The sequence below is a fragment of the Lactiplantibacillus plantarum genome, from assembly GCF_014131735.1.
Lineage (GTDB): Bacteria > Bacillota > Bacilli > Lactobacillales > Lactobacillaceae > Lactiplantibacillus > Lactiplantibacillus plantarum.
In genome coordinates this window covers 57,672-115,342 of sequence record NZ_CP039121.1, presented here as the reverse complement: position 1 = coordinate 115,342, position 57,671 = coordinate 57,672, and the positions used below count along the sequence as shown (strand labels likewise).

The 57,671-nt window shown below is 39.9% G+C and carries 43 protein-coding genes and 7 pseudogenes (1 of these 50 only partly in view); 10 read left to right on the top strand and 40 right to left on the bottom strand.

The genetic code is table 11. The annotated features are described in order from the left end of the window. Positions 1-34: 34 nt before the first annotated feature. Positions 35-169 carry a hypothetical protein gene (locus E5260_RS15335; RefSeq protein ID WP_003643581.1) on the bottom strand — a complete coding sequence of 45 codons (135 nt, stop codon included), beginning with the start codon at positions 167-169 and terminating at the stop codon, positions 35-37. 16 nt (positions 170-185) lie between these two features. After that, the gene (locus E5260_RS00485; RefSeq protein ID WP_003643582.1) at positions 186-431 is read right to left on the bottom strand and encodes a GlsB/YeaQ/YmgE family stress response membrane protein; all 246 of its coding nucleotides are present in this window, start codon (positions 429-431) and stop codon (positions 186-188) included. Between the two features lie 345 nt (positions 432-776). Between E5260_RS00485 and E5260_RS00480 the strand changes: the two genes are divergently transcribed. Then, positions 777-2,231: a catalase gene (locus tag E5260_RS00480; RefSeq protein WP_015826151.1), complete on the top strand. Its 1,455-nt coding sequence runs from the start codon at positions 777-779 to the stop codon at positions 2,229-2,231. 157 nt (positions 2,232-2,388) lie between these two features. On the opposite strand, the gene E5260_RS00475 is transcribed toward E5260_RS00480, so the two are convergent. The 18 genes from E5260_RS00475 to E5260_RS00390 form a co-directional block, all read right to left on the bottom strand. Then, positions 2,389-2,826, bottom strand: coding sequence for a Spx/MgsR family RNA polymerase-binding regulatory protein (locus E5260_RS00475; RefSeq protein ID WP_003642927.1), 438 nt, complete (start codon positions 2,824-2,826; stop codon positions 2,389-2,391). Between the two features lie 355 nt (positions 2,827-3,181). Then, positions 3,182-3,925: a LytR/AlgR family response regulator transcription factor gene (locus E5260_RS00470; RefSeq protein WP_003642928.1), complete on the bottom strand. Its 744-nt coding sequence runs from the start codon at positions 3,923-3,925 to the stop codon at positions 3,182-3,184. After that, on the bottom strand, positions 3,918-5,180 hold the full coding sequence (locus E5260_RS15590) for a sensor histidine kinase (RefSeq protein ID WP_003642929.1): 1,263 nt from the start codon (positions 5,178-5,180) through the stop codon (positions 3,918-3,920). The genes E5260_RS00470 and E5260_RS15590 overlap by 8 nt, the downstream gene beginning before the upstream one ends. 9 nt (positions 5,181-5,189) lie before the next feature. Continuing rightward, positions 5,190-5,318, bottom strand: a complete 129-nt coding sequence (locus tag E5260_RS00460) for a cyclic lactone autoinducer peptide (protein WP_003643585.1) — start codon at positions 5,316-5,318, stop codon at positions 5,190-5,192. Continuing rightward, complete coding sequence (locus E5260_RS00455) at positions 5,299-5,895, bottom strand: accessory gene regulator AgrB (RefSeq protein ID WP_003642930.1); 597 nt, start codon at positions 5,893-5,895, stop codon at positions 5,299-5,301. The genes E5260_RS00460 and E5260_RS00455 overlap by 20 nt, the downstream gene beginning before the upstream one ends. Positions 5,896-6,262: 367 nt before the next feature. Then, complete coding sequence (clpL, locus tag E5260_RS00450) at positions 6,263-8,377, bottom strand: ATP-dependent protease ClpL (RefSeq protein WP_003642931.1); 2,115 nt, start codon at positions 8,375-8,377, stop codon at positions 6,263-6,265. A 390-nt stretch (positions 8,378-8,767) separates the two neighbouring features. After that, positions 8,768-9,001 (bottom strand): hypothetical protein, encoded by a 234-nt coding sequence (locus E5260_RS00445; protein ID WP_003642932.1) that lies wholly within the window; start codon positions 8,999-9,001, stop codon positions 8,768-8,770. Positions 9,002-9,637: 636 nt separating this feature from the next. Beyond that, on the bottom strand, positions 9,638-10,738 hold the full coding sequence (locus E5260_RS00440; protein WP_003642933.1) for a lactate oxidase: 1,101 nt from the start codon (positions 10,736-10,738) through the stop codon (positions 9,638-9,640). Positions 10,739-10,764: 26 nt separating this feature from the next. Then, positions 10,765-12,519 (bottom strand): thiamine pyrophosphate-dependent enzyme, encoded by a 1,755-nt coding sequence (locus E5260_RS00435; RefSeq protein WP_003642934.1) that lies wholly within the window; start codon positions 12,517-12,519, stop codon positions 10,765-10,767. A gap of 81 nt (positions 12,520-12,600) precedes the next feature. After that, entirely contained in the window at positions 12,601-13,026 is a 426-nt protein-coding gene (locus tag E5260_RS00430) for an Rrf2 family transcriptional regulator (protein ID WP_003642935.1), read from the bottom strand. Positions 13,027-13,198: 172 nt separating this feature from the next. Next, the gene (spxB, locus tag E5260_RS00425) at positions 13,199-15,010 is read right to left on the bottom strand and encodes a pyruvate oxidase (RefSeq protein ID WP_003642936.1); all 1,812 of its coding nucleotides are present in this window, start codon (positions 15,008-15,010) and stop codon (positions 13,199-13,201) included. Between the two features lie 317 nt (positions 15,011-15,327). Further along, entirely contained in the window at positions 15,328-15,738 is a 411-nt protein-coding gene (locus tag E5260_RS00420) for a YueI family protein (protein ID WP_003642937.1), read from the bottom strand. An 87-nt stretch (positions 15,739-15,825) separates the two neighbouring features. Beyond that, complete coding sequence (locus E5260_RS00415; protein WP_003642938.1) at positions 15,826-16,515, bottom strand: YczE/YyaS/YitT family protein; 690 nt, start codon at positions 16,513-16,515, stop codon at positions 15,826-15,828. 24 nt (positions 16,516-16,539) lie between these two features. Then, positions 16,540-17,391 carry a rhamnulose-1-phosphate aldolase gene (rhaD, locus tag E5260_RS00410; RefSeq protein WP_003642939.1) on the bottom strand — a complete coding sequence of 284 codons (852 nt, stop codon included), beginning with the start codon at positions 17,389-17,391 and terminating at the stop codon, positions 16,540-16,542. Between the two features lie 42 nt (positions 17,392-17,433). Continuing rightward, positions 17,434-18,717, bottom strand: a complete 1,284-nt coding sequence (locus E5260_RS00405) for an L-rhamnose isomerase (protein WP_003642940.1) — start codon at positions 18,715-18,717, stop codon at positions 17,434-17,436. A gap of 36 nt (positions 18,718-18,753) precedes the next feature. Next, entirely contained in the window at positions 18,754-19,068 is a 315-nt protein-coding gene (gene rhaM, locus E5260_RS00400) for an L-rhamnose mutarotase (RefSeq protein ID WP_003642941.1), read from the bottom strand. Then, positions 19,069-20,535, bottom strand: coding sequence for a rhamnulokinase (rhaB, locus tag E5260_RS00395; RefSeq protein WP_003642942.1), 1,467 nt, complete (start codon positions 20,533-20,535; stop codon positions 19,069-19,071). After that, on the bottom strand, positions 20,535-21,863 hold the full coding sequence (locus tag E5260_RS00390) for an MFS transporter (RefSeq protein WP_003643588.1): 1,329 nt from the start codon (positions 21,861-21,863) through the stop codon (positions 20,535-20,537). Before E5260_RS00390 ends, rhaB begins: the two co-directional genes overlap by 1 nt. A gap of 125 nt (positions 21,864-21,988) precedes the next feature. Here E5260_RS00390 and E5260_RS00385 point away from each other — a divergent pair, with 125 nt between their 5' ends. After that, complete coding sequence (locus E5260_RS00385; protein WP_003642944.1) at positions 21,989-22,963, top strand: AraC family transcriptional regulator; 975 nt, start codon at positions 21,989-21,991, stop codon at positions 22,961-22,963. 83 nt (positions 22,964-23,046) lie between these two features. On the opposite strand, the gene E5260_RS00380 is transcribed toward E5260_RS00385, so the two are convergent. Beyond that, complete coding sequence (locus E5260_RS00380; RefSeq protein ID WP_003643590.1) at positions 23,047-23,826, bottom strand: DeoR/GlpR family DNA-binding transcription regulator; 780 nt, start codon at positions 23,824-23,826, stop codon at positions 23,047-23,049. A gap of 272 nt (positions 23,827-24,098) precedes the next feature. Between E5260_RS00380 and E5260_RS00375 the strand changes: the two are divergent. Continuing rightward, a pseudogene (locus tag E5260_RS00375) lies at positions 24,099-25,072 on the top strand (ISL3 family transposase); the annotation flags it as partial. On the opposite strand, the pseudogene E5260_RS00370 reads toward E5260_RS00375, so the two are convergent. The 13 genes and pseudogenes from E5260_RS00370 to E5260_RS00310 all read right to left on the bottom strand — a co-directional run bounded on the left by E5260_RS00370 (position 25,048) and on the right by E5260_RS00310 (position 35,832). Then, positions 25,048-26,707: pseudogene (locus E5260_RS00370) on the bottom strand (IS1182 family transposase). The pseudogenes E5260_RS00375 and E5260_RS00370 sit on opposite strands and share 25 nt — an antisense overlap. Positions 26,708-26,968: 261 nt before the next feature. Beyond that, positions 26,969-27,415: a MarR family winged helix-turn-helix transcriptional regulator gene (locus E5260_RS00365; RefSeq protein WP_003642854.1), complete on the bottom strand. Its 447-nt coding sequence runs from the start codon at positions 27,413-27,415 to the stop codon at positions 26,969-26,971. Between the two features lie 331 nt (positions 27,416-27,746). Further along, positions 27,747-29,558 (bottom strand): hypothetical protein, encoded by a 1,812-nt coding sequence (locus tag E5260_RS00360; protein ID WP_003642855.1) that lies wholly within the window; start codon positions 29,556-29,558, stop codon positions 27,747-27,749. A 23-nt stretch (positions 29,559-29,581) separates the two neighbouring features. Next, positions 29,582-30,583 (bottom strand): DUF916 and DUF3324 domain-containing protein, encoded by a 1,002-nt coding sequence (locus E5260_RS00355; protein ID WP_225442956.1) that lies wholly within the window; start codon positions 30,581-30,583, stop codon positions 29,582-29,584. Between the two features lie 62 nt (positions 30,584-30,645). Continuing rightward, entirely contained in the window at positions 30,646-31,227 is a 582-nt protein-coding gene (locus tag E5260_RS00350) for a hypothetical protein (protein WP_003642857.1), read from the bottom strand. A gap of 80 nt (positions 31,228-31,307) precedes the next feature. Next, the gene (locus E5260_RS00345) at positions 31,308-31,625 is read right to left on the bottom strand and encodes an LPXTG cell wall anchor domain-containing protein (RefSeq protein WP_003642858.1); all 318 of its coding nucleotides are present in this window, start codon (positions 31,623-31,625) and stop codon (positions 31,308-31,310) included. Between the two features lie 493 nt (positions 31,626-32,118). Further along, positions 32,119-32,268 carry a hypothetical protein gene (locus tag E5260_RS15325; RefSeq protein WP_022638785.1) on the bottom strand — a complete coding sequence of 50 codons (150 nt, stop codon included), beginning with the start codon at positions 32,266-32,268 and terminating at the stop codon, positions 32,119-32,121. Between the two features lie 299 nt (positions 32,269-32,567). Continuing rightward, positions 32,568-33,287: pseudogene (locus E5260_RS15585) on the bottom strand (helix-turn-helix domain-containing protein). Between the two features lie 147 nt (positions 33,288-33,434). Beyond that, complete coding sequence (locus E5260_RS00330) at positions 33,435-33,845, bottom strand: MarR family winged helix-turn-helix transcriptional regulator (RefSeq protein WP_003642862.1); 411 nt, start codon at positions 33,843-33,845, stop codon at positions 33,435-33,437. A gap of 14 nt (positions 33,846-33,859) precedes the next feature. Beyond that, the gene (locus E5260_RS00325; RefSeq protein WP_003642863.1) at positions 33,860-34,345 is read right to left on the bottom strand and encodes a bacterial Ig-like domain-containing protein; all 486 of its coding nucleotides are present in this window, start codon (positions 34,343-34,345) and stop codon (positions 33,860-33,862) included. Then, entirely contained in the window at positions 34,346-34,573 is a 228-nt protein-coding gene (locus E5260_RS00320; protein WP_003642864.1) for a bacterial Ig-like domain-containing protein, read from the bottom strand. 131 nt (positions 34,574-34,704) lie between these two features. Next, complete coding sequence (locus E5260_RS00315; protein ID WP_003642866.1) at positions 34,705-35,280, bottom strand: BspA family leucine-rich repeat surface protein; 576 nt, start codon at positions 35,278-35,280, stop codon at positions 34,705-34,707. A gap of 102 nt (positions 35,281-35,382) precedes the next feature. Next, the gene (locus E5260_RS00310; protein WP_003642867.1) at positions 35,383-35,832 is read right to left on the bottom strand and encodes a KxYKxGKxW signal peptide domain-containing protein; all 450 of its coding nucleotides are present in this window, start codon (positions 35,830-35,832) and stop codon (positions 35,383-35,385) included. A 237-nt stretch (positions 35,833-36,069) separates the two neighbouring features. Here E5260_RS00310 and E5260_RS00305 point away from each other — a divergent pair, with 237 nt between their 5' ends. After that, entirely contained in the window at positions 36,070-36,807 is a 738-nt protein-coding gene (locus E5260_RS00305; RefSeq protein ID WP_003642868.1) for a helix-turn-helix transcriptional regulator, read from the top strand. A gap of 6 nt (positions 36,808-36,813) precedes the next feature. On the opposite strand, the pseudogene E5260_RS00300 reads toward E5260_RS00305, so the two are convergent. After that, positions 36,814-38,401, bottom strand: a pseudogene (locus E5260_RS00300) (transposase). A 334-nt stretch (positions 38,402-38,735) separates the two neighbouring features. Next, a complete protein-coding gene (locus E5260_RS00295) occupies positions 38,736-42,410 on the bottom strand; it encodes a bacterial Ig-like domain-containing protein (RefSeq protein ID WP_182482028.1) in 3,675 nt (1,224 codons plus the stop codon). 664 nt (positions 42,411-43,074) lie between these two features. Between E5260_RS00295 and E5260_RS00290 the strand changes: the two genes are divergently transcribed. The 4 genes and pseudogenes from E5260_RS00290 (at position 43,075) to E5260_RS00280 (ending at position 48,022) form a co-directional block, all read left to right on the top strand. Beyond that, positions 43,075-45,774, top strand: a complete 2,700-nt coding sequence (locus tag E5260_RS00290) for a GH25 family lysozyme (RefSeq protein ID WP_225867869.1) — start codon at positions 43,075-43,077, stop codon at positions 45,772-45,774. Positions 45,775-46,109: 335 nt separating this feature from the next. After that, positions 46,110-47,329 (top strand): annotated as a pseudogene (locus E5260_RS00285) (Y-family DNA polymerase). A gap of 31 nt (positions 47,330-47,360) precedes the next feature. Then, positions 47,361-47,643: pseudogene (locus E5260_RS15310) on the top strand (acetyl-CoA carboxylase). Next, positions 47,636-48,022 (top strand): annotated as a pseudogene (locus E5260_RS00280) (hypothetical protein). The pseudogenes E5260_RS15310 and E5260_RS00280 overlap by 8 nt, the downstream one beginning before the upstream one ends. 474 nt (positions 48,023-48,496) lie before the next feature. Here E5260_RS00280 and E5260_RS00275 read toward each other — a convergent pair. From E5260_RS00275 to E5260_RS00260, 4 genes are read right to left on the bottom strand one after another with little or no spacing between them, the layout of a single operon-like run. After that, positions 48,497-49,882, bottom strand: coding sequence for a glycoside hydrolase family 1 protein (locus E5260_RS00275; protein ID WP_003641574.1), 1,386 nt, complete (start codon positions 49,880-49,882; stop codon positions 48,497-48,499). A gap of 11 nt (positions 49,883-49,893) precedes the next feature. Beyond that, positions 49,894-50,772, bottom strand: coding sequence for an ROK family protein (locus tag E5260_RS00270; protein WP_003641575.1), 879 nt, complete (start codon positions 50,770-50,772; stop codon positions 49,894-49,896). Further along, complete coding sequence (locus E5260_RS00265) at positions 50,772-53,471, bottom strand: alpha-mannosidase (protein WP_003641576.1); 2,700 nt, start codon at positions 53,469-53,471, stop codon at positions 50,772-50,774. The genes E5260_RS00270 and E5260_RS00265 overlap by 1 nt, the downstream gene beginning before the upstream one ends. Before the next feature lie 6 nt (positions 53,472-53,477). Continuing rightward, entirely contained in the window at positions 53,478-54,767 is a 1,290-nt protein-coding gene (locus E5260_RS00260; RefSeq protein WP_013356072.1) for a glycoside hydrolase family 125 protein, read from the bottom strand. Between the two features lie 147 nt (positions 54,768-54,914). On the opposite strand from E5260_RS00260, the gene E5260_RS00255 reads away from it, so the two are divergent. Together E5260_RS00255 and E5260_RS00250 are read left to right on the top strand one after the other, a co-directional pair. Further along, a complete protein-coding gene (locus tag E5260_RS00255) occupies positions 54,915-55,979 on the top strand; it encodes a GntR family transcriptional regulator (protein ID WP_003641578.1) in 1,065 nt (354 codons plus the stop codon). A gap of 5 nt (positions 55,980-55,984) precedes the next feature. After that, on the top strand, positions 55,985-57,671 hold the 5' portion of the coding sequence (locus E5260_RS00250; RefSeq protein ID WP_003641579.1) for a GH92 family glycosyl hydrolase. Its footprint extends 461 nt past the window's final position; the window shows 1,687 of its 2,148 coding nt (coding positions 1-1,687); it begins with the start codon at positions 55,985-55,987; its stop codon lies off the right edge, out of view.

Here is a 57,671-nt window from a genome sequence, read left to right as displayed (position 1 = left end):
TACACCCATCAGTGGCTCATTGTAAAATTAATTTTTATCCATGTAACTTATCTTGTAATTTATCACCCAAGTTATCAATTCCCTTAGCAGTAAGTACGGTCCCACCAATAAGAACACCACTTACGATTAAGGTTGCAGCTAAACAAAACTTTAAAATGCTTTTAATCATCGCAATCATCTCCTTACTAATCCATCCGTGTCAGAACAAATGAGGTTATCGCAACAACAATCACACCACCAATAATTGAAGGAACAATTGCCATTCCGGCTAATTGTGGTCCCCATGATCCCAAAAGAGCTTCCCCAATTGCAGATCCAACCAATCCGGCAATAATATTACTAATCCACCCCATCGATTTACCTTTATTAGTAATAGCACCTGCAATTGCACCAATAATAGCACCAATGATCAAAACCCATAACCAATGCATAAAATCCCTCCTAGACTTATTAACCCGCTTAAATACAATAATAGAATTACACGAATATTTAAGCCGATTCATAAATGATTACTTCTTATAATTATCATTTTACAATTATCGATAATGATAGACAAATATAACACATTATTTAATAAATGGGTCGCTACTATTTCTCATGTGACGATTCCGGGTGGCCTAGAAAATATCAAACAGCTTGATAGCTGATTAAAATTAAACTACGCCACATGAACGATTAACTTAACTGTGCATAATGATTGAAGTCACTCTGTTAAGGTGTTAGCGTTTAAATTGTGCAAGAGCTTTCTTGTAATTTACGTGAAAAGGGCGATTAAAATGACGGAAAAATTAACGACGGAAACCGGCCAACCATGGGCTAACAATGAACATTCCCAAACGGCAGGAGCTCGTGGTCCCGTATTAATGCAAGACTATAATCTTTTGGAAAAACTAGCCCATTTTGATCGTGAACGAATTCCAGAACGGGTCGTTCATGCTAAGGGGGCCGGAGCAAAAGGTTTTTTTGAACTTGAAAACGACATGGGGGAATATACTAAGGCAGACTTATTTAATGGTGTCGGTAAGAAAACTCCCGTAATCTTAAGGTTCTCACAAGTTGCCGGTGAAAAAGGTTATCCTGACACCGTTCGAGACGTGCGCGGTTTTGCCTTAAAATTTTATACTCAGCAAGGCAATTATGATCTCGTTGGAAACAACACACCGGTCTTTTTTGTAAACGACCCTTTAAAATTTCCTGACTTCATCCATTCACAAAAACGGGATCCTAAAACGAACCGTCGTACACAAAATATGCAATGGGATTTTTGGGCTCATTCTCCAGAATCATTGCACCAGGTCACTTATTTAATGGGCGACCGAGGACTTCCTGCGTCCTATCGAACCATGAATGGTTACGGTTCCCATACTTTTAAATGGGTTAATCAGAATGGCGAACAGTTTTGGGTTAAGTATCACTTCATCTCAGACCAAGGCGTTAAAAATATGACTGCTCAAGCAGCTGAAAAAGCAATGAGCCAAGATTTAGATTATTTACAAGATGACTTATATGATGCAATTCAAGAAAAAAATTACCCATCATGGACGATGTATGTCCAAATCTTGCCATATGAGGAAGGTCTAAACTATAAATGGGACATTTTTGATGTCACTAAAGTCATCTCCCACAAAGACTATCCACTAATTAAAGTCGGCAAACTAACTTTAAATGAGAATCCCACTAATAACTTTACCGATATTGAAGAGGCGGCCATGTCGCCAGCAAATTTTGTTCCTGGTATCGAACCATCTCCCGACAAATTACTACAAGGTCGCCTATTCTCCTATAAAGATGCACAGCGATATCGGTTAGGTGCCAACTTTGAAGATTTACCCGTGAACAAGCCGGTTGTTCCAGTTCATAATTATGAACGTGATGGTTACATGAAAATTAATAATCAAGGTGCTGAGGTCAACTACGAGCCTAATGCACTGCATGGGCCAGAAGAGGTGCCGGATGCCGCACTTTCACCTGATTCTGTTCGTGGTGAAACACGCGCACAGCCTTATCGCTATCAAGTTGATTACACAACTCAAGCAGGCGACCTATATCGCTTAATGTCAGAACCCGAGCAAGAACGCTTAATTAATACTATCAAAGATGCGTTAGGCCAAGTTACTTTGCCTGGTGTCAAAGAACTCGAAATCAAGCAATTTTATGAGGCCGACAAAAACTACGGTACACGCGTGGCTAATGCTCTGGGAATGAATATTGCTGATATTATCAGTGATTAATATTTTGACCGGATGTTATCCAGCGCGATATTATTTTTGTTATAAAGAATGATGATGCCGTCTCATGGTTATTAACTAAAGAGCGACAGGTTAGACTCATATCGTGTAAGTCTAGCTTGTCGCTCTTTAATTAACAAAAAATCTTAGATATAGCTTACTACTCGACCATCCTTTTATTAATAATGTGATCCCCTGTATTACCATCTAGACGACTCAACAATGCATTGAACTTTAGTCGCCGAACTGGTCGTGGAATAAATTGGCGAATATCATCTTCATTAAAGCCAACTTGAATTTTACTATCACTAATGATGATAGGCCGACGTAACAACTTCGGATGATCACACAACAATTTAAGTGCCTCATTCAATGGCATTTCGGGTAACTTAGGCGCAATTTCAGGATAGTCTTTAGATCGAGCTGAGATAATATCGTCTACACCATGTTCGGTTAAACTCAAAATACGTTTTAGATCTTGCACCGTGGGCGAATCAACACTAAAATTTTTCTCCTTGAACTCAATCCCATGTGCTTCCAACCATTGCCGTGCAACTCTAGAAGAATGACAGCTTGATTGTGTATATAACCTAATCATTCCTAATCTGCCCCTCTCTCGTTAAAATTCATCACAGCGTATTGATCGACATTAACTTCTGCCTGTCACAACATCCTTTAAACTAAACGCATTCGTTACTGTCATGACCAATCCAATACCCCGTGAACACATCTTTATTATAGGCTCTGAACAAGGGACATACCGACCGTTTTAAGACGAATAATCTGAGGATAATCGTTTTAAGTACACTTTTAAACGGTTTAGGAAAGAACGAACCCAGTACACGTAATGCTGACAAATACCACTGCAATTTCTAATCGAATAACGCTGAATTTTCATCACGTAGCACATAAAAAGTCGCCTACTAATTTGGCAGGCGACTTCCTTGGAACTATTATGACTTTTTAGCAAGCCATTTAGCTAGATAACGATTAGCTTGTGCAGAACAAAGCACTTTTTCACCATTTGCCATGGTTAATCGTCGCAAGTGCTTGTCCAATGACTTAATGCGTTTCAAGTTAACAACATATGACTTATGACATCTATAGAAATTAGGACTCAAATCAGGAACGTCCTTTAACAGTCCATAGTATTCTAATTCACCATCATCCAAATGGACTACGATTTTATGGAGACTGGTTGAACTTTCAAAAAATATAATGCTTTTAACATTAATTGATCTGACCGTCTCACCAATTTTTATTTGAACATAGTCGTCTTGGTCATTTTCATCGGTTTGAAAACGATCTTGTGCCACGTGTAAAACCTTGCTAAATCGCTCATACAAGGAATCTGGAAAATCCTTAAGAATAAAATCTAATGCCTCAACTTGATATTGAAACACCATCAAAGATAACTCCGTGTGTGTCGTGATAAAAATAATCTTGCTGCGCCGGCCCATGTCACGAATCTGGCTAGCTAGTTGAATACCATTAATATCTGAATTAAGGGCAATATCTAACACATAGATTGCCTTTTGAGGCTGCTGTGCATTAACCTTGTCTAACAATTCGTGGGGATCTTGGCATGCTAAACAGATACTCATGTCTAGCTGTTGATCGACGATTACCTTAGTAATGATTTGCCGTATTTGTTGTAATTGTTTCGGATCATCTTCGCAAATATAGACACTAATCATTCTGAGATACTCGCTTCACCGTCAAGCGTTGTAAGAATACCGCTCCTAAGACTCTGGTTTCGAGTATCATGTTCTCATTGCGATTAACAATCTTACTTAAACTATTCAATCCAATCCCCCGATTCTTGCCCTTAGTGGAATAACCTGCCTCTTTCAGCTTCCATAAGGGTGGTAACTGTTCAAAAACATTGTTTTGAATCAAGAACACCGTACTATTTTTTTCGATAAAAATGGCACTCATAATCTCTCCATCAGCATGTCCTACCGATGCTTCAATTGCATTATCCAACATAATTCCTAATGCAATGTCTAAATCCAATTCATTAACAGTAATGTCAATTAATGGTTCCTTTAAATCAAAATGAACTTCAATCTCTTGCGATTGTGCATAGCTCAACTTACTAAATAGGATACTCTTAATCGACTTCACTTTGACCCGACTCAAATCTTCAAGATTATATTTTTCTTTTAACACCCGATTTGAAACCGGTGCAAGATTCTTTTGATAATATTCTTGTAAACCTTCTAAATCATCAGTTTTCAAATATTCATCTATCGAAATCAACATATTCTGATAGTCATGTCTGAAACGTCGCAACTCATTATAGTGAGCTTCGATTTCATTCATATAGCGAGTATCATTTTGTATTTGTATTCTTTGCTTTTGGACTTCATATTTGGCTCTTACATTTTTTAAATATTCGTTATAAATCACCAATACTAACCCCATTACAACTGACAATATAATTAAATTACTTAATATAACCTGGAACTGATTTTCCAGACCTTCACTCAACATAATATACAAGTATATTATCATTAATAATAGTGCGGTTATGCGATTTAAGCTCTGATTACTAAACGTGGGACTGAAATTCGTGCGATCCATTACAATATTAAGAAAAATTAAGCTTACGACACTCAATATGACAAACACTACCACATACCCATTAGGAACTTTCATTAAACGAGTTAATATATCACAAATATGGTCAACCATAATCGACCATATGAACACTTGAAATGTTATACATAGTGCACCGCTTAGAACTCGTACATACCACCAAGTGAAAAATATAAACATCATTAACATTAAAAAAGAAAAACTAATTCCTAACTTTGCTAAAAAAATATAACTCATCAGCATACAGACGGATAAGAATATAACATCAAAAAGTCTCACAAAAAATATATTTCTCAACAAAGATTTAATTATCAAATAGATAGATAATTCTTGGAAGACAATCATTAACATATATCTACACTAATCCTTGCTTTTTAATTCATCAGGAATTTTAGTTTCGAATAATATCCCATGGCAGCACATAACCAACTGTTTAGTACCTACGTATTGAAAAAGATGGCTAAGTACTTTATACATTTTTTCTTTCATAATTTTCCCTCCTTTCATAGGGCATTAGTAATAAAGCGGCTAATGCCATCGCAATTAAAATGATTGTGCCAAAATAATTATTACTAACTATTTGTAACAAACTCAAAATTAATGACAATCCAATTGCCCGTCGCTTTAATTTTTTTCTCAATGACTTCGATGTAATAGGATTCTTTACCGTATCAGCTGGAGCAAAAATACTTATGATTATTACAAATATTAAACTTAATAACAATCTGTATACTTCAGAAATACCAGTTCCAATCACATACGGCACACCCACAAACACAAAGATAGTTAATATCGTACATAACAAATCCGATTTCAAGTGACGTCCATAGGCAAAGCCACGCAAAACTAAAAAACTACCCATAAAAACTAACACTGGGACCAACTCGTGTAGCAGCAACGCTAAGATAATAGTAATTATCAGCTTAGGAATAACATTTAATACAGTATCAATGCCTAGTTTAACTAGTAATGCCTGCCGTCTTTCTAGTTGAAGATTCTTTTGAATCGCAGCGAATAACCGGTCGCTTAATTTATAAAGCAATAGTTTTTGTTCTGGCTTTTCCATATCCTACTCCTATAATGCTCAAATACATACCTGTATCAACAGTTTAAAACAGTATTAATTAATTGAAAAGAATACATAAATAGATTAATTATTCAATATTGTTTTAAGACTAGAAATAAACATTTAAAGATACATCAGTTTAATTATTCATACGAAACTAAAGTTTCATATAAAAAGATCGTTAATATAAATCAGTTTCATCGATACTCCCCCTTAATTTTTCCTTAGATTACAAGTCAAACTAGACTTAATTTCACTAATTCACATTACTCAATAGATTAATATCAAATGGTGAAAATCAACGAAAAAAGGAGATCTATCAAGCAATCTCCTCTTACATAAAGTTATTTATGAACACTGATTTAAGCTAAGCTGCCGATATCACAATCTCAGCATCCACTAAATCAGCCTTCAAGTTTTTGACATCTAAGTGGTCAAGGTAGAAATCCGTTACCTTGTCACGAATTTGTTGTTCAATTACTCGCCGTAATGGCCGCGCACCCATTGCTTCATCATAGCCTTGTTCCATCAGCCAATCTTTGGCCGCTTTAGTTACCTCAAGTTTGATGGATTTTTTGGCTAACGTTTTTTGTACATCCGCCAACATCAAATCGACAATTTGACTTAAGTCTTGCTTAGTCAGATGTGAAAATTCCACGATTCCATTAAAACGGTTCAGAAATTCTGGGCGGAAAAATGGTGCTAACTTATCCATTAATGACTGATCTCGTTGCTTGTCACCACTTAATGCTTCATTACCAAAGCCAGCATTAGAAGTAGCGATAATAATCGTATTTTTGAAATTAATGACATTGCCTTGTCCATCCGTTAAGCGCCCATCATCCATCACTTGTAACAGTAACGTTAATACTTGTGGATCAGCCTTTTCAATTTCATCTAATAATACAATGGAATATGGATTACGCCGAACCCGTTCAGTTAGAGTATTAGCATTATCTTCATAACCTACGTATCCAGCCGAGGTACCAATTAATTTCGACACAGCTGTACGATCAGCATATTCACTCATATCTAGCCGAATAATCGCATTTTTATTTCCAAACATATCTAAGGCTAATTGCTTAGCTAATTCAGTCTTTCCTACGCCAGTTGGGCCCACAAACAGAAAACTTCCAATTGGCTGATCACCCTCTGAAAAGCCCGCACGGTTACGCCGAATTGCCTTCGCTACCATTTCAACCGCTTCATCTTGACCGATTACCTTACTTTTCAGACGCTTATCAAGATTTTTCAAGTGCTCAATATCATTAGCGCCCATATCAGCAACTGGTATACCAGTTAAACGTTCAACCGATTGTGCCACATCATCAATCGTGGCAGTGATTTTTTCTTTTTGATCCGTTTTTTTAATTTTTTGCTTGGTTTCCTCGATCGACTTCTTGATATCAGCGGCTTTTGTAAAGTCCTCCGATTTAACGGCGGCCTCCTTAGCTGCCTCTAATTTTTTAACGCGTTGATCCAATGTCTCAACATCAGTTTGCGAATTTTTAGCCGCTAAATGAGCCGCAGTCATGTCGATCAAATCGATAGCTTTATCTGGCAAAGTGCGTTGTGGTATATATTGGATTGAATAATCCACAGCCGCCTTCAAAACATCATCTGGTAATACAACATGATGATGCTTTTCGTACAGCTTTTTAACACCTTGTAATATACGTAAAGTGTCAGCGGCCGTCGGTTCATTAATCACAACATCATTGAATCGCCGTGCCAAAGCCGCATTTTTCAAAATAGTATTGCGATATTCATCTTGAGTCGTAGCCCCGATTACAGTCAGCTCGCCACGTGACAAAGCAGGTTTAATGATATCAGCCAATCCTTTGCCACCATCTTCACCACCAGTGGCGCCCGTGCCGATAATCTGATGAATTTCATCGAAGAATAGAATAATATTACCAGCTGCTTTAACTTCCTTTACTAGCTGTTTAATATTTTCTTCAAAAGAACCGCGATATTGAGTTCCTGCTTCCAAAGACGATAAATCAATCGAATAGATTTCTTTATCTTGAATCGTTTCTGGAACTTTACCAGCCACAATTGCTTGTGCCAGACCTTCGACGACTGCAGTTTTACCTACACCAGCATCACCAACTAAGATTGGATTATTTTTCGTCCTACGACTCAAAATTTCTGCAGTTTCTTGAATCTCATTCTCACGTCCAATCACTGGATCTAGTAATCCATCACGAGCCTGTTCCGTCAAATTAGTCCCTAACTTTTCTAAAATCCCCCCTTTTTTAACAGCCTGTTTACCATCTTTAGATACTTCTATTGTTTTATTATTTTGGGGTAGCTTACCAGTTGCTCGGTATTGAGCAAACTCATCCGGTGTCAGCGATTGTCCATTAACTAAATACCGTGCACGCTCCGAATTTTGATTATCCATGCGCCGAAATAATTGATTGAAAACATCATCCATATCATTGTTAAAAAAAGGATCATTTCCGTAGAAATTTGCCATATTACAACACCTCCATAAAAATTTATATGTGTAACTTAGTGACCATAATATCCTTTAAAACTACAACTGAATCGTATCACGATTTTTATGTATCGTTAAGTAAAGTGCTTATAGAATCAATTAGAAATAATTAGAATAATTTTGTTTAAACAAAAGAGAAATCAATTTCATAAAATGAATTGATTTCCCTACAAGGTTCCCTATTTAATAGCCCTTGATAAAGAACTTGAATTAACAAGTTACTTTCCAGACCAATTTTAATTTAAGAGACTGCGACTCAAAAAGCACACCCAGTATCAAGTTAAGGCCAACTAGTTATCGTTAATATTGCCACTTAAATATCAATACTAGCAATCATGACACACGTGTAAAATCATAAACCAAAACATATTACATGACGTAACGGCGGTCTTGGGACTGTAAACTCACAGTAATGATTCTATTGAGTTGGATAAGGTGCCGATGACCAGTAATTGCCATAAATGCAATTGCTTTCGGTACAATCGTAGTGACATAGCCAACTGTCTCGGCCATCTGCCCATTTGTTTTATAAAACCGTAATGAGACTCGACATTTTTGATCATGCGCTTGTTGTAATTTACAATAATTATTTTCAACACTCAAATTAAAGTCTCCCGTTCAAAGAATTCAGGTTTATTTATTCGTCAGTGAATCTATGTGTTTGTTTTTCTCATTGTTGACGGCGTAAGTCCACATTAAGGAGTCAGCTATTCAGTAAAAACTAAATAACTAGTATTCATGTTCAGCTCAGTATAATATGCATTGATGGTTACTAATCAAAAATCGATCTCTAAATATCCTAATTACTATGAAACTTTGAAGTTAATTTATGAGAAAAATAACTCACAACAAAACTCATGATTACAACCTTGTCATCATAACTAGATTATGAAACATTCAGCCTCCTAAATAAAACTGGTATGCGCGCATGTGCGCATGTGTACAGTATACTATTGCCAAGTATGTCTGAATAACCGTTTTAAGACTTGAAAAACTCAGCTGGGTGCTTTAGGACGCTTTTTGTGCATTTTAAGACAATATCCTAACTTCAACGCCGGCATAGCTTCAATTCGTCAATCAGTGTCTTAGTTTCTCAGCTATTTCTGTTCAGAACATCTTCCTATTACAATAAAAAGCGTTGATCTCAGCAGAATTTACTTCCACCAAAACCAACGCTAAAGTGTTATTATATCAGGTATTTTAAATTCATTTCAGACATTATATTCAGCATTACTTCTACTACCTAAGTAATTTAGCACGTTTAACATCTTCAATCGTCTTAGTTCCCGCTAGTTGCATATCGATCAACAGCTCATCATTAAGGTGACTCACTACGGAAGCGACACCCTGCGCACCACCCAATGCTAATCCATAGATAATCGGCCGAGCAAGTGCCACCAGATCTGCACCATTGGCTAACGCCTTAAAGACATGGGAGCCACGCCGAACACCGCTATCAAAAATTATTGGGACGCGCCCATTAACGGCTTGCGCAATCTCGTGTAAAACATCAAAGGAAGCTGGACCACCATTTAATTGCCGACCGCCATGGTTTGAAACATAGATACCTTGAGCACCAGCCCCGATTGCTAACAAGGCATCTTCTGGTGACTGGATCCCCTTCACAATAACTGGTAAATTCGTATATTCCGTAATACGCCGAACATCAGCCGGGCTAATCTTTTGCGCCGCAGCAGCATAGATTTCCATGATACCTTTCCCTTTACCATCCCCTTCGCTGAACTTAGTCAAGTTAGCCATTGGGATTGGAAACTGGAAATTGTTGATAATATCAGCTTCACGATAACCGTCAACTGTTGCATCAACTGTCAAAATGATTGCCTTAGCACCAGCCTTCACTGCTTCATCCAGTAAACTCTGATTAAAATCCCAATCTTTGCTCATATATAATTGGAAAAATTGGGGCGCACCTTTACCAGCTGCGGCAGTATCTGCAATTGACGTTGAAGAGTAAGTACTCTGAGCCATAAGTGCCCCAACTTGAGCCATCCCTTCAGCAGTCGCAGCTTCACCCCGTGCATGTGCCAATCCTTGAGCGGCCGCTGGAGCCATCATAATAGGCGTTTTGAGATCTATGCCAAAAGCTTGAGTCTGTGTGCTTGGCTGTTCCATATCCGTCAATGCTCGTGGCACAATTTGAACATGGTTAAAGGCCATTGTATTCTGCTTTAAAGTCCATTCGTCTTCTGACCCACCACTAATATAGCCAAAGCCTCCGCTCGGGATGATCTTTTTAGCAGCTGCTTCCAATGATGGTAAATTTAAAATCGTTAACTTTTGCTCACGATCACTCTGTTCATATCCATTAATAACTGTCATTATACTAATCTCCTTTACATAACCCTTTATAATTCATTTAATAATTGGCTAAGTGCCGGTTGATCCGCTTCAGCGATACCATATCGTTCACGATACTTAGCAATCGTATCTGCATCAAAGTTTTCTGGATCTACTGGAACAAAACTAGTATCAATTGGATCAACATTTTTAATTTTTGCATCAATCACAATTGGTAGTTGATTACCATTCTGCTGTAGTTGAGTAACTTTCTGAAACGTTGCTTTCAACTCTTTAAGGTTAGTCACTTTAAAACCAATCGCACCCATGTTGTCTGCCATCTTGGCCCAATCAGCACCAATCAAGTCAATCCCATACGGCGCCTGATTAGCGAGTAACTTTTCATGTTGAATAAAGCCTAATACTTTGTTTTCTAAAACCACGTTAATGACTGGCAAATGATATTTAACTTCCGTTAGTAAGTCTGGCATCACCATGGCATAACCACCATCACCAGAAATACTCCAAACCTGCTTCTTAGGATAATTCAATTGGGCGGCCAAACCTGCTGGCAAACCAAAACCCATCGTGCCATACCAAGCCGACATCGTAAAAGTCTGTTGCTTATTCAATGGTAACTGTCGGATTGCCCATTCCGTATTATTCCCAACATCCAGACCAAAGACGGCATCATCAGTAGCATTGTCTTTAATAGCTTCTAGCACCCCTTCAGCCGTCAACCCTCCTTGATCATCAGTAGCAATTGTCTTGAGCCACCGGTTCCAGTTTTGCTTATCACGTTGAGCAGCTTTCAAGAACTTAGTTGGCTTAATTGTCACTTCGGATTGAAGTAATGCTTGGAAAAATTCTTTTGCATCTGCAAGAACAGTAATATCAGCATCATGTTGTTTGCCTAAATCTGCTAAATTGTTATTGACTTGAATAAACTTAATTCCTTGTGGCAAGTAACGTGCAAACGGAAAGTTAGTACCAACAAACAAAACTAGATCTGCCGCTTGCGAGACTTCAAAGGCGGGTTTAGTTCCTAGTCGACCGCGAGAGCCCATGAAATTAGGATGGTCAGTTGGCATAATACCAGTTGCTGGAGCCGTCGACAAAACCGGCAAACTAAATTTTTCAGAAACTGCGATAACTTCTTGACGCGCATTATAGGCACCCTTACCAATCCATAAAACAGGGTGTTGAGCAGCTTTCAAAGCCGCTATCGTCTGCTGAACATCATCTGATTTCGGCATTAAGACCTGTTGACTGCCGCTAAGTGAAGCCGTTTTAAAACCATCAAACTCAATATCTTGACCAGACAAATCATCTGGAATGATAACAACAGAAACCGAACGGGTCGCGTATGCTGATCTAATTGCTTCATCAACCACGTATGGAATCTGTTCAGCCGTTGTCACTTGTTTATGAAATTCGGCTACATCTGCAAAAATTGGATCTTGGTTCATTTCTTGAAAGAAGTTCGTATTCATAATGGATGTTGCTGATTGACCGACTAAAGCTAGCACCGGTACGTGATCCATCTTGGCATCGTATAATCCGTTCAAGAGATGAACGGCGCCTGGTCCTGCTGAACCAAAGCTAACACCAATCGTCCCCGTTAATTTAGCATCTGCCGCGGCAGCTAAAGCACCAACTTCTTCATGACGTACTTGAATATACTTCAAGTGGTCTTTCTCTTGGTAGAACCCATCTACCGTATTATTAATCGAGTCAGCTGTAATACCATAGATATGATCAATGTTCCAGTCGACCAACACTTGTGCCAATGCTTGTCCTGCTTTAATTTTAGTCATTTCCATTACCCTCTTTTTGTTGTTACTTTTTTAAGCACAACCATATCCTAAATAAAAACTTGATCCTTGTCAAGTCTTTATCTTAAATTATGCTTGTTGTTGAACAGCGCTAATGTCATCAATAATATCTTGCAGCGTCACTCGCGACATACGTGCCTCAGCACTATTCTGAATATCACAGTAGTATTTTTCCATCACTCGCGGAATTACCGACCCGACCGGACACGTCTCCGAAGTATTATGGTCAACGTTTAAAAAATTACGCTTAGCCACCACTGCTACATAGATATCCTTCAAGGTAATATCATTGGGCGAACAAGCTAATGTTGGTCTAGCAACGCCACGAACCGAAGTTAACAAGCCTGCTTTTCTTAACTTACTCATCATTCTTCTGACCATGGTAGGATCCGTATTTAAACTACTAGCAATATGCTCACTTTTCAGCTGGTCATCAGTATGCAACGCAATATATGCCATAATATGCGTCGCATCACTTAATTGTGTATTAGCCATCTAGACACCTCCCATATCCATCTCTATTGTTACTTATTTTAGCACATCTAGCATGAACATAAAAGCGATTAAGGAAATAAGTTAGGCTTCTTTCCCTAATCGCAACATAAGATTATTTGATAATCTCCATTAATTCAATAAAACTTATTCAAGACACCGATAGTAGCTGAATTTAAAACCCACCCTGTCCAATTTGATGTTGCAAATCATCTAAGCCAAATTGTTTTAAATAAGTTGAAAGTGGTTGTAAATCTTGAGCTTCATACCGTTGTTTAAATGCTTCAATATCAGCTGCCGAACTCATTGCCGAATCTAAACGAAGCTTTTCAGCAGGCAGTGGCCGATCTCCTGTAATCACCGCATCAATCAGAACTGGTTCATACTGAGCGATTGCTTTGGCTTGTTCAAAAACATCAGGTAATTGCTCAATCTTATTAACTCGAAAAGCTTGCATGTGCACGCCATCGGCAATCTTACTAAAATCAATATCATTGAATTCAACGCCAATAAAATCATTCTGATTAGTATCTTCCTGCTCATCTTTGATAAATCCATATTGGCAGTTGGTGAAAACAACATTAATCACTGGTAAATGGTATTGAACTTGCGTCGCCAAATCTTGCATGGTCATCGAAGCGCCACCATCACCAGCCAGATTAAACACCTGCCGCTCAGGATAATTAAGTTTGGCAGCAATTGCTCCCGGAATACCAACTCCCATCGTAGCAAATAAGTTAGAAGTAATGTGCCGATTGGATGGCGTTAATTTCAAATGTCGATTCGCATTCAAATTGATATCACCAACATCAATCGAATAGATTGCATCAGGCTCCGCAATTTTATTAACCGCACGTAGCACTTGATATGCTTGTAAAGGCCCTTCCTGCTTATCTTCTAATGAAGCTAGATAAGCCCGCCAATTTTTAACATTGGCTAAATTGGCTTGCCACCAAGGTGTCGACTCCCGTTCAGATACCTGTGCTAAAATTGCAGCCAGCGTCTTTTGTGCATCAGCAAGTACCGCAATATCTGTTTTATGTCGTTTACCTAACTTAGCTGGATCAATATCAATTTGTAAGAAATAACGCGTATTTTTAAACGCTTTGGAAACTTCTGCAAACGGATAATTATTACCAACAAATAAAACAACGTCAGCTTGCGCAAGTGCCTCATTCGCCGGTTTTTGTGCCACTCGATTAGCAGAACCCAAATAGGCTGGATAACGATCTGCGACAATCCCCTTAGCTGGATACGTACTCATTAATGGAATTTTCAACGTTTTACTCAATTGTTCGAGTTCTTTACCAGCCTTACGAGCTCCAATGCCATAGTAAATAAGTGGCCGTTCAGCTGCGAGTAAAGTCTGTGTCAATCTCGTCACTGCTTGAACGTCGGGTTCTGGTAATAACGGCGTTTGATAACTATTAGCGGAAGCATACCAATCTTCAGCTGGAATCTGTTGCCATGGTAAATCGACTGGAATTTGCACAACCGCAACACCTTGGTGCGCATAGGCGCGTCGAATTGCTTCGTCAATAACATGTGGCAACGTGGCAGCATTGACGGCTGTTACATTATAATCTGCAACGTCCGCATAAATCGGATTCTCATTCATTTCTTGGAACGTATCCATGTTCATCCCAGTAGTGCCAAATTGACCAATAAGCGCTAGAACAGGGACATGGTCTTCACGCGCATCATATAACCCATTCATAAGATGAGTGCCACCAGGTCCCGCTGAGCCGAAGCAAACCCCGATTTTACCCGTTAGCTTAGCATCAGCAGCGGCGGCCATTGCACCAACTTCTTCATGCCGTACTTGAATATAATGGATTCGATCCCTTTCTGCTGATAATGCGTCCATAATCGAATTAATTGAACCTCCAGGAATACCATACAAATGATCTACTCCCCAAGCTTCTAAAACTTTAATAACTGCTGCACCTGCTAATATGTTAGTTTGTTTTGTTTGTTTCATAACCATAATAAAGCCCCCATTTCATGCACAATTTAATTACGCGCAACTTAATAAACGAATATTACCACAGCAAACGCTTACATTCAAGTGATCATAAACTAGTGCTTTTTACCACTTAATCACGATTCAAATGCATTTTAGATCAACAACAGCGCTAGTCTGCTTACCTCGATGAACCACCATCACTGTTGAAAATTAGTATCTCATACATTCGTTTTTTAAACAATTTTAGTAATTAGTGTATGTTTTACAGGGGCATACTTCCAACAATGTCTGCATGTTTAGAAGCTAGCCATTCTTCGCCTCACACTACTATTTTTGTTTCATACGTCCTTATTTAATTGTGGATAACGCTCTAGCACATCTACTGTATCCCGATTCAAAGCATGATCAGCACATAAAATAACTGCAGCACTATTCGAATCTGCACGGTAATACTGACTGTTTCTAATTGCAAATAACACACCATTTTGTTTTGCAGATTGAATATATTGCCCCATGATATCCATATCAAGCTGACCATTTATTAACAATTGATATTTGCTGTTTTCTTTCAAAAGGCGCTGTAAGACGCCACTACAGTTATACTTTAACGCTTCAGCAAACGAAATTCGCAACTCAATACGTTCATAAAAAGTACCTAAACAACGATGCTGTTCATCGGGTCTCACTAAGGGTAACCCAAACACTGCATTCTGAATTCGTTGATCTAAATCTGGTCGTTTACCTTGCATACTCACACCTCATTAAGCAAAAATTTCTGTATAAAAGACAAAAGAAGATCCAAACCTCGCCAAGAGATTCAGACCCCCATTTAAAAATCAATTACGTTGCATCGTATCTAATCCGTAATGCTTTAAATTAAGAAAGATATGTTTATCGAAGAAACCAATGAACGTGCCTTGAAAGAACAAGCAAATAACGGTACCAACATTGACGGCCCATAAGTGCCCACTAACGCCAAACGTAATCATCATAATAATTATCGGTGGTATATAGTGAACTATTTGCGCCACTGTAGCATTTCCATGCACATAGCGGAACCGTATAATCTGCATAAAGTCATCGTTCGGATGCAGAACTAAGTTTGCGCGTTGATAAATTGATGTCGCTAAAGCAACACATAGCACACCAAACACATCGATGACAATTCGTAATGCCAACGGTAATTCTGCAATCTCACTCCGCTGAATCAAGTCAGTAAACCATTGAATCAAGAAACTGAACGGTAAAGTAAATAACAAATTACCGATTACACGTCGCCAAATGATTTGGTGAATCAAGATAGCATTCATAGTAACCACCAGCACACCACAAGTAAACAATGTCGCTCGCAAGCTTAGTGGCCATAGATGGTACAGATTTACTGCTGAAGCTGTCCATACTGCACTGCCCAAGTTCATAACAACGGTTAATGCATGACCAATCGAATTAATTAGGAGTGATAATCCGAGAAATAACCATCGTTTTAGCCAATCATGATTGGGCATCACTAACTTGGTAACTGCCATGATAACCCTCTTCTCAGGCCAAACTTAGTCAACCGTTGCTCCGACTGCATCTGGTGTTAAGAAGTCTTCATTGGCTTTCAAGTCAAAACGCTTGATTAAGTCACGGAAATCTTTGTCGGTCAACGATTGCAAGACTTCTCCACCTTGTTCACGAATCGTCGTGTAGATTAATGCTGACTTTTCAACTGTTTCAACTAACCCGTAAGTTTCATCCAGAGAGTCACCAGCTGCGAAGACGCCATGGTGTGGCCATACAACTACCCGGTAGTCGGCCATCTTAGCAGCCGTCTTTTCACCGATTTCATTAGTTCCTGGGCACATATATGGGATAACGCCTACGCCTTCTGGGAAGACAACGATTGATTCTGGATGCATCTTCCATAGCGTCCGACTGAACCGCTTAGATGACAACGGAATCGTAAAGGTCATTGCAACCAAGTTAGTTGGGTGGCAATGCATGATAACCCGTTGATCAGGATCTTGCTTCAACCGAGCAATGTGGCTCATTAAGTGTGATGGAAATTCGCTAGTTGGTTCACCACCATCATTGAAGCCCCACATTAAATCAACACTGTTGCCGACTTCGCTGATTCGAATCAAGCCCATGTCACGTTCTGGAAATTCGACCATATTCTTAAAGTACCGGCCAGTTCCCGTAACTAAGTAATACTTGCCCGCTAATTCACTGGCATCAAATTTAATTGGAATCTGACGTAAAACTTTATCCGTACCAGCATAGGCTTCAACTTCCTCTTTAGTCAGTCGTAGACTCACGTTGCCGCCATTCCGTTCGTCCCAGCCATGTCGATATAAATTTTCCGTTGTTTGTGCCATATCACGTACATATGGTGAATCAATAAAGTCTGTCATAATCATTGCCAACCTTTTCTTGTTAATTTTTGTTGTAACTAACCGTCGTTATTCCGTAACTACTTTTTTGTCCCGAGGGAATTGGACTTTCTGTTCATAGTTATGAATTTCATCAAGCCAATCAGTTCCTACTGGTGTATTGTTCTTCAAGCAGAATTCATCCCAAACAGCACCAAATGGGAAGGACTTCAATTCTTCAGTAACCGCCAACCGCTTCGTAAAGTCGTAGTTTAATTCAGCTTTCTTCAAATCATCAATTGGTGCTAACATCGCTTGTAATAAGGCCTTTTGCGTTGCCCGCGCACCGATAACCCATGCAGATACTCGGTTGATCGTAGCATCAAAGAAGTCTAAACCGATGTTAGTCCGTTCCAACTCGTTATCACGAACCAATGACCGAGTAATCCGTTGTAAAGCTTCGTCAAAGATTACAACATGGTCACTGTCCCAACGAACTGGACGTGAAACGTGCAACATTAATCCTTTGCCAAACGGCATGAAAGCAGAGAACTTATCCGAAACATCTTCCGTTGGGTGCCAGTGCCCAGCATCAATCGTCCAGAGTTTGCCCCGGCTGATGGCATAGTTGTTATAGAACAGATGGGAGCCAACCGTATAAGATTCAATCCCCGTACCGAACAGCTTACCTTCGACAGCTTCGATCGTATTCTTTTCATCGTACTTCTTGGCAAAGACTTCATCTAGGGACTCAATCAACCGTTCCCGTGGTGCTTGTTTATCAATTGGGTTATCTTTAAAACCATCTGGAATCCAGAAGTTATTAACCGATTGTTGGCCTAATTCTTGCCCAAAGTAATTTGCGATTTCCCGCGATTTCTTACCAACTTCAATCCAGTAGTCTCGTACTGACTTTTCAGGACTAGCTAACGTAAAGTTATGCTTAACCATTGGATGGGAGAAGAAGGTTGGATTCATATCTAAGCCAATACCTTCTTGTTTAGCCCAATCTACCCAATATTTGAAGTCTTCCGGACCAACTTCGTTAAAATCTTTTTTCTTATCTGTAACCGCATACAAAGTATGCAAAGCGACTTTATGACTCCCAGGAATTAATGATAATGCTTCGTGCAAGTCACCAGTTAATTGATCTGGAGTCCGCGCAATACCTGGGTAATCACCCGAAACACCGATCCCACCAGTTAATTCTTGATCAGGGTTCAAGAAACCATGAATATCATCACCTTGCCAACAATGAACAGACAACTTGACCTTCTTTAGTGCTTCCATGGCCTTTTCAGTATCAACACCAATTTCAGCGTAACGTTCTTTTGCAACTTGATAGGCTTTTTCGACTTCGTCAGTTTTAACCATTAGTATTTCCTCCTCGTATTCAATAAGTAATTCAGGTTAATCTAAATGAAAGACTTCTTGTAAATCAGTCGTGACTGGACTATTGTCCTCATTTGTATCCATCAACGGCTCCATATATTTCCACCACTTTTTACAAATATCAGTTTCAGCGATCTCGTTGTAAGTCGCTTCGTCTGGAACCTCAAGGTAAGCAAAGGTTTGGCCAGTTAATTTATTTAAGAAAATTGAATAATTCGTTGCACCATACTTCTTAAGCGCCGTCTTCATTTCTGGCCATAGTTCCGCGTGCCGTTTAGCATATTCTTCGTAGGCGTCTTTGTGTAAATACATCACTTGTCCTAACCGAACCATTTAAACCATCTCCTTAGATTTATTTGTTAGAAATCGTTGATACTCTTTTAAAATGTCGCCATACTTATTGGTCTCCGGCAAGTACCGCTTTAGATCAAATGACGTTTCAATCAACCGCCGGCCCGCTCCAATGTTCTCTACTTCATCACTAGTAATCATTTGAACCATAATGTTTCCAACTGCAGTGGCTTCACTCGGACCCGCCACAACCTTGATATTAGCCAGGGTACTCGTTAACTGATTCATCAGAGCAACGTTACTTCCGCCACCAACAATATTCAGTGTATCAATGTGGTAGCCCAAGATACGGTCAAGTTTATTCAATTCATTGGCATAGAACAAAGACAGATTAGAATAGATTGCCTGGAATAATTCACCCGGTGTTTCCGGTATCGTCTGCTTTGTTTCACGGCAATAATCCTGGAGTTCCTTAATCATATTTTCGGGATTAGTGAAGCGTTCATCGTTGATATCAATGAATTGTTGGAATGGTCTTACTTGTTGCGCCAAGTCAGCCAGTTCACCAAAGCTATACTGATCACCTAGTTCATGACGAACACATTGGGCAACCCACAACCCCATAATGTTTTTTAGGAATCGGTAAGTCCCGTATGCGCCCCATTCATTCGTATAGTTCTCATGAAATGCTTGTAATCCATTTTCTGGCACATTTAACTCAGTTCCTAGTAGTGACCATGTTCCTGAACTAAGGAATGCCCACCGATCACCTTCACCTGGCGTTCCAACAACCGCCGAGGCCGTGTCATGGGTTGCGACCGTCACAACTTCAACTTCCGGAATATCATATTGAGTGTGCCATTTGTGGCTCACATTTCCCAGAACCGATCCGGACTCAACTAGTCGTGGAAATTGGTCTTGAGACACGTTGACTTTGCCTAACAAATCTTTATCAAATAAACCGACACGCAAGTTCAACATCTGAGTGGTAGAGGCATTCGTGATTTCAGTAACTGCATTACCCGTCAAAACATATCCGAGATAATCCGGCATCATCATAATCTTGTCCGTCTTAGCCAATAAATCATGATTCTCTTTATACAATTGATAGAGCGTGTTAAAGTCTTGGAACTGAATGCCAGTCTTTTCGTAAATGTACTCTTTGGGTAGGTCGCTAGTTAACTGTTGGATCGCATTATGTGTCCGCTTATCACGATAACTAATTGGATCCTCCAATTTATGTCCGTTTTCACCGACAAGTACATAATCAACTGCCCAAGTATCAATTCCTAACTCAACATCCTTTATCCCCATCTTTTTGACTTTTTCAAGGCCTTTAAAGATTTCATGGATTAAATGATCAACATCCCAGCGATCATGACCATCCTTCATCGCAAATCCATTGGAGAAACGATGCACTTCCTTTAACGTTAGCTGGCCACGCTTTTGCTGACCGAGCATTAAACGCCCGCTAGAAGCGCCAATGTCTACGGCAATATAAGATTTCATTACTTCACATCTCCAGTAGCATTTGAATTAATCGGTGTCTGTTTATCTTTGGCGTCACTTTCGTCAAATTCGTCACCATAACGTTCCTTTGTAATTTGTTCCAGTGATTTGCCGCGAGTCTGAGGTGTCCAAATGACCCCGATAATCAATGAAACTAACAATAATCCAATCATAAATGTTCCGGCAGCTTTGAAGCCCATCGTCGTCAGAATAGTTGGGAAGATAATTGACCAAATACCAGCTGAGCCACGGACGACGAAGAACATCACGCCTTGAGAGCCTGCACGATACTTAGTTGGGAATAATTCAGTCGCCCATAGTGCGTACCACGCTTGAGCCCCGATCCCTGCGGAGATGCCCCAAACAGCAACGAAAATCCAAAGACTAGTCCAGTTCATCCCGGCAAATGTCAGGACAACCCAAGAAACGACGGCCATTGCAGCCCCAACTGCAAAGAAGATTCGGTGATTAGCACGATCACCATAGCGGGCAAAACCAACATAAGTGGCAACTGCGGTAAAGATCCAAAGGACGGCTTGCAGTAAGTTGGCCTGTAGATTTGTTAACCCACCAGCAGTTTCATAAACGTATGGCATAAAGAAGCCCATTGCACCGGCAACTAGATTCCAGAACATGTAAACACCAATTAAAAATAGCAATGACTTTAAGTTAATGACATTTGAGAATAAGTCACGATATGGATGTGGCTTCTCACCAGTCGCCCGCTCGTGTTGTTTCTGTTCAACCCAGACTTGTGATTCGTCCAATTTACTTTGAAGACGCCATGCAATAAAGGCAACAATTGTTAAGAAAATGAATAAGATCCGATTACCCATGACACCTAGTGGCGATAAGGCAACACCGGCTGCAAAAATAATGGCGGGCCCTAATGACCAAGCGAATTGTGAAATACCAATGTTCTCCGCCCGATTAGTTGATTCTGACGTTTCTGAAATATAAGTCCACGATGCAGGAACCCCAGCGCCGACCGCAATCCCAGTAATCAGGAAGCCGGCTAATAACATTGGAAAATTAACTGAGGCTGCCACAATAATCGTCCCTAGCATATAAACAAGCATGTCATAGGTATAGATAACTTTCCGACCATATTTATCTGACAAGTGACCACCAATCAAAGCCCCAATCGCAGAACCAAATGCATTGGCACTCAATGCACCTAGTAGTCCAACCTGAAAGCTTGATAATCCCAAGGCTTTAGTCCATAGTGTTAAACCACTTGCACCAGCAACAATTGACCCAGAATCCAAAAAATTAGTAATTGATACGGCAATTGTTGAGCCGTGTGATTCTTTTTGGTTATTACTCATTTTAAATACCCTCCTTTTGGTAAGCGTTTTCATTTATTTACAAGCACATTGTAACCGCCACCATTAAGGTGCTACAATAACTCTTAAAAGGTACATTAGTATCATATTTACAGGGAGGATTGTGAATGAACACACGTATTTTGAACGCTTTAAAGCAAACAACGTTGATTGAAGAAAAGCAAAAAGCGTCTCACTGTTTCGTTGAAGACATGCCACCCTATGCCATTAACCAGGAGCTTTCTTTAAAGGAACATGGACGCGTACTAAGAAATTATTTTTTTAAGAATAAAGACATTTATATCAGTCGTCATAATCGCTATGCAGATTATCCAACTCACACTCATACTTTTTTGGAAATGAACTATATGCTACAAGGTCATGCAACTGAAATTGTTGATGATAAGAAGATAACGCTAAATACCGGTGATTTATTGCTTTTAGATGAAGGATCAACGCACTCAATCAAGGCTTTAGGTGATAATGATTTGTTAATAAACATTCTTTTCAGAACCAAAAACATCAGTATTAACCTGTTAAATGACCTTCGTAGAAGCAATAACATTTTTTATGACTTTTTGCTCAGTCAAGTTATTGAAGATAGTAACCATAAGCGGGACTACCTCGTATTTACCAAAAAGCGTAATACCGAAGTCCAGGAAACTTTAGACCGGATCATCGATGAGTATTATTTAAAGCGTGATTTTTCGAACAGCATTATTAAATCCTATTTATCAATTTTACTGGTCCAATTGGTTCGTGAATATCCTTTGAATGGCCCTCATCAAGAAAATAAATCTAGTCTGCTAGCCATTAAGGTCCTAAAAGCAATTGCCGAAGAGTATAAGACCGTAAGCTTGGAGGAATTAGCAAATCGCTATAATTATAATAAAAATTATTTAAGTAACATCTTCAAGTCTGAAGTTGGCCAAACTTTTAGTGAAGTTCTAACTCGGCAACGACTAATTCAAGCCCACACGCTAATTGCATCTACCTCACTACCCATCGCTACAATCATGGAACAAGTCGGAATTAAGAACAAAACATTCTTTTATCAGAAGTATAAAAATTATTATAAGACGCTCCCCAGCACTGATCGCTAAGCATAACGCAAATATCGGCCATTAGTCTGTATTCACTATATAGTGATACAAACTAATGGCCGATATTTATTATTTCACTAAATTTATTTAGACCCCGGGTAAATGACTTTAACACCGAGTGCCGCCATATGTTTTAAAAACTGATCTTTCGGTGCTCTATCAGTCACAATCTTTGACCAGGCAGGAAAGCTGGCTAACCGAATATAGTCAGAATTAACAGACTGAAACTTAGTGTGGTCTGCAACAAGAATGCTTTCACGAGCACTTTTCATCATCGCAATCTTAACATCTGCCTGATCCATATCTGCAATATACGCTCCCGTATTATCCAACGTGCTACAAGAAACAATTGCTAACTGCGGTCTAAACATCGCAATATCTTGAATTGTATGATTACCCAATAATGAATTGGAATTAGGCCGTAACGAACCACCAGTTAAGAATAGATTTAAATTTGTCATTTGATTAGCAGCAATCGCGAACTGCAGATTGTCGGTAATCACCTTGACGTTTTGTCGCTCCGATAAGTAATTCGGTAAATACGCCGTCGTTGTACTCGGATCAATGAACAGTGCTTGATTATCTTTGATAACCCTTCTTGCTAATAATCGACAAATTACCTTTTTCTCTTCGACATGCGTCCGATATCGAAAAGGTGACGCAAATTCAATATTGGTATTTTCCAATAAAGAGACCATTCCAAATGTCCTTTTGACTTTTCCCGACTGTTCCAAAACAATTAGATCGCGTCGCATTGTAGAAACGCTTTCGCCAGTTAGTTCTATTAGTCTTTTCACACTAATTCTGGGGTGTTTGTTCAATATCTTAAGTATGTGTAAAACACGATCATCTCGACTTACCATATTGCCCTCCATTTGAACAATTCTGAATTTTTTCACCTTAATCTGAACAATTAAACAGGAAAAAATTGAATGAGTTTCATGTTACGTCGAATTGAATACAAAACGCCGTAACGTCAACATATACTGATTGTTGATGGAAGTTAGTTTGGGGCCTATGATATTTAGTGTTAATGGATAAAATCCATCAATACCATTTTTATGTACAACAAAAGGACATATCGGCTTGTGCTACAATCAAGTCGACCAAAACCAATTGAAAGCGAGTGTCAGATATGTTCCAAGACCATTCTACTAAAGTGCTGCTCCAAATTAAAGACCCAAATATTACTGATTTAGTTGTTCAAGGAGCTACTAACGGAAGCTTACAAGTGCTTGCGAAGCTAACGTATCCGGTTACTGTTTGCGCACGTTGTGGCAAACGTTCCATGGTTAAGGATGGCTTTAAGACCGTTCACATCAGAATTCCTAGAATTAGCGAACGGGTCACCATCCTTAACTTAAAGAAGCAGCGATTTATCTGTAAAAATTGTGGTAAAAGTAGTTTAACAACGACTACGCTGGTTAAAAACATCATCAAATATCTGAAAACAGTCTGCATGCCATTGATCTATCATTAACTGAAGACCGTACGATGGCGAGTATTGCGGCTCAATACAATGTCTCGACCAATACGATTAGTCGCCGAATAAAGTTGCTCGGACAAGGTACCCAACCAGCTTTCAACGGACTACCAACGATGCTTTGTATCGACGAGTTTCGTTCAACTGATAAACAAATGAGTTTTATTGCGGTGGATGCCCAAACCCACGACATCATTACAATTTTACCAGGACGTAAGAATGCCGATATTAAAGACTTTTTTCTCAATCATTATTCTAAACGTCATCGTGACCGCGTAACTCGGGTTGTGATGGACTTTAATTCTCAATATCAACCCGCGATTCGAACATTCTTTCTGCACGCCAAACTGGTCGCGGATAGCTTTCACCTTGTTCAAATGGCCTTACGATCTTTGAATCAAACTCGGGTCCAACTCATGAAACGCTTTAACCCTCAGAGTCGTGAATACCGAGTGCTTAAATATTATTGGCGGTTATATTTAAAAGATTATGACGGCCTCGAAAAGCGCAAGTCCCAATGGTTTGTGTATATTAAAAATCGCATGACACAAGAGCAATTAGTCGTAGCCGGTTTAAATCTAGACCAACAGTTTCGACAAACCTACCAAGCCGCACAGGAGGCTGTGACATAACTAGCCTCTGTATAAGCAAATGGGACGAGAAACCGAATTTTGGTTTCTCGTCCCACTTGCTTACGCCTTTGATTTTTAAAGTTGGTCCCTACCGTGACCAGTTTCATAATGTTTAACGCCAGTATTACGATTCCGGCTTCCTTGGTGACCTTGTCGAAACCTCGCACCGAGAATCGATTGAAATGTAAAGAAGCCTTCATCTTGCCAAAAACTGGCTCAACATCGATCTTACATTGAGCGTAAATCTAACCAGTTTCTGGAGCTGAAAGTAATTCTCGTTGTTTCGATTTGAAATATTCCCAATTTTCGTTCACGGAAATCCTTTTAAGATATCCTTTTGGTGTTAGTGCCGCGGCAATTAGTTGATGATTTTCATCATACTTTTCGGCAATGTATTCTTTAAAGTCACGGGTAAAACCATACTTATCAGTCCGTTGACGATAAGCATTAAAATTAAACCGGACGTTTTGCGGATTGATAAAATAATCATCTTTTTCATGATAGTCCCAGTTCATAACCTTACGGTCATCACTTTGCCATTTTCGACTATTCTCTTTAAGCATTGTGCCGTATGGAATTAAAACGGTATGCTGACCGAATTCATCTTCCAAGTACCGATAATTACTTTCGGAACCGTATCCGGCATCGGTAACGATGGTGTGACCTAACACATTGTTGGCCTTTAAATGTTCAATAAACGGTTGTAAGGTTCGTGTGTCGGTTGGATTTTGGAAAAGCCGATATCCCGTAATGAACTGATTACTCGTGGCGATTTGAACGTTGTAGGCAGGTTTTAATTGACCGTTTTGCATCGGATCTTCCTTGACCCGCATAAAGGTGGCATCGTGATCCGTCTTAGAGTAACTGTTACGCTGACCATAGCTTGCTTGCTGTGCTTGGTGTTCACGCATTTTATCACGTCGTTTGTCCAACTTACGTTTTTGTGATTTAACAGTCCGGCGTTGCTGTTTGGCTGGGTTCGGGGAAACCTGCTTAGTTGCTTCCACGGTTTCATTAAGGACCACTAAGTGATCCTCAACCTTGCTAATCATGATATCCAATAGTTCGGGAGTCAGCTCTGATCCTGCCGGAATTTCACCGACAATTTTAGCTTCATGAAGCTCGCAACAGGTCAACGAGTTTCTCGCGATTCATCTTGTCAAATCGTATCGTATTCTTTTTCCAAACAAAACTATACTTGTTGGCGTCGGCTAGGATCTTAGTTCCATCAATAAATGAAACATCATCAATCATGCCATTTTGACGAAGATATTGAGTTAGTTGTGATAAGCTATCGGTTGTCAAAGTGGCCAGTTCATCAGAAATTCTAAAGCGACAAATCGTCCGGTAGGACGGAATTTGGTCGGCAATTAACCACCCAGCTGGCTTGTTTTCACGGGCAAACCGTTCAATTTTACGACTGCTGAAAATGCCATAGCAGTATGCTAAAAGGACCAGTTTTAACATGGCACCGAGGTTATATTCCCGCGGACGGCCAAACTGGTAATCATATTTTAGTTTTAAACTCTCAACAAGCTGGTTGATGTAACGAGCAGGACGATGCTCTTCTGGTTGGTAATCCAAGGCGATACTCAAAGTGGTTTGATTCATGTTATAATAATCTTGCATATTAGGAATGTCCTTTCGAGGATAATTTCGTAGAGTATCGGGTGCGACCGATGCTCTTTTTTTATTTTCTATTATATCAAAAACAGGTCTGGAAAAATCCGAAGATTTTTCCAGACCTGTTTTGTTTCTAGAGACTTATGTCACAGCCTCCTAAATATAACTTCATCAACACCGGTTGACAGAGACCCAAAACTGGAGTGCGAAAATTCACAGATTTTCACACTCCAGTTTTTGTTAAAAAATTTAGTCACAACTTCTTATTTAATTTTTTAAGCTAATTCTATTCAACTTACGACTTAGTTCCATGACTTGTTTTGACAAGCCCATTAGCTCTGCAGCTAATTGTGGATTCTTTAAATTGCGGGAAACTTGTCTTTCAATCGTCCTTATTTGTTTTTGACCTTCTATTGTCATTGAAAAACTGAGCTGTCGCCGATCTTTTTGATTGACTTGTGACTGAACTAACCCTAGTTTTATTAATTGCCAAATATTTTTGGATACTAATGTTTTTTGTGTTCTCGATAGACTTGCTAGTTTACTTATATTAGTCTTCTGAAGTTGACCAACATACATCAGTAACTCCCACTCTCTCATAGATAAGCTCGTTTCAGTTAACTCCAGTGTCAACAATTGATCGATATGACGGCGTATTTTTAATAATTTCTCTAAAATTTCAAGTTGAAATTTTATGTCTATATTTTCTAGCATAGCCCCACCTCATCTTAATCCTGGTGTTTCCGTATCCCAAGAACTCCCAATATGCCACTGACAGCTAGCTTCAATATTCTACTTATCGATAATCCTTGCTGATTAGTTTCATCAATTTGAGGCAACTTGTGACACACATATTGATTCCCAGTCGATTTCCTTGTACAACTTATCTCAATCTAACAACGTCAGTTTGCTGGGCTTGCCTGACTTCACTGATATGCTTGACCTAACCGGTTTACCCAATACCACTGATGTAATTGGTTCAATTGGTTTACCAGATTTCACTGGTGTGCTCAGTTCAACTGATATAAATGCTTAACAAAAAGATTTATAAACCATTACTTAAGGTCCAATCTACTATCCCACTAAAGCTTCCAGATTTAGCTTTATTATTTGCCTTAATCAATAAACCAGAATCAGAATCAAAAGTAGCAGTATAAACACTGTTATTAGCCGACATATTGTTACTAGACAAAACCGTTTGTGCATTAGTTGATAGCTGAGTTTCAGTCATCCCGTTCCTAAACCACATTGTAAATGGTTGTCCGAGTTGTTTTTCAGTGTACGAAGCAGTGATTGAAAAATTAGGTTTAGCCGCGCGAGTATCAATCACCCGAAATTTCACAGTATCTCCAGAAGTTCTCGATAGATACTGACTACTACTTGTCAATTTATCAAGCCCATAATTCCAATTATAAGTCCCGCTGCCAAGTTCCGTTCCTATTAACTGTGATGAAATAAGCATTGCATTATCCGTTATAGCCGTTAGCTTACTCGAATCTACAGTGCTTCCAAAAGTATTAAAAACAGAATCATTAGGTGTCAATACCAGATAGCTATCAGCATCAGATGGAACGTCAGTAGATGTATAGCCTTGAGAAGTGCTACCACCTACAAAGTTAAAAGGAATCGTACTCGTACTATTATTAGTTAATCCCCCACCATTGAAGCCACCGCTATAAGTTGCTAATTTTGCTCCAGTGCTTACGGTCATTAAACTATTATTCCCCCATGAACTCGAATTATCTAAAGGTGAAGAATTAGTTGAAGTAATCACTGTACTAGAAGTATTTGCAAAATTACCAATCAATTTTACTGTGCTCATTTTTGAATTAAAAGCAGCAGTACCAGTTTTTATATTAGTTTTTGAACCAGCATTGGAATTTAATGTTACACCATTTGTCCCTGTACCAAATAATGTGGTAGAAGACGTGGTACCAGTGGAAATTGCATTCAATGTTCCATTATTATTAATGGTTACCGCATTATTTGTTCCTATAAATGCAAACATAGGAACTCCAGTATCTTTATTATCTAAATTCAGAGTTGACCCCGATGAAATATCAATGGGAAAAACTTTACTGTTTAAATTATTATAATATGGATAGATCATCGCACCAGCAAATTTTGCAGATCCATCCCCACCACTTAATGTCGTTGTGCCGGAACTTACTTTAATATTGGGAATTTCTCCTAACTGTTGACCACTAACAGAGGTATTAATTGTATTATTTCCAGTAAAATTTATTGGAACAAAGTAAGTAGTCAACGGTTGATTATATGCAACACTGTTAGGCATATCATAAACGACATTATTGTATGTTATTTGTGCTGAACAATCAGTTGTCCCACCCGACAAACCAAAATCAGCTGAAAACAACATTCCATAATAGGTATTATAATAATAACTTCCTACTCCATTACCAGACGGACTTGGAACATTACTAATACTATTACTAGTACTGTTGCTGGTGTTGTTAACATTAGACAATGTTAACTGTGCACTACTTGCTTTAGGAACTAAAATCCGCGATGATGTTGGACTAGAAACGTAAAACTGGTGTTGTTGAAAGTCAACGGTGACATTTTTCAGTCCACTATACAATGTTGAGTCACTTGCTGGCAAAGTAACTGTATTAGCCACTTTAATTGTCATGTTTTCGGGCGGTATATTGCTACTTGACCAATATGATGAAGTATTAGCTAATAAATTAAACAGATCATTACCGCTTGTAACAGTGTAGTTACTACCCGATACTGTAATACTTGCTTTAACTATTTGAAGATTTACACCTAAAAAGCAAAAACCAACTAGGCTGACCATCGCTATACCCAATCGTATTAAGAATCGTTTAACCATCTAGTTTCCGCTCCTCCAAAAAACTAATCCTTATCTTTTCTCCTCTTTTTCAACAAAAGATAAACCAAAATTAATAATATTAATAGCAATAACCCTAACAAGGTCCAAATCCAATTAGGAACTCCCATTCTTTTATACGAAACCGTTGCCGCTTTTTGAGCATTTTCCGGTGACACCTTGAAAGTCCGAATCCAGTGCCACTCCTTAGCTTCTTTTGTTGATGTAACCTTAAAATCCAGCACATAAGTACCAGGTTTCAAACTTTGACCTGATACAGGCACTTGATAAACAAAATCTGAGTTAGGAGCCACTGAGCGATTAATCTGTTTATCATCAATAATAACCTTATCTTTTTTACTTTGACGATAAATTTTGGCATGGGTTTTTAAATCGTCCACATATGCCTTGTTTACGTTTGATAAATTTACATTAACTGTTGAAGTTAAATTTTGAGTAGCAAAGCTGACCTTTCTTAATTTTAAAGAAGGAACTACCTTGTTATTATTCTGTTTCAATAGAATGGGAGTTACATAATTAAATCGATTAGTATATCCATTTTTTATTTTCTGGGTAATATTTTTACGAACATAAATGCCCCCTAATATTATCCCCTCAAATCTTTTCGCGGGCATTTTAAGATTTAATTTAATAGTTTTACTGCTATGTGCTTTTACTTGAACAGATAACTTTTTTGGTGATATAAAATTGTTGAAATCTAAATCTTTTGATAAATGAGATCCAGCAACTGCCTTCATCGGCGAGTAATCAATCAACATATTTGAGTTCGTCAAGGCGCGATTAGCTGTTACGGTATAATTATTAACCCGGTTGCTCTGGTTAATTATGTTTAGAGATAACATAGTTGCTGTTTTCGGTGGTATCTTTAAATAAAAGTATGGCTTACTGTTATCTGCCTGATAACTATTTTTATTTATAGTTACACTGAATTCAGCTCCCGTATCAGCCCAAGCCTTGGCTGTCTGTAAAAAGAAGCCAAGCATAATAATAAAAAACATCAAAGACATTCTTATGATCAAGCCTCCACATTTAAAAGAAGAGACTTGCTTACAACTCATACTTTTCATTGTTAATCCAAATTAGTAGAAATATTGTAATCTATGGTGCCACTATATGTTCCTGCTTTGACGCCATTCGCTGTTGCCAAAGCCATGGTTGCGCCTGTAGTACCCGAGGTAAGGTTCCCATTTGAGTTCTCATTACCAGTTGCTACCGTATTCGCGGTCTGATAAATATTTACAGCAGCACTAGTACCGGAAATTTTACCCCCGGTTGTAGCGTCAGCAACACCGTCTGCTGTAGTAGTTGTGAATGTACTGACAGGTAAAACATTGGCTCCATTTTTCAAAGTACTTGCATTCGCCGTAATTGTGTAACCTGTATTTCCACCTGTCAAATCCGTAACATCATATGCTTGTGAACCAGTTGCAGTAAATCCGCTGTAACTGCTGGCCAATTCATGCGACGAAAAGTCATAACTAGGTACTTTATTTAAAACCAAACTACCCGTTGTAGGTGCGGTAAACGTTACTGTTGTATCACCTTGGCCAGTTGCTGTGGTACTATCAGCATTTGCCATCATTGGTGTATTAAGAGTAAACAATGCAAGACTTAAACCAGTAGCAATAATTAATTCTTTTTTTGAAATCATATAAATCCCCCTACTTTCTAAAATGATAATCGCAGTATATCCTATGGTTAATCATTAACAATATGATTAATTTTATTATATCATCGTTTAGAATATAAAAAAAGTTTTGCGAATATAATAACCCCTATAATATTTAAGCCAATCCAACTATAAACACTATCTTGACTTTCATCAGTTTGTGGTAAAATCATATTATTTTGATGTTTAATTTTTGAAGGTTGTTTTCTACTAGATTCAGGTCGTCTCTGAGGATTTGTTCTTGACACAAAGCTAATTCTAGTAGTTCCTACTGCATCATTATCTGCATAAACTGGCATAAATACGCTTAAAACAAAACACATTACTAAAACACTAGATATAATTTCAAATTTTAAATTTAACTTCTGGTGTTTTAACATACTTCCATCCCCCTTGATTAAATGCTGAAGCAAAAAATAACATCTCAACTAATCAGTAATCTAAACTATTGGTATGAATTGCTATTTAGAAAGCTTTCATTTTATGATTCAAATTTGTCTGAAATAAAAAATTTATAATTTTTTCTCAATTACTATATTATCATTTCATATAATCTAAACCTATTTAAACGTTTTTTGAAGAAAGCTTTCCAATCCAAATTCTCCAAAATATTTATGATTAATATGCAATAAAGATATCATATAACCATCACAAGTGATCAGCATAATTTTTTTGAATTTCGCTCTAAGGGTATAGTATGGCCTGTAGTAATTCATGGTACTATTAATAACTATAAATAATTTATCATATGATTGATGAAATTTATTTTACAATGCATTACCATGTCACAATCACTATCATTTATCGAAACTAAAAGGACGGTACTATGAAGGAGTGACTCCGTGTCAAGTAGACTATTAAATAATTAAAATCTTATACACTTCCTTGAACGGCATGATTCTGGTATTCTTCCAGGGTCATGCCGTTTAGTGTCAATTGGCGTCTTGCCGTGTTATGCCAATTGATGTCCTTCTTGATGATGTTAACGAGCTCAATTTCAGAGAGTGTTTGCTTGAATGCCAACTCATCGGTCTTAAATTGGCTCCAGAAGCTTTCTATCTAAACGTGTTGTATGCACCTGATGTGTAGGCCAATCCCTGGTCAGAGTGTAAAATCTCAGGTTTGACACCATGGGTTGCTTTTAGCGCAGGCGTTGTGCCATCAAAGCTCACTACAATCGGTCAACCAGGTAATATTCGGCTGTTCAGGGTTAAAGTCATGACTACCATCTTCAAGGTGAGTCTACTTGTAGTATGCGGCACAAGAGATTCCGACATAGTTACACATAAAAATGATGCCATACGGTTGATTAGTGTCGGGATTTATTTTTTGTGAGAGTGTTTGAACGGTTTGATATTTTTCTTCTGAAGTGCATCTATCCTTTCGAACTCTTGGAGTTTTTTTAAAACCGCGACCTCCGTAGAGACACGTTCTAGCCGTGCTTTAAGGCGTTTGATTTCAAGATCTTTAAGTTCTGATTCAGTAAATTTACCGTTATCTTCTTTAGCTTTACGGTCTGCGAGTTCGTCGGGGCCGCCTTGCTTGAATTTCTTGACCTAGGCATACACTTGACTATAAGACACATTGAAGTGAGTGGTCGCGGCGCCGTAGTTCATTTCATTGGCAATGGTCCCTTGTGCAATTTCGATTCGTTCAATCTGATTGGTTTTCCTATCGTTTTTCATTGGGGAGGCCCTCCTATTGGCTCTGAGTGGTTTACCACTAGTATACCGGTTAACCCACTGATAGATAACGGAACGATTTGGAATACCATATTGTCTGGCTAGTTGTGGATATGAAGTTCCGCCTGCTAAATATGCTTAGACCACTTCAAGCATGAGTTCTTCTGAGTACGCGCGTCGATGTCGACGACCACTCAGTGCTTCTGGCCCACCGTCATCATATCGCATGATCCACTGTGCTACTTGTGAATCATGAATACCGTACTCTCGGCGGCTTGACTTAGCCGATACACCCTCCTTCACCAATCTAATATAGAAGAGTTTCTCTTTCAGGCTATACCTTGAACCTTTTCGGCCCATGAAAAATACTCCTTCCTAAATAGACAAACTTTAATTATTTGCTTGTCTACCTTGGTAGGAGTATATCCATCAATGGTCTTTTTTATTGAAAAATTTAGTCACAATTTCTTATTTGATTTTTTGAACTAATTCAATTCAATTTACGACTTAGTTCCATGACTTTTTTGACAAGCCCATTAGCTCTTCAGCTAATTGCGGATTCTTTAAATTACGGTAAACTTGTCTTTCAATCGTCCTTGTTTGTTTTTGACCTTCTACTGTCATTGAAATGTTGAGCTGTCGCCGATCTTTTTGATTGACTTGTGACTGAACTAATCCTAGTTTTATTAATTGCCAAATGTTTTTGGATACTAATGTTTTTTGTATTCTCGATAGTCTGGCTAGTTTACTTATATTAGTCTTCTGAAGTTGATTAACATACATCAGTAGCTCCCACTCTCTCATAGATAAATTTGTTTCAGTTAACTCCAGTGTCAACAATTGATCGATATGACGGCGTATTTGTAATAATTTTTCAAAAATTTCAAGTTGAAATTTTATGTCTTTATCTTCTAACATAGCCCCACCTAATCTTAATCCTGTCGTTTCCGTATCCCAAGAACTCTCAATATGCCACTGACAGCTAACATTAATAGTCCACTTATCGATACTACTTGCTGATTAGTTTCATCAGTTTGAGGTAACTTGTGAGACACATATTGATTCTTAGTTGGTTTCCTGTGCAACTTATATTCATCTGACATTGTCGTCTTACTTGGTTCGCCTGGCTTCGCTGGTGTGCTTAGACCTGATTGAGAAATTATTGTCACCGTATCCGTGGCTTTAATTACATTGCCTGCACCGTCGGTGTAGCTATACGTAATCGTATAAGTACCAGCCTTCGTTGGATCAACACTCTCCGTGACCTTCACTTTACTGAAATCTAACGCCTTACCATGCTCGTCCGTGGCACTAACAAAGTTATATTCAGCTTGCCATTTAGTCATCGGACCTGCCATTAATGTACTATTATTCGTTTTGATCCCTACTTGACTGGCAACTACCGTGACTGTTGCCATTTAACTTACTTTATTGCCACTAGCATCAGTATAACTGTAAGTCACAGTATAGGTACCAGCTTTACTTAAATCTGGTTGGCCCGCACTACCGTAAGTTACGGTCATATCATTAACACTTAACGTCTCACCATTACCAGTAATAGCACTAATAAAGTTGTCTTCAACTTGCCATTGCCCATTATTTGGCCCCGCAATATAATGGGTATCTTTTGTATAGATGATCGCCAATTTTGGTCATTCATAAGTACCGGCAGGTAATTCTTGATTCAATTCAGCCGAAGTATACGTAGCACCATCTTTGATAACACTGCCATCTATATCTTGTACATATTGCCGTTTACCGGAATATGTTTCTGTCTTTATAATATTGGGGAAATTTGCATCAGCTGATAGAACCCGTATTTGTCCCAAAATAATTTTCTTAATCCTATAAGATTTTTCAACATATTACTCATATCGGTTACTTCTGATGTATCAAAATTACTTAAATCTAGATTTGTCAAACTGTTACAACTATCAAACATACAATTCATATTTGTGACCTTTGATGTATCAAAGTAACTTAAGTCTAAATTTGTTACTTTAGCCGTTCTAAACATGCTATACATATTAGTTATTTGTGACGTATCTAAACAGGTCTCTCCCTTTATACTTTGAATGCCAAAAAATAAATTACTGCAATCAGTCGGTAATGTTACCTTATCAGTAAATATTAAATTAGAGCTTTGCGGCCATGGTGCACCTGATGTCCCAGCAATCCCACCACCGAAAGTATAAGTGTCTGTACTATTATCATAGGTCCAATCTACCGTTCCCCATGTTCCTGTTTCACCTTGTACTGCCTTAGGTTGTATAGCTGCTTTAGTTTTCAGTGCCACAACTTGATCAGACTTCGTAGTAACTTTTGACTCAACTAAATTACTGTTACTACTCATAGCAGTTGTTTTTGAAATAGTTGGTTTTTCGGCAGTACTTTTTTCATTCTCACTAACTCCTGAACTCTGAGTAACTGAAACAGCTTTACTGTTGTCAATATTTTAGCTATCAGCTATTGGCTCCGCGCTAGATACCGTACTGCTTGAACTTTTACTGTCAGTGGTACTTGCTGAACTTGCAATTGTCGATGTGGTCTTATTCCTACTACCACTTTCTTCTTTGCTAGATGCCGCATTGTTTGAACTTTGACTGTCTGCGATACTTGTCACATTAGTAATCTCTTGGCTACCCTCATTAGTTTCATTCAGATTACTATCATTATTTTTTGTAACACTAGATTTTAAAGTAACCGTATGGAACTCTGTACCAGTGACACTTGAATCTATACTATCATTTTCAACATCCACACTATCCGCATGAATGGAATAGTTAGTGAAAAGCACACTCAAACCGACAGAGAAAGTTGTAATGCCTATTACTACCCAAGACTTTCCCTTTTTAACCAATTTGTAATGTGTTTTCAATTCCCCGACATAGATTTTTTTACTCATAAAAGAACCTCCTAATTCAGTAATCTTTTTTTATTCCGTGTTATGATAAGCTAAAAAATAAAATTTCAGTCATAATTGTTAAGATGCACATATGTGCATCTTAACAATTAACCCTGTACATCATATCATCTTGTAATCTTTAAGTGTATATTTTTACAAGTACTGTTGTACCAAGTTAATCAATATTGTACCTGCTCAATCAATTTTTAACATTTACTCTAAAAAGGAGAACTCAATATGAAAAGAGTAATCTTAAGTCCATTAAACCTGTCGCCAAATGATCAAAAATTTATATTATCTTTTTCTTTGCTAGAACATGACCTAATATATTTTTTCTCAATTCACGACTATTCTCATGCTCATAAGAAAATTTCTTGCTTCATTAAAAATAATTCTTTGACCGGGATTAGCTCTGAAGTGCTAACCAATTCTTTGATTGGCTTAACTAGCGACTTAACTGCCAGTAGTTATAGTAATAAATTGAATTGTATTAATTTTCTAGAGCTCAGATTATTATTTATCAATTATTTAAATCAGACCGAGTGTTCTACAGAAAATTTTAAAAATACATTAAACGACATTGTTACTACCTTTTTTTCATTCATCGATGAAATCGACAATGCCATAGACTTCAAGCATCTATCAAAACAAGTGGCTCTGACTGTTTATTATGTTGATTCCCATCGTTATAAAAAGTTAAGCCGACAAAGCATCTTGCAAAATTTAAATTTAAATGCTGTTTATACGACTAAGCTATTTCAAAAGGAGCTTGGCTTCTCTATCAACTACTACATTCAACATGTAAAACTCACCGAGGCCAAACATCTTTTACTACAAACAAATATGTCCGTAACTGAAATTGCACACAAACTTCAATTTTACGATAAGTCAGCCTTTTCAAAAGCATTTAAAAAAAAATTTGCTATATCTCCCAGTAAATATCGTGAGTTAAATAAAATAGTTAAAGACCATTAGCCACTTTCAATTTAGTATTCTCATTCGGTCTAGTTCTTGCTTATGAGAACGGACTTTCTGCATAAAATAAAAGTAAGCAAATAGGACGAGAAACCGAATTTTTGGTTTCTCGTCCTATTTGCTTGAGTCTTTGATTTTTTAAACTGGTCCCTAATGTCACCAGTTTCATGATATTTAACGCCATGACGACAATACCGGCTTCTTTGGTAACTTTCTCAAACTACGCACCGAGAAGAGATTAAAACGCAAAGAAGTCTTCATCTTACCAAAAACCGGTTCAACATCGATCTTGCATTGGGCATAGGATCTGACCGGTTTCTGGAACTGAAAACAAGGCACGCTGGTTAGCCTCGAAGTATTCTTTCAAATTTCGCTTGAAATCATACTTATCAGTCCACTGGCGATAGGTATTGAAGTTGAATCTCACACCTTGGGGATTGATGAAATAGTCATCCTCATGATAATCCCAGTTCATAACTTTACGATCGTCACTGCGCTATTTCCGACTATTCTCTTTGAACATCGTCCCGTATGGTAGTATTAAGGCGATATGCTGTTCAAGTTCATCTTCTAAGTACCGATAATTACTTTCCGAACCGTATCCGGCATCGGCGATGATGGTGGTACCTAACATATTGTTGGCCTTCAAAGGTGGAATAAATGTCGGTAACGTTCAGGTGTCAGTTAGATGTTGAAACAACTGCTATCTAGTGATAAATTGATTTCTCGTGGCGATTTGAAAGTTGTAAGCGGGTTTCAATTGACCATTTTGCATCGGATCTTCCTTAACTCGCATAAAGGTGGTATCGTGGTCTGTTTTAGAGTAGCTATTACGCTGACCATAGATTGCTTGTTGGGCTTGATGTTCACGCATTTTATTCAGGCGTTCGATGAGTTTTCTTTTCTTCAATTTAATAGTCCATCGTTGCTACTTGCCCGGGGTTGGGGACACTTTCTTAGTTGCTACCACGGTTTCATTGAGGACCACCAAGTGGCCCTCGACCTTGCTGATCATGACATCTAACATTTCAAGCGTTAGATTCGACCCAGTTGGGCTTCACCAACAATCTTCGCTTCATGCAATTCACCTAACAGGGCGATTAATTTTTCGTAATTCAGCTTATCAACCCGAACCATATTCTTTTTCCAGACAAAACTGTATTTATTCGCATTGGCTAAAATTTTGGTGCCATCAATAAAAGAAACATCATCAATCATGCCAGTTTGACACAGATATTGGGTCATTTGCGATAAACTCTCGGTTGTCAAAGTGGCTAGTTCATCGGAAATTCTAAAGCGACAAATCTTGCGATAAGATGGCCCTTGATCGACAATTAGCCATTCAGCTGACTTATTTTCACAGGTAAAACGTTCAATCTTACAACTACTGAAGGTACCGTAACTGTACGCTAAAAGGGAACAGTTTTAACATGGGTCTAGGGTTATATTCCCGTGGCCGTCCGAACTGGTAATCATATTTTATTTTTAAGCCGTTGGCCAACTGATTAATGTAACGAGCTGGATGACTTTCTTCTGGTGGGCAATCTAAAGCGATAATCAAAGCAGTTTGATTCATGTTATAATAGTCTTGCATATTAGGAATGTCCTTTCGGGGATAATTTCGTAGAGTATCGGGTACGAACGATATTCTTTTTTATTTCTATCATAACAAAGGCCGGTCAGGAATAATCTGAAGATTATTCCTGACCGGCCTTTGTTATGGAGACTTATGTCACAGTCTCTTCTTACTAATAGTTACTTAATTTTCGGATTTTCTGACAATTGCAGCTCATAATCTTGATAATTAGAATGAACTGATTAAACCTAGTAAAGATACATTCCGTTAACATATTTTTCAGCATTAACATGTTCTCAAAATTTTTAAGCTGTGCTTTTATTTCCAAGCCTTCAGCTATATCATACCACCCTTAGTCTTGATTACGACGCTTTTTTCCTCCTAAGAAAGTAAGCAGACTCGTCGTTACTAATAGCAATAATCCACCTAAAGTCATGGTACGTTGCGTTGATTCATCAGTTTGCGGCAACTCGTTATGTGAGGTTGTCGTTTGTAATGCACTCCCAGACTTCACTGATGTTACTTGACTGAAGGTCGTTAGATGATCTGATTTTGCTCTTTGATCTGACTTAGCCGATTGATTTGTCTGATCTGGTGTCACTGGACTAACTGGCTTAGCTGGTTGACTTGGCTTGCCTGGTGTTACCGGATTTGATTTCACAATCACAGTAATTGTGGCCGTCTTGGTAACGACGTTACCCGCCGCGTCCGTGTAACTATACGTAACCTCGTAACGGCCCGCCTTCGTTGGGTCCACTGTTCCACTAACAGTTATATCACTCAATTTCAATACGCTGCCAGCTTCATCGGTCGCACTCACAAAGTTATCGGCGGCTTTCCAGGTAGTACTTGGGCCCGCTACTAACGTGCTGTCCTTGGTGTCAATACTTGCTTGAGACGCCACTACTGTGATGGTAGCTGTCTTGGTAACTGCGTTACCCGCCGCGTCCGTGTAACTATACGTGACCTCGTAACGGCCCGCCTTCGTTGGGTCCACTGTTCCACTAACAGTTATATCACTCAATTTCAATACGCTGCCAGCTTCATCGGTCGCACTCACAAAGTTATCGGCGGCTTTCCAGGTAGTACTTGGGCCCGCTACTAACGTGCTGTCCTTGGTGTCAATACTTGCTTGAGACGCCACTACTGTGATGGTAGCTGTCTTGGTAACTGCGTTACCCGCCGCGTCCGTGTAACTATACGTGACCTCGTAACGGCCCGCCTTCGTTGGGTCCACTGTTCCACTAACAGTTATATCACTCAATTTCAATGCGCCGCCAGCTTCATCGGTCGCACTCACAAAGTTATCGGCGGCTTTCCAGGTAGTACTTGGGCCCGCTACTAACGTGCTGTCCTTGGTGTCAATACTTGCTTGAGACGCCACTACTGTGATGGTAGCTGTCTTGGTAACTGTGTTACCCGCTGCGTCCGTGTAGCTATACGTGACCTCATAACGGCCCGCCTTTGTTGGGTCCACTGTTCCACTAACAGTTATATCACTCAATTTCAATGCGCCGCCAGCTTCATCGGTCGCACTCACAAAGTTATCGGCGGCTTTCCAGGTAGTACTTGGGCCCGCTACTAACGTGCTGTCCTTGGTGTCAATACTTGCTTGAGACGCCACTACTGTGATGGTAGCTGTCTTGGTAACTGCGTTACCCGCTGCGTCCGTGTAGCTATACGTAACCTCATAACGGCCCGCCTTTGTTGGGTCCACTGTTCCACTAACAGTTATATCACTCAATTTCAATGCGCTGCCAGCTTCATCGGTCGCACTCACAAAGTTATCAGCGGCTTTCCAGGTAGTACTTGGGCCCGCTACTAACGTGCTGTCCTTGGTGTCAATACTTGCTTGAGACGCCACTACTGTGATGGTAGCTGTCTTGGTAACTGCGTTACCCGCCGCGTCCGTGTAACTATACGTGACCTCGTAACGGCCCGCCTTCGTTGGGTCCACTGTTCCACTAACAGTTATATCACTCAATTTCAATGCGCTGCCAGCTTCATCGGTCGCACTCACAAAGTTATCGGCGGCTTTCCAGGTAGTACTTGGGCCCGCTACTAACGTGCTATCTTTAGTGTCAATTGACGTTTGATCAATGTCATATGTTAAATAAATATCTGTAGGTTGATTATTTTCTCCATAAATTCCACTAAGATTATTATTTGAAGAAACATAATAATAACTTACCCCATTTTTTTTAATGAGAGAAGTAGGTATTATATTATAGTTACTCCCAACACTATTAGCCATTGAAGTAGTTTGAGCACTTAATTCCGTACCATTTTTATCAATATAATGAATAGTGATGTCTGAATATATAGTTGCAGAAACAGATTGAGTTACTGTATTTCCATCACTATCAGTAACTGTATATATAATGGTGTAAACTCCATTTTTATTACTATTCCAAGCATTAACAAAATTGGTATCATCTTTTATAGTAACAGCGGAACTTAGGTTTCCATCCTCAACATCAGATGCTGTTACGCCATCCAGCAACCATTTATTAATATCAGAAACAGTAGTACCTTGCTTAATATTCTTATCCATCGCTGTTATTTTAGGAACAAAACCACTGTTATTAATATTCTGGAAATATCCTGAAGTCGTGCTTTTTTGTGCAGTTGTTATATAATCAGACTCATATTGGTCTGTCAAAATATACTGACTATTAAGGCCCGGAGTAGTAGCAACTATACCTAAAACATACCATCCAATATCCATATTATCAGGTATCGATATTTTTACAGTTTGATCATCTATTTGAGTTGTTGTCCAACCTACAGATGATAATGGTACATAACTTTTGGAAGTATTAGGAAAACCGCCCTTTTCTGTTATATAAATATTGTCAGCCTGTAGGGAAGCCCCTGTACCAGAAATACTTAAAGTTATTGTTCTACCTATTTTATCGTTTTGAGAATTAGTATAAAAGCCTGGATCAACTACAACATTAAAGTTCATAGACTGCATATCTGGCAAATAGTAGTTTTTTCCATTTATATATCCTACATAATTATCATTTATACCAATATATCCATAACTTCCATTTCCTATAATCAATCGTTGATTATCATAGCCACTACCACCACTACCACCAGCATTGGCCTTTGTATTGTAGCTGGTACCACCAGTTATCGCTACTGAAGTATTATTTAAAGATGCCGTAATGATATTTTTAGAAGTATCGACGGCAGCCGTATGCAAATTAATTATGAAGTTAATTCCCGCATTAGAAATATCAGTACTGAATGTATATGTTATTGTCCCACTGGTTTTATCATAAGCTAAGCTGCCATAATTTGTACCACCATTTAACTGAATATTGTCCCAATTAATAGATTTAGGATTAGATATTGTAAAAGTTAACTTTGTACCATTAGATATGGTTGCACTTTTTTCAATACTCGTATTTAGCGCTATAACACCTCCTCCACCAGAGAAAGTATCCCCATTATTAAAACTTGAAGTAACAACCACTCCTGTAGTATCTGTTGAACTTGACAAATTGTCCGTTGCTAATTTAACATTGCTAACCCCCGCTTTTGCTGCACTAATACTGGTTGCACTGTTCACTGCACTACTGGTTGCACTGTTCGCTGCACTACTGGTTGCACTGTTCGCTGCACTACTGGTTGCACTGTTCGCTGCACTACTGGTTGCACTGTTCGCTGCACTACTGGTTGCACTGTTCGCTGCACTACTGGTTGCACTGTTCGCTGCACTACTGGTTACACTGTTCGCTGCACTACTGGTTACACTGTTCGCTGCACTACTGGTTACACTGTTCGCTGCACTACTGGTTACACTGTTCGCTGCACTACTGGTTACACTGTTCGCTGCACTACTGGTTGCACTGTTCGCTGTACTACTCGTATCCGCACGTACAGAAGGATTGACCATAAGCATGCCCAAACCTAAACTTATAGATAAGGTTGTAACTCCCATAGCTACCCATGACTTTCCCTTTTTGAATAATTTATAGCGTGTACAGGTATTCCCAACAAAAATTTTTTTGTTCATGTATAGACGCCCCTTCACTTTGTACATATTCTGTAATTATAATTTATTATTATTGAGTGCAATAATTAATTGTGTTTATTATAACAAAGCACACTTTATTATTAACTTAATTACATAAATCAGTTGTATTCATTATATTAAAATTGTTTTTATATCGATGAATCTTAAGACTTTTCAAAGAATTCTCCAAATTATTTTCAGGAGGCAGTCTATCGTGAGCCCCTACCATCAACTTACCATGGATATATTTAATAATTAGCAGATGATAAAGATAACATTGAAAATAATAGGATGACCAATAGCAATTCATAGGCATTACAAATTACTTACCATCATTGAATCATGAGATTGAAAAAAATCATTCAGAACAGTTCATCAAAACTCTAAATGAACATCTAGAAAGTGATGATACTGTCGGTGCCATTCAGAAATTCAACATACAAGAATTAATTAAAAATATTTCTCATCGTTTTGATCGTTAATCTTTAAATCAGATTACTAACTTTGAACTAGAATTCCATTTTTGAGTATATAGTATAACCTATAGCCATCCATGGTATTATAATAACTATAAATAATTTATCATATGATTGATCAATTTTATTTTACAGTGCATTACCATGTCACAATCAATATTATTTATCAAAATAAAAAGGACGGTACTATGAATTTCAAAACACATAACCACATTAATGCTAAAACAACAAAAAGATTTAAACTGTACAAGTCAGGTAAGCTGTGGCTTGTTGCTGGAGTGACTTTTTGTTCATTTGTTGGTAGCGCAATCATCAACGATCAAATTGCGCACGCTGACACAGTAACTGTAGCTAAAACAGCAACCACGGTCACACGGACAACCGTCAGTGCTGATTCAAAAACAAGCAATGATTCTGCTTCATCAGATACAGTTTCCACTACGGCTAACAAGGTCGCTAATACTGCTTCAAATATCGCTCACCAACCAAATAGTGCAACAACCAACTTAAATACTAGTCAAGCAGCAACCGCTACCTCAAGTACAACCACCAAGGCTGCTTCGAGTATCCTCAGTCAAGCGGACAGCGAAACTGCCAACTCAAACACTAGTCAAGCAGTAACTGCTACCTCAAGCGCTGCTACCGAGGCTGTTTCGAGTGCCGCCAACCAAACGGGCCAAAAAGTAAGCTCCAGTAATAACAAAAGCCATGAGGCAACGGCTCACACAACTAGTGCTGCCTCTGGTTCTATTAACCAAGTAAGTAGCACAGCAATCAAATCAGCAACAAGTACCGAGAATACCAACAAGGCCACATCAGTTGCTTCAAATGCAGCAAAGCACCAAGCAACCACGACAAAAAAAGCTGACCTTAACTTAACTACGGTGACAGCAAGCACTCCAGAAACGGACGTTTGGACTATTGGAGATACCACCAGACCACGTGTTGACGTGGTCGACGTTGCATCATATCAAAGTGCAATGACACAATCTGACTACAACAAATTGAAAGCAGCTGGCGTCAAAACAGTCATCATCAAAACGACCGAAGGCACTGGTTATACCAATCCAGTAGCCTTAGCTCAAGCCAAGATGGCTAATGCCGCCGGTCTAAATGTTGATTTCTACCACTACGCAACATTTAATACAGCCGATACCGCCCAAATGGAAGCAACTAATATGGCTAACTTCCTAGTTAAAAATAACGTTTCCAAAAAAGTATTATTGTTTGCCGACATGGAAGATGCCAAGACATACACAGTAAATGCTACAGCTAACCTTAATACTTTCTGGTCGGTATTGAATGCGCTTGGTTATACGAATCATGGGGTTTACACCTCAAACACATACTTATACCGTGATGCCGTCATTAAAACAGTTGGTCAATCGCGCGTCTGGCGAGCTCAGTATCCATATACGCCTTCTGCCAATAACCTTTGGAATACAGATGACGGCGCTTGGCAATTCTCAAGCACCGCCCTCTTACCATCAGGCTCCGACTATACTGGATATATTGACGTTAGTATCTGTTATAACGGTTTAACCGAAGATAGCGCAGGTACCAATACTTTCTCAACCCCCAATGAATTTGTAAACCAATATCACTGGGAAGGCAATAAGCTATACTTCTATGGCAGCAATGGTCAACCAATCACTGGCTTCCGGCATTACGGGAATAACAAACTAGAATACTATGGGTCAGATCACGCTCAATATCGCAACCGTTACTTAACTGCCGCCAATAACCAGTTATATTACTTTGGTAGTAACGGCGATGCCATTACCGGCTTACGACACTATGCTAATAATAAACTAGAATACTATGGTACAGACCATATTCAATATCGCAATCGTTATGCTACTGTTGGTAACAATAAGCTTTATTACTTTGGGAGTAATGGTGACGCCATTTCCGGTCTGCGGCACTATGGTAATAACAAGTTAGAATTTTACGGCACGGATCATATTCAATATCGTAACCGTTACTACACTGCCGCTAAAAATAAGCTTTATTACTTTGGGGGCAACGGCGATGCTATTACTGGCCTACGACACTATGGCCACAATAAACTAGAATACTATGGCAATGATCACGTTCAATACCGCAACCGTTACTACACCGCCGCTAAAAATAGGCTTTATTACTTTGGGAGTAATGGTGACGCCATTTCCGGTCTGCGGCACTATGGTAATAACAAGTTAGAATTTTACGGCACGGATCACATTCAATACCGCAATCGTTATTACACTGCCGCTAAAAATAAGCTTTATTACTTCGGGGACAACGGCGATGCCATTACTGGCCTACGACACTATGGTAACAACAAGCTCGAATACTATGGTGCAGACCATGTCCAATATCGCAATCGTTATGCCACCGTCAATAATCAGTTGTACTACTTCGGCAGCAATGGTGATGCAATAACCGGCTTGCGTCACTACGGCAATAACAAGCTCGAATACTATGGTGCAGACCATGTCCAATATCGTAATCGCTACTACACTGCCGCTAAAAATAAACTTTATTACTTTGGGGGCAACGGCGATGCCATTACTGGACTACGGCACTATGGTAATAACAAGTTAGAATTTTACGGCACGGATCACATTCAATATCGTAACCGTTACGTCACTGTCGGTAACCACCGTTATTACTTCGGCAGCAATGGCGATGCTGTATCAACTAATCAACCACAAACTGAAGCAGATATTATCGGTTCCATGCGTGTTGCTCAAAAAGCGCAACAAATCGTGACCGTCGTTCAGAATGGCGGATCAACGGCAACCTTAAAGTTATGGCAAAAACAAGGTAACACTTGGCGCAACCTTTTAACTTCATCAAGTCGTATCGGCAATGGAGGCATCGGAAACTCTCACGAAGGGAATTGACTACACAAAAGCAGCGTCTCATAATCAGTATGAGCTAGCGGTTGTTAGGGATAATTACGGACAGAATAATGGTTCTGGCTTCTTTATCCACGTTAAGAACCACTGGCCAACTGAGGGCTGTGTCTCAATTAACTTAAGTGATATGCGCACTCTAGTCAGTCACTTGGGAACCAAAGCATACGTTGTTGATGTTCAAAACCAATCACAACTTAAAAACTACTAAGATGAAACTTGGATTGCTTGCTTTTAAATGGCAATCCAACTTTTTTAGTAATTAAAGAACATATGTTCTTTTTTGTGGTAGAATAAACGTAAATAATCAGGAAGGTGAGGCCATGTTTTTTGACCACGAACCACGGGGTGTCTTTTTTTAATTGACAATAAAAGCTTCTATGCTCGCTGCGAAACCGTTCAACGCGGCCTAAATCCACTAAAAGTACCCTTAGTTGTAATGAGCGAAGCGGAAAATACAAATGGCGGCTTAATTTTAGCTACGTAGAAACCAAGAAGTTGTTTCATTTACAAGCCAACGTTTCCCGTCAGCGAGATTTGCCGCAAGATCCACGTTTAATTGTTGTACCACCGCGAATGAACCTTTACATTGAACACAACCTACAAATCAACCAAATTTTTGCTAAATTCACTTCAGAAGCTGAAGTGTGGCCCTACTCGATTGATGAGGGCATTCCTGATATGACTCATTCTTGGCAATTATTTGGCTCATCGCCACGGGCCGGCTTATTCAAAATACTATCAGTCATCAATTAAGTCTCTACACGACTGTAGGGATTGGTGAAATTCACTATGAAACCGTACCAGATAAGATTTGGCCAATTACCGAATTAACCGACATTTGGGGAATTGGTCCACGTATGGCTAAACATTTGAATCGCTTACAAATTCATAACATGTACGAGCTTGTTCACACCAATCCACACTTTCTAAAACAAAACTTAGGCGTCATTAGTAGCCAAATTTTTGCCACATCCTGGGGTGTTGACCACTCCCAGTTGACTGAACCAATCAAAACTAAGGAAGCCAGCTTAGGTAACTCACAAGTCCTACCGCGTGATTACTTGGCACAAGGTGAGCTTGAGACTGTGATCAAAGAGATTGACGAACAAGTCGCGGCTCGACTCAGACACCACCATAAATTAGCAGGCTGCTTATCTTTAAGTATTGGGTTCTCATACACAGCGGCTGAAGCTGACGGCCGTGATGGGTTTCATCATGCTATCAGAATAGGCCCTACTAAATGACAATCAGCTTCTGGCCCAACAATTACTCTGGTTGTTTCGCAAAAACTGGGACGGCCAAGCAGTACGTAATATCGCGGTTTACAGTAATAAACTAAGCCCTGACACTGGACAGCAACTCGATTTATTCAGTCAACCTACTCAGCAAATTAGACATAACCAACTCAATCGAGTCATTGATGATATTCATCAATGGCTTCACTAAACTAATTTACGCTACTAGCCTATTACACGGCGGTACAGCAATTAATCGTGCTTGCTTAGTTGGTGGCCTTAATGGAGGAAATAGCTATGAGTAGAGATTTAGATATTATCCTTAGTCGTTTATAATTGTTATTCAAACGCACAACTTAAATACGTTACTGGATCGTGATTGCCAATGACCCTTATGATCCACTCGTATAACGTCTTTTTTAATAGCCAACGCGCCAATGAACGACTGAGATCGGTACCGTTGCATAAGCTAAGCAATTATACCTTAAACGACCTAGAAAACTTAGTTGAAGCATTGCATCGACAAGTTAAATTTACCATTGAATATATTGGCTTTACTGGACTTATCTGGCCCAGAAGTCAAACAATAATACAAATGAAACGCAAGAATCTTGAATGATAGAAAGTTTGATATGGACACCGTTAACCTTTTCTTCGAGCACGATTATCACGATCGCGGCATGATCAAATGGCAAAGCTTTTACCTGTCTAATCACACAGCGGCATTAAATAAACTACAAGCGCAAAATGCAATAAGTTACCTGACCAAAGCACAGCAATCAATGAGTGAGATTAGCAGCATTCTGGCCATCGCTCATTTTAAGAATCAGACGATTAGCCTTCAACTAAATACAGTTGATCAAAACAACCAACACTTGCCTACCATTACAACATGAATACTTGGTTATAATGCAGGAACTGTTATTATTTCAGATCGTCAGTTTATCAATATGAACAATATTCGACATGTAGAATTAACTAAAAATATCGCAAACTAATGTCAAAGTTCAAACGCCAATTTGAGTCTCGATGACAATGTTAGTTTGCGCTATTTATTTTTCATGTCTGTAATACTTATACATACTACAGTGTCATCTAGTATTACCATAGTAATTTCAGCTAATAATATATGAATCAAAAAAATCCCATCTCAACTTTCTATATTACTAGTATTATGGTTTGTCAACACCGTTAATACCAGATTTTGCATACTCTATTTGACTGTATTTCATATTTATCCTATTTTTTTATAAGCTAACAACATCACTCACTTTTATTTTGATTACAATAATTTTAATACTGAAATAAATACACTCTTACCATGTTCACTTCTTATCCCGTTCCAAAACTAAGTACCGGCGAGTAATGTTTCCTCGCCGTAACCATAGAAATACTTAGAATCAGGTTTAATAAACTTATACTCATTAGTATGCCTATCAAAACTAATTGAGAGAGACTCCACCTAGTTTAATTCAAAACCCATTCCGTTCCCCAAGCTCCGCAAACCACTTTGCCGACTTCTTTAACGTTTTAGTTTGCGTATGGCTATCATTACGAATCAAGCCGTAACGATTATGGTAAGCATGATTCCATGACCAACAGTCAATACCACTCCAAACGAAGTAGCCCTGACAATTGGAGCCAGCCGCAATCCCTTTTGCTAAGGCAGTTAGGTGTTCCTTCATAAAATCGATGCGGTAGTCATCTTGAACGACGCCTTGTTTGTCCAGAAACCGTTCTTCACCAGCAACTCCCATACCGTTTTCAGAGATCATCCACGGAATGTTACCATAATTTTTTTGAATATTGCGTGCAATATCAGTCATCGCCTGTGGGTAAATTTCCCAGCCCCGATCAACGTTCATCATTCGACCTGGCATATCGTATTCCTTGAAGTAAATATCAGGCATCCACGGTTGCAAACTCTTTGGGCTGATATCTGGTCGCTGAACACGGAAGGGGTGATAGTAATTAACACCCAAACAGTCAACGGGATTAGCAGCGATAATTGCCAATTCAGTTGGGGTCGCATCCCATAGTACCCCATCCATTGTCAGTCGCTCGACCAACTTTTCTGGAAAATGTCCTAACACCGCTGGATCTAAGAAGAGGTTATTGGACCACAACTCAGCAAATTCCGCAGCCGCTAAATCAGCTGGATCATCTGACGCGGCATACGCTGGCGTCAAATTCAAAATAATCCCAATCTGTTGTTCCGGTCGCACGCAAAGTTCATGAAACCGAGCAACCGTTTTAGCGGATGCCAAATTCATGTTATAGGCGACCTGTACTGCTTTAGGGCCATTAATCACCTGTGGATAATGCCAGCCATACAAATATTGACCATCAACAACGACTTTAGGTTCATTGAATGTATACCAATGGTCGACCCGATCCCCAAATAACTTAAAGCACTGTTCAGCAAACTTAACAAATAATTCAACCACGTGCTTGGACTCCCATCCATGATATTTATCATAGAGTGCCACCGGTAAGTCAAAGTGGTGCAAATTAATATACGGTGTAATGTGGTGAGTCAACATCGAATCAATCACGTGATTATAGAAGGCGACACCATCAGCATTTAAGCTTGCCGTTTCAAAGTCATCAATTAGCCGTGTCCATTGGATTGATGTCCGCAAACCTTGAACCCCCGCCTGCGCCATAAGTGCAAGGTCATGATCATAATCATTATAAAAGTTCGACGCCGTATCTGGTCCAACACCGGCATCGAATTGTTCCGGCTCCGTTGCGAACCAATAATCGAAAACATTCTGATGCTGTTTATGAAAGTTACCTTCTGTCTGGGGGCCCGACGTTGCCGCCCCCCAGACAAAGCCTTCCGGAAACTCTACCATAGTCACGCCTCCTAACGGTTTTGGGATTGTTCAAAATCAACTGCAGCACCCCGCAAGTTCGCTTCATCGGTATACTGACAAGTCACTAACGTTGGCTTTAACGTGGCAATCTTGACCTGCTGATAAATAGCGGTTAAAGCTCGTTGAATACCCGGAATCAGGTCAGAATTGTTTGAGACACCACCACCCAGAATAATTTTTTCTGGATCAAAACTATACTGAATATTAAAGATACCTTGTGCTAGCGCCGCGTACATTGTGTCAATCTCGTGACGCGCCACTCCATCGCCAGTATCTGCTAACTGGTACAACTGCTGACCAGTCATTTTGCCAGTTTGATTCGTTACTTGCTGATACCGGTGAATTGCATTCGGTACCGTTCCTAATTCGCTCAGCGTTCCTGTGGTATTGATTTTTGTGTAACCAAATTCACCACCAAACAGGTGCGCACCGTGCCAGATCTGCTGATTGAAAATCAATGCACCGCCAACGCCGGTCCCAATGACTAGAAATGCTAGGCTCGTAGCACCTTGTCCGGCACCCGTCGATGCTTCCGCCAGTGCGGCACAATTCGCATCATTTTCAATGCTAACTGGCAACTTAAAACGAGCCGTTAATTCTGCTTGAATCGGGAAATTATGGATGTACGGAATTGCACTCGCACCCTCAATTACACCAGTCGCTTGATTAACTGCCCCAGGAGAACTGATCCCGACCCCAACAATCGCCGCTTGGGCCTTCATTTGTTCCACTTCACGCTGCAATAGATCCATGAACGCTGCCTTAGTCGTCGGGGTAGTGACCGCATGGTGCCGAGTTAGTGTCGAATCTTGCCAAACGGCGAATTTGATCGTCGTGCCACCAATATCGATTAATCCCAATGGTGCCATTATGCTCGCCCCGCTTCCGTCAATAATAACGTTTTAATCTCCATTGGCATTAAGGTATCCGTCGTCACTTCTGGTAATTCTTCTTCAAAGAAGTTGACTGCTTGCTTTGATAAACTGGTTGTCACCTTCAATGGTACTTGACGATCACTCAAATTATAGCCACGTACTGTCAATCCAGTACTATTGTTCGCGCGTTTTAAGCTCGTCACGGCAAATTCAGGTGTCGCGAGCGTCAAGTATTGATCGTCCGCTTCCAAGGTACCGGTATGTTGCCACGTCTGTTGGTTACTAAACGGCGTTTGCATTCCTTGCGCCCGTTGGTAACTCGCAATCCGTTGTGCTTCCGACCCATCGGTTAACTCCAAACTATAATTAAAGGTGAACGCCCCTTGGCATTGCGCCTCTGGGGTTGCAAAGTAGCCCCAATCCCCCATTTCACCCACACAACGTAACATCGTCAGCGCAATAGTATTATCTGCTGGCAAAATCTCGTACTCGTTTAAGCCCAAATTACCGACTGTCACACCATTAGCCTCGTTAAAGACACAGGCAAAGGCCTGTTGGTGTTGCGGGTTAGTTGGGTTTTGCCAGTTCTTAGCTGGTCGGTTCGCACGGGTTACGGTCTCGTAGATCGAATCAGCAACGTGGGTTTCGGCAGTCAGTGCCGTCTTGAATAGCACCCGTAATCGGTGATCTTTTGCTTGGTTATTGACATGTGATTCAAATTGTATTTGCCGACTATTAGGATTCAGACGAATCTTCGTCGTTATCGTCAGTGGCACTTTTTGAGTTGATCGCTGTGCTGTTCGCTGCGTGATATCCACAATGGCATGGGTCTCCTTAGCAAGTTGTTCATCCGCGGATGTTGGAACCTCCAAATAATTGATTAATTCCAACTCGCTGCCCAACTCGTCTGCATGCACAACCCGCACCTCCATTGGAAAATCAGTTGAGTAATAGGCGCGCTTATCAGCTGTTTGACGATAGATATATTCGTTACCCATATCACCCGTATCTTCAAACACAAGCATCTGATGGTAGGTCTTATTGGTCTCCCGATTTGTAATCGTTAAACTACCATCATCTTCCACACCAATTTTCAACCATTCATTACTGATTAATCGTGGTTGGGCCTTGACCGTTGCATTTGGCACTAGCGTTTGTGTGGCTGGTTGTAAAGCTAACGTCCGCCAAGCAAATGCTGGCATATTGACCACGTTCAACTCGATTGTGAGTTCAATTGCTTGGAATGGGTCCCGGAACCGATCTTTTGGTAAATCATAATGGAAGGCCACTTGTTGATCGATTAGTCGAAAGGGCACACTTTGACCATGGGCATCAACTACCATTAATTCTGGTAATTCAGCTAATCGCTGTTCAAGTTGGTGGCGTTGCTCCTGAATGGTACCCGTTGCGCTAAAAGCAATCCGGTCCCACTCTACAACAATTCTTGTCAGACCAGTCTTGGTAAAGCCAGTCGTATTAACAACGACAAACGGTTTCGCTTGTTCATTAAAATCTGTCGTATTGATTTTAGCAGTCAGCGTTGTCAGTGCATCGTGGGCAACAAATCGTGCGACTTCTTGTGATTTTGCAAACCGGGTTAACATCTCGCGGTGAACTTCATCGACAGAGCAACCACAAATACTATCATGGGGATGATTTTGCAATAACAATTTCCACGCATAGCGTAACCGATCGTGCGGATAGTCCGCGGCCGGATAAGCCATCGCTGCCAGTGGCTCCGCTTGATTTTCTAGTAACCGTTCGTTCTTCGTATTTTCCTGCTTCAAGTACACCCGACTGGAGGCCGTATTTGCTAAGGTGTACCAACCATCCGTTTCTTGACTCGTTAATTCGCCATGAATTGTACTTAAATCTTTAGGCAAATCTGCGCTCAGAGTCGCTAGGTAATCAGTAAAGTTAGAATGAATAAATTCATAATCAGGGTATAGTTCATTTGCGACCTTAATTGCCGCCGTCACGTCCAATTGAACAGGTTGGTGATCGACACCATTCATCATTAATAAATTATCCGTTGATGCAAATTTTTCAGCATCCGCGAGCTTTTGATCCCAAAACTTCTTAGCAGCCGTTCGCTCAACCGGAATCTCATTGCCGTTGCTATACCAATTAGCAAATAGCAGCCCTAGAATGCGAGTGCCATCCGGACCTTGCCACCACATTTCAGAATATTGAGATGCATAGTCTGCATCTCCAACCTGATTATTAAAACCAGTCGGCGTCACGCCACGACCAAAGGCAGCTGTCTTCAAATTGGCTAGCGTCATCATTTGTGGCGTTTGTCCCATGTTACCAAACGTATCAGGAAAATACCCCAAAGGAACTTCTTGACCATATTCACGCGCTTGATCGCGGCCAATAATCATGTTTCGAACATTGGATTCAGGACTAATCAGAAAATCATCTTGCAGAATATAAAATGGTCCGATTCGTAATTTTCCAGCCTTGATTGCCGCTGCTAATTCAGGTTTACGTTCTGGTCGTACCGCTAAATAATCATCCAGCGCAATCATCTGACCGTCCAAATGAAAACTGTCGAAATCTGAGTCATTTTTAAAAACATCCAGCAAATTATCAATCAGCGTCACTAAGCGCATATGGTGTTGTTCAAACGGCATATACCATTCACGATCCCAGTGGCTGTGTGAAATAACAAAGACCTTCTTCTTCGTCATGTTTACCTACCTCTCAATCTTAAATCCCAGTGTCGTTAACAATAATTCGCAATACATCATATTGGCCCAAGAGAACCATTCACGGGTAAACTGTGTGTCGTCATCGACATCGAACGATTCATGCATTAAATCAGTGTTTCCTGTCGTTTTAATCAACGTTTGTAACGCGGCCAATTGTTGTTCGTGACTATTGGCGGTTAATCCTTCCATCGCAATTGCAATCGGCCAAATATACCGAGCTGGAGTGTGGGGGCTACCTTGTCCAGCTGCTAGTTTACCGCTGTAGTAATACGGGTTTTCCGGGCTCAATAACGTCTGTCGGGTTCGTTGATAATTTAAGTCCAATAAGTCACAATACCCCAGGTAAGGAGCACTCAATAGGCTAGGAACATTGCCATCATCCATTAACTTTGCATGTCCCAAGCCGTCAACTTCGTATGCGTAGACTTTCTCACCATTAGCATTAGTCGTATAACCATACGTCTCAATACCATTACGCACAGTCGTCTGGAGTCGTTGAGCTCGCGCCACAATTTCTGGATCATCCAGAATGCTACTGAATATCGTCTGTAAATAACCAAGGATTACGACCGCAAACATATTGGCAGGCACCAGATACCCATACTCACAAGCATCATCGCTAGGACGAAAGCCGGACCAAATCATTCCCGTATCTGCAACCGGCGTGCCCCGCCCATCGCGAACCAGTGTGTCCTCAGGGCGATCAATCGTTCGAATAAACCGATACGGCGATGTTGCATGGTGTTGTTCAACTTCAAATGTTGTTAATAGCTTTTTGACACCGGTTACAAAATTATTATCAAATTGCGCGGTGACGCCGGTATTCTTATAGAGCAAGTATGCCAACTGCACCGGATAACATAACGAATCGATTTCGAATTTACGTTCCCAAATCCACGGCCCCATATTAGTTTGATCACTTTGATGACCGTGACCATTCGCCGTTTCATTGAAGGCATTAGCATAGGGATCAATCGCCATATTAAAGAATTGCCGCTGAACAACTCTAGTGATCAGGTCAGCAATGGCTGGTTGCTCATGTGCTAATGCCAAGTATGGCCGCACCTGTGCTGTTGAATCACGTTGCCACATGGCTGGAATGTCACCAGTCAAGATAAAGGCGTAACCTTGCTCATCGTCAGAAATGGTAGTTTCAAGCGTATTTAGGAATGTTTTTTGAAATACTGTACCTAATTTGGGATCAAGTGGTTGGCTCAACTGATTAACCTTAGCAACAAACTGTTGGACATGCTGATCTACATAGTTAGTCGTCATTATTGCACTCCTTATTTGATATATCATTTTCACCAATTATAACATTCAATACCGGTTTGTCTATATCAAATTACAACTAATTCTTCCCTTTTTCGTTCAAAAATGATATATTTACACTAAACTCAATTGACCGGAAAGGATCTTTCGATGCCGAAATCAGAACCGCGCTATTTAACCATTTATAATCAATTAAAAAGCCAAATTACCTCTGGAACTTTAACCGATAATGAACAATTACCAACCGAACTTCAGTTAGCTAAAGCTTACAACGTCAGTCGAATCACCTCTAAGCGAGCCCTCACTGAACTAGAAAGTCAGGGGCTAATTTACCGTAAACAAGGTAGCGGTAGTTTCGTGCAACCGACCGAACAGCCAAAGACTAACAAGCAGCTACTACTTGTCCTGCCGTTTCCAACCGATGCTGGTCTAGGCGACTATGCTTCCGGCGTGAGTTTAGCCGCTAGTGAACATCACTATCAAGCTGTTACTATGGATTCCGCGAGTTTCTTTAATCTCTCAGCCAAGGAGATCCACGAAAATTACGCCGGAGTCATTTATTTACCACAGGATTTGTATCAAGAAGCTGAGCGCATTTATCAACTCAAATTGGCACAGGTTCCAGTCGTTATCTTGGATAAGACATTACCTGCGCTTGAGTTGCCAGTCGTTACCGCTGATAACTTCAGTGGCGGCCAAATTGCAACTGATCATCTACTCCAACTTGGACATCAACAGATCTTGTTCTATGCACAACGTAATAACACAGTCCTGCCAAGTTCCGTCTATGAACGCTACTTTGGTTATTTGACAGCCCTCAATCAGCAACACGTTACGCCGGTCACTGCGCTTGCAGATTTACCCACTCTAAACCAATTCAGCACTAATGACTGGTTGACTTATCTTGCAGACCATCAGATCACCGCAATCGTTGTTGAAAACGATCTGACTGCAATCAAGCTGATGAACACTTTACGTAAAGTTGATCCTAAAATCTGGCAGCGGCTTTCAATTGTTGGCTTCGATAATATTCAAGCCGCTAGCCTGACGTACCCTTCATTGACGACCGTTGCACAAGATTTTAAAGGGATGGGGACTAAAGCAGTGTCCTTGCTGTTGAAGACTCCGGTTCAGCCAACTACTGTCCGCTTGCCAGTTCAATTAATTCAACGTGACTCTACTCAACCATTCCAACCAATTTCTAAGGAGAAATAACGATCATGAAAATTGACCAAATTGATATTCGTCAAGGCACCGCCAACAGTCCCCAACACTCTCATGGCAACTGTTTACCATACAGCGGCGTGCCCTTTGGGATGAATTACTTTGCCGTTCAGACTAACGGCGCTAACGGCGCCTGGTTCTTCCAACCAGATACACCGCGATTTGAAGGAATTCGCCTAACTCACCAACCCAGTCCCTGGATTGGCGACTATTGCCACTTATTACTCATGGGCGTCCAATGGCAGGATGCAACTAAGCGGCCAGACTTTGTCGGAAACTACCGGCCAAACGAAGCAACCTTCAATGCGCACCATCTAGCGATTTACGACGATCACTTTAACGTTCAAACTGACTTGGCACCATCAACGTATGGGGCCATTGCTCGCTATGACTTCCAGCAGTTAGAGCTAGCTCATCACGGCCTCATGTTGCAATTTTCCGATCACGTAACCTTTGAATTTACCCCAACGGGCGTCAAATTATCTGTCAGCGACTACCATGGTGGCGAAGATCCTAACCTAACTATGTACGTTGAATTAACGATTTCAGGCTTTGACCGTGCTAATTCTGGCTATTACGACGACCAAAATCATTGGTTTGTAACAACTGAAGGTCATGGTCATGCCCTAACACTACTTTTAGCTAGTGACCAGTCCCTAATCAACTGTCACCTTGCCACATCCTACGTTGATCGCACGCAAGCCCAGCTTAACTTAAAACGACTCCAAGACGCCGATTTGACGGCTCTTGAAAATGTAAGCGCTGCACAATGGAACGATTATTTAAGCCGAGTAACTATTCGCGATCATCACCCTGAGCTTATTCAAACGTTCTATACTTGCATGTACCGACTGTTCTTATTCCCACAACGTTTTTATGAATTGGACGCCAAGAACAAGCCGATCCACTACGATACAAAGTCTAAAACCATTAAATCAGGTCTACTCTATACGAATAACGGCTTCTGGGATACTTCAAAAACCGTTTACGCCCTATTCTCTATCTTAGCGCCAGAACTCTTACCTAAGTTTTTGGCAGGCTTCTTAACAAGCTACAATGAGACTGGTTTCTTACCACGTTGGTTGGCGCCAGATGAGCGGGGAATGATGCCCGGTAATCTAGTTGACTCAATTATTGCTGAAAGTGCTAAGAAAGGTATCGCATTAGAGCTCATGCCTCGTTTACTGGCTGCAATGCGTGATAGCGATTCAAAACCAGCTAAAAATTCCCGTTATGGTCGGCAAGGCAGTGCTGATTACGATCGTTTAGGCTACATCCCCGCAGACAAGTATCCTGAAAGTGTCAATTGGACCCAAGACTATGCCTATAGTGATTATTGCATTGGACAAGTCGCTGACGTATTGGATCAGACAGATATTGCCAACAAGTACTGGCAACTATCCAAGCGTTATCTCAACTTACTTGATCCGCAGACTGGCTTTTTGCGTCCCAAGAATAGCGATGGCCGATTCAAAGAACCCTTTGTCCCTGACAGCTGGGGGAGTGACTACACGGAAGGCAGCGCCTGGCAAAATAGTTACAGTGCCTTTCACGATATTAACGGCTTAATGACTGCCATGGGAGGTCCCAAGCGGTTCGATGATCAGTTGACAGCGCTCTGTAATACGCGCCCTAGTTATCACGTTGGTGGCTATCAGATGGTCATTCACGAAATGAGTGAAA

Bases quoted from the DNA above. Each gene is read 5' to 3' on its own strand.
- E5260_RS15335 (WP_003643581.1), bottom strand. From the start codon at position 169: ATGATTAAAAGCATTTTAAAGTTTTGTTTAGCTGCAACCTTAATCGTA.
- E5260_RS00485 (WP_003643582.1), bottom strand. From the start codon at position 431: ATGCATTGGTTATGGGTTTTGATCATTGGTGCTATTATTGGTGCAATT.
- E5260_RS00480 (WP_015826151.1), top strand. From the start codon at position 777: ATGACGGAAAAATTAACGACGGAAACCGGCCAACCATGGGCTAACAAT.
- E5260_RS00475 (WP_003642927.1), bottom strand. From the start codon at position 2,826: ATGATTAGGTTATATACACAATCAAGCTGTCATTCTTCTAGAGTTGCA.
- E5260_RS00470 (WP_003642928.1), bottom strand. From the start codon at position 3,925: ATGATTAGTGTCTATATTTGCGAAGATGATCCGAAACAATTACAACAA.
- E5260_RS15590 (WP_003642929.1), bottom strand. From the start codon at position 5,180: ATGTTAATGATTGTCTTCCAAGAATTATCTATCTATTTGATAATTAAA.
- E5260_RS00460 (WP_003643585.1), bottom strand. From the start codon at position 5,318: ATGAAAGAAAAAATGTATAAAGTACTTAGCCATCTTTTTCAATACGTA.
- E5260_RS00455 (WP_003642930.1), bottom strand. From the start codon at position 5,895: ATGGAAAAGCCAGAACAAAAACTATTGCTTTATAAATTAAGCGACCGG.
- clpL (WP_003642931.1), bottom strand. From the start codon at position 8,377: ATGGCAAATTTCTACGGAAATGATCCTTTTTTTAACAATGATATGGAT.
- E5260_RS00440 (WP_003642933.1), bottom strand. From the start codon at position 10,738: ATGACAGTTATTAATGGATATGAACAGAGTGATCGTGAGCAAAAGTTA.
- E5260_RS00435 (WP_003642934.1), bottom strand. From the start codon at position 12,519: ATGGAAATGACTAAAATTAAAGCAGGACAAGCATTGGCACAAGTGTTG.
- E5260_RS00430 (WP_003642935.1), bottom strand. From the start codon at position 13,026: ATGGCTAATACACAATTAAGTGATGCGACGCATATTATGGCATATATT.
- spxB (WP_003642936.1), bottom strand. From the start codon at position 15,010: ATGGTTATGAAACAAACAAAACAAACTAACATATTAGCAGGTGCAGCA.
- E5260_RS00420 (WP_003642937.1), bottom strand. From the start codon at position 15,738: ATGCAAGGTAAACGACCAGATTTAGATCAACGAATTCAGAATGCAGTG.
- E5260_RS00415 (WP_003642938.1), bottom strand. From the start codon at position 16,515: ATGGCAGTTACCAAGTTAGTGATGCCCAATCATGATTGGCTAAAACGA.
- rhaD (WP_003642939.1), bottom strand. From the start codon at position 17,391: ATGATTATGACAGACTTTATTGATTCACCATATGTACGTGATATGGCA.
- E5260_RS00405 (WP_003642940.1), bottom strand. From the start codon at position 18,717: ATGGTTAAAACTGACGAAGTCGAAAAAGCCTATCAAGTTGCAAAAGAA.
- rhaM (WP_003642941.1), bottom strand. From the start codon at position 19,068: ATGGTTCGGTTAGGACAAGTGATGTATTTACACAAAGACGCCTACGAA.
- rhaB (WP_003642942.1), bottom strand. From the start codon at position 20,535: ATGAAATCTTATATTGCCGTAGACATTGGCGCTTCTAGCGGGCGTTTA.
- E5260_RS00390 (WP_003643588.1), bottom strand. From the start codon at position 21,863: ATGAGTAATAACCAAAAAGAATCACACGGCTCAACAATTGCCGTATCA.
- E5260_RS00385 (WP_003642944.1), top strand. From the start codon at position 21,989: ATGAACACACGTATTTTGAACGCTTTAAAGCAAACAACGTTGATTGAA.
- E5260_RS00380 (WP_003643590.1), bottom strand. From the start codon at position 23,826: ATGGTAAGTCGAGATGATCGTGTTTTACACATACTTAAGATATTGAAC.
- E5260_RS00365 (WP_003642854.1), bottom strand. From the start codon at position 27,415: ATGCTAGAAAATATAGACATAAAATTTCAACTTGAAATTTTAGAGAAA.
- E5260_RS00360 (WP_003642855.1), bottom strand. From the start codon at position 29,558: ATGGTTAAACGATTCTTAATACGATTGGGTATAGCGATGGTCAGCCTA.
- E5260_RS00355 (WP_225442956.1), bottom strand. From the start codon at position 30,583: ATGTCTTTGATGTTTTTTATTATTATGCTTGGCTTCTTTTTACAGACA.
- E5260_RS00350 (WP_003642857.1), bottom strand. From the start codon at position 31,227: ATGATTTCAAAAAAAGAATTAATTATTGCTACTGGTTTAAGTCTTGCA.
- E5260_RS00345 (WP_003642858.1), bottom strand. From the start codon at position 31,625: ATGTTAAAACACCAGAAGTTAAATTTAAAATTTGAAATTATATCTAGT.
- E5260_RS00330 (WP_003642862.1), bottom strand. From the start codon at position 33,845: ATGTTAGAAGATAAAGACATAAAATTTCAACTTGAAATTTTTGAAAAA.
- E5260_RS00325 (WP_003642863.1), bottom strand. From the start codon at position 34,345: ATGGCAACAGTCACGGTAGTTGCCAGTCAAGTAGGGATCAAAACGAAT.
- E5260_RS00315 (WP_003642866.1), bottom strand. From the start codon at position 35,280: ATGAGTAGTAACAGTAATTTAGTTGAGTCAAAAGTTACTACGAAGTCT.
- E5260_RS00310 (WP_003642867.1), bottom strand. From the start codon at position 35,832: ATGAGTAAAAAAATCTATGTCGGGGAATTGAAAACACATTACAAATTG.
- E5260_RS00305 (WP_003642868.1), top strand. From the start codon at position 36,070: ATGAAAAGAGTAATCTTAAGTCCATTAAACCTGTCGCCAAATGATCAA.
- E5260_RS00295 (WP_182482028.1), bottom strand. From the start codon at position 42,410: ATGAACAAAAAAATTTTTGTTGGGAATACCTGTACACGCTATAAATTA.
- E5260_RS00290 (WP_225867869.1), top strand. From the start codon at position 43,075: ATGAATTTCAAAACACATAACCACATTAATGCTAAAACAACAAAAAGA.
- E5260_RS00275 (WP_003641574.1), bottom strand. From the start codon at position 49,882: ATGGTAGAGTTTCCGGAAGGCTTTGTCTGGGGGGCGGCAACGTCGGGC.
- E5260_RS00270 (WP_003641575.1), bottom strand. From the start codon at position 50,772: ATGGCACCATTGGGATTAATCGATATTGGTGGCACGACGATCAAATTC.
- E5260_RS00265 (WP_003641576.1), bottom strand. From the start codon at position 53,471: ATGACGAAGAAGAAGGTCTTTGTTATTTCACACAGCCACTGGGATCGT.
- E5260_RS00260 (WP_013356072.1), bottom strand. From the start codon at position 54,767: ATGACGACTAACTATGTAGATCAGCATGTCCAACAGTTTGTTGCTAAG.
- E5260_RS00255 (WP_003641578.1), top strand. From the start codon at position 54,915: ATGCCGAAATCAGAACCGCGCTATTTAACCATTTATAATCAATTAAAA.